The organism is Streptomyces sodiiphilus (assembly GCF_039529215.1).
Taxonomy (GTDB): domain Bacteria; phylum Actinomycetota; class Actinomycetes; order Streptomycetales; family Streptomycetaceae; genus Streptomyces; species Streptomyces sodiiphilus.
This window is the reverse complement of record NZ_BAAAMJ010000015.1, coordinates 1-57,671: the sequence shown is the minus strand read 5'-3', so window position 1 is coordinate 57,671 and position 57,671 is coordinate 1. Positions and strand designations below refer to the sequence as shown.

The 57,671-nt window shown below is 72.7% G+C and carries 45 protein-coding genes and 2 pseudogenes (1 of these 47 running past the window's edge); 25 read left to right on the top strand and 22 right to left on the bottom strand.

The genetic code is table 11. The annotated features are described in order from the left end of the window. Together ABD299_RS08765 and ABD299_RS08760 are read left to right on the top strand one after the other, a co-directional pair. Positions 1–958, top strand: the 3' portion of a protein-coding gene (locus ABD299_RS08765) for an ABC transporter ATP-binding protein (protein ID WP_344260115.1). The gene continues 950 nt to the left of window position 1, outside the view; the window shows 958 of its 1,908 coding nt (coding positions 951–1,908); the start codon falls outside the window, past its left edge; the stop codon is at positions 956–958. Between the two features lie 82 nt (positions 959–1,040). Next, on the top strand, positions 1,041–2,789 hold the full coding sequence (locus tag ABD299_RS08760) for a phytoene desaturase family protein (protein WP_344260113.1): 1,749 nt from the start codon (positions 1,041–1,043) through the stop codon (positions 2,787–2,789). 44 nt (positions 2,790–2,833) lie between these two features. On the opposite strand, the gene ABD299_RS08755 is transcribed toward ABD299_RS08760, so the two are convergent. Together ABD299_RS08755 and ABD299_RS08750 are read right to left on the bottom strand one after the other, a co-directional pair. Next, a complete protein-coding gene (locus ABD299_RS08755; protein WP_344260433.1) occupies positions 2,834–3,814 on the bottom strand; it encodes a helix-turn-helix transcriptional regulator in 981 nt (326 codons plus the stop codon). A 303-nt stretch (positions 3,815–4,117) separates the two neighbouring features. After that, positions 4,118–6,157 (bottom strand): N-acetylmuramoyl-L-alanine amidase, encoded by a 2,040-nt coding sequence (locus ABD299_RS08750; RefSeq protein WP_344260111.1) that lies wholly within the window; start codon positions 6,155–6,157, stop codon positions 4,118–4,120. Positions 6,158–6,608: 451 nt separating this feature from the next. Here ABD299_RS08750 and ABD299_RS08745 point away from each other — a divergent pair, with 451 nt between their 5' ends. From ABD299_RS08745 to ABD299_RS08735, 3 genes are all read left to right on the top strand, one after another. Further along, positions 6,609–7,433 carry a trypsin-like serine peptidase gene (locus ABD299_RS08745; protein WP_344260109.1) on the top strand — a complete coding sequence of 275 codons (825 nt, stop codon included), beginning with the start codon at positions 6,609–6,611 and terminating at the stop codon, positions 7,431–7,433. Positions 7,434–7,617: 184 nt separating this feature from the next. Next, positions 7,618–10,203: an ATP-dependent chaperone ClpB gene (clpB, locus tag ABD299_RS08740; protein WP_344260107.1), complete on the top strand. Its 2,586-nt coding sequence runs from the start codon at positions 7,618–7,620 to the stop codon at positions 10,201–10,203. 130 nt (positions 10,204–10,333) lie between these two features. Beyond that, positions 10,334–10,900, top strand: a complete 567-nt coding sequence (locus ABD299_RS08735) for a type III secretion system chaperone family protein (RefSeq protein ID WP_344260105.1) — start codon at positions 10,334–10,336, stop codon at positions 10,898–10,900. Positions 10,901–10,984: 84 nt separating this feature from the next. Here the strand turns inward: ABD299_RS08735 and ABD299_RS08730 are convergent, their stop codons facing one another. The 10 genes from ABD299_RS08730 to ABD299_RS08685 form a co-directional block, all read right to left on the bottom strand. Further along, complete coding sequence (locus ABD299_RS08730; protein WP_344260103.1) at positions 10,985–12,280, bottom strand: JmjC domain-containing protein; 1,296 nt, start codon at positions 12,278–12,280, stop codon at positions 10,985–10,987. Continuing rightward, positions 12,277–13,494 carry a hypothetical protein gene (locus ABD299_RS08725; protein ID WP_344260101.1) on the bottom strand — a complete coding sequence of 406 codons (1,218 nt, stop codon included), beginning with the start codon at positions 13,492–13,494 and terminating at the stop codon, positions 12,277–12,279. Before ABD299_RS08725 ends, ABD299_RS08730 begins: the two co-directional genes overlap by 4 nt. Beyond that, the gene (locus ABD299_RS08720; RefSeq protein WP_344260099.1) at positions 13,491–16,010 is read right to left on the bottom strand and encodes a DUF6624 domain-containing protein; all 2,520 of its coding nucleotides are present in this window, start codon (positions 16,008–16,010) and stop codon (positions 13,491–13,493) included. Before ABD299_RS08720 ends, ABD299_RS08725 begins: the two co-directional genes overlap by 4 nt. Further along, positions 16,007–17,953: a DUF4135 domain-containing protein gene (locus tag ABD299_RS08715; RefSeq protein WP_344260097.1), complete on the bottom strand. Its 1,947-nt coding sequence runs from the start codon at positions 17,951–17,953 to the stop codon at positions 16,007–16,009. Before ABD299_RS08715 ends, ABD299_RS08720 begins: the two co-directional genes overlap by 4 nt. Positions 17,954–18,028: 75 nt before the next feature. Next, a complete protein-coding gene (locus ABD299_RS08710; RefSeq protein ID WP_344260095.1) occupies positions 18,029–18,181 on the bottom strand; it encodes a hypothetical protein in 153 nt (50 codons plus the stop codon). A 346-nt stretch (positions 18,182–18,527) separates the two neighbouring features. Continuing rightward, positions 18,528–19,577, bottom strand: a complete 1,050-nt coding sequence (locus tag ABD299_RS08705) for an ABC transporter ATP-binding protein (protein ID WP_344260093.1) — start codon at positions 19,575–19,577, stop codon at positions 18,528–18,530. Beyond that, complete coding sequence (locus ABD299_RS08700; protein WP_344260091.1) at positions 19,574–20,734, bottom strand: ABC transporter ATP-binding protein; 1,161 nt, start codon at positions 20,732–20,734, stop codon at positions 19,574–19,576. Before ABD299_RS08700 ends, ABD299_RS08705 begins: the two co-directional genes overlap by 4 nt. After that, a complete protein-coding gene (locus ABD299_RS08695; protein WP_344260089.1) occupies positions 20,734–21,729 on the bottom strand; it encodes an ABC transporter permease in 996 nt (331 codons plus the stop codon). Before ABD299_RS08695 ends, ABD299_RS08700 begins: the two co-directional genes overlap by 1 nt. A gap of 13 nt (positions 21,730–21,742) precedes the next feature. After that, positions 21,743–23,260 carry an ABC transporter permease gene (locus ABD299_RS08690; RefSeq protein WP_344260087.1) on the bottom strand — a complete coding sequence of 506 codons (1,518 nt, stop codon included), beginning with the start codon at positions 23,258–23,260 and terminating at the stop codon, positions 21,743–21,745. 156 nt (positions 23,261–23,416) lie between these two features. Continuing rightward, positions 23,417–25,171, bottom strand: coding sequence for an ABC transporter family substrate-binding protein (locus ABD299_RS08685; protein WP_344260085.1), 1,755 nt, complete (start codon positions 25,169–25,171; stop codon positions 23,417–23,419). Positions 25,172–25,610: 439 nt separating this feature from the next. On the opposite strand from ABD299_RS08685, the gene ABD299_RS08680 reads away from it, so the two are divergent. The 10 genes and pseudogenes from ABD299_RS08680 to ABD299_RS08635 all read left to right on the top strand — a co-directional run bounded on the left by ABD299_RS08680 (position 25,611) and on the right by ABD299_RS08635 (position 34,162). After that, positions 25,611–26,234 (top strand): DUF2617 family protein, encoded by a 624-nt coding sequence (locus ABD299_RS08680; RefSeq protein WP_344260083.1) that lies wholly within the window; start codon positions 25,611–25,613, stop codon positions 26,232–26,234. A 36-nt stretch (positions 26,235–26,270) separates the two neighbouring features. Next, a pseudogene (locus ABD299_RS08675) lies at positions 26,271–27,032 on the top strand (spermidine synthase); the annotation flags it as partial. Positions 27,033–27,127: 95 nt separating this feature from the next. After that, positions 27,128–28,072 carry an SRPBCC domain-containing protein gene (locus ABD299_RS08670; RefSeq protein WP_344260081.1) on the top strand — a complete coding sequence of 315 codons (945 nt, stop codon included), beginning with the start codon at positions 27,128–27,130 and terminating at the stop codon, positions 28,070–28,072. 47 nt (positions 28,073–28,119) lie between these two features. Beyond that, positions 28,120–28,941 carry an aldose epimerase family protein gene (locus tag ABD299_RS08665; protein ID WP_344260079.1) on the top strand — a complete coding sequence of 274 codons (822 nt, stop codon included), beginning with the start codon at positions 28,120–28,122 and terminating at the stop codon, positions 28,939–28,941. A 10-nt stretch (positions 28,942–28,951) separates the two neighbouring features. Then, positions 28,952–29,488, top strand: a complete 537-nt coding sequence (pyrE, locus tag ABD299_RS08660) for an orotate phosphoribosyltransferase (protein ID WP_344260077.1) — start codon at positions 28,952–28,954, stop codon at positions 29,486–29,488. Between the two features lie 253 nt (positions 29,489–29,741). Further along, positions 29,742–30,764, top strand: coding sequence for a class II fructose-bisphosphate aldolase (gene fbaA, locus ABD299_RS08655; protein WP_344260075.1), 1,023 nt, complete (start codon positions 29,742–29,744; stop codon positions 30,762–30,764). Positions 30,765–30,790: 26 nt separating this feature from the next. Further along, positions 30,791–31,204, top strand: coding sequence for a DUF3151 domain-containing protein (locus ABD299_RS08650; RefSeq protein ID WP_344260073.1), 414 nt, complete (start codon positions 30,791–30,793; stop codon positions 31,202–31,204). A 129-nt stretch (positions 31,205–31,333) separates the two neighbouring features. Continuing rightward, a complete protein-coding gene (locus tag ABD299_RS08645; protein ID WP_344260071.1) occupies positions 31,334–32,161 on the top strand; it encodes a tryptophan 2,3-dioxygenase family protein in 828 nt (275 codons plus the stop codon). Then, entirely contained in the window at positions 32,154–33,395 is a 1,242-nt protein-coding gene (gene kynU / locus ABD299_RS08640) for a kynureninase (RefSeq protein ID WP_344260069.1), read from the top strand. Before ABD299_RS08645 ends, kynU begins: the two co-directional genes overlap by 8 nt. 35 nt (positions 33,396–33,430) lie before the next feature. After that, on the top strand, positions 33,431–34,162 hold the full coding sequence (locus ABD299_RS08635) for an alpha/beta fold hydrolase (RefSeq protein ID WP_425581293.1): 732 nt from the start codon (positions 33,431–33,433) through the stop codon (positions 34,160–34,162). On the opposite strand, the gene ABD299_RS08630 is transcribed toward ABD299_RS08635, so the two are convergent. The 4 genes from ABD299_RS08630 to ABD299_RS08615 form a co-directional block, all read right to left on the bottom strand. Next, positions 34,152–34,811: a class F sortase gene (locus tag ABD299_RS08630; protein ID WP_344260065.1), complete on the bottom strand. Its 660-nt coding sequence runs from the start codon at positions 34,809–34,811 to the stop codon at positions 34,152–34,154. The genes ABD299_RS08635 and ABD299_RS08630 overlap by 11 nt on opposite strands. A 169-nt stretch (positions 34,812–34,980) precedes the next feature. Further along, on the bottom strand, positions 34,981–35,520 hold the full coding sequence (locus tag ABD299_RS08625) for a hypothetical protein (protein ID WP_344260063.1): 540 nt from the start codon (positions 35,518–35,520) through the stop codon (positions 34,981–34,983). Positions 35,521–35,804: 284 nt separating this feature from the next. Beyond that, entirely contained in the window at positions 35,805–37,457 is a 1,653-nt protein-coding gene (locus ABD299_RS08620; RefSeq protein WP_344260061.1) for an ABC transporter permease, read from the bottom strand. Next, on the bottom strand, positions 37,454–38,422 hold the full coding sequence (locus ABD299_RS08615; protein WP_344260059.1) for an ABC transporter ATP-binding protein: 969 nt from the start codon (positions 38,420–38,422) through the stop codon (positions 37,454–37,456). The genes ABD299_RS08620 and ABD299_RS08615 overlap by 4 nt, the downstream gene beginning before the upstream one ends. A gap of 92 nt (positions 38,423–38,514) precedes the next feature. Here ABD299_RS08615 and ABD299_RS08610 point away from each other — a divergent pair, with 92 nt between their 5' ends. Next, entirely contained in the window at positions 38,515–39,135 is a 621-nt protein-coding gene (locus ABD299_RS08610) for a GbsR/MarR family transcriptional regulator (protein WP_344260057.1), read from the top strand. Positions 39,136–39,166: 31 nt separating this feature from the next. Here the strand turns inward: ABD299_RS08610 and ABD299_RS08605 are convergent, their stop codons facing one another. Continuing rightward, positions 39,167–39,922 (bottom strand): diacylglycerol kinase family protein, encoded by a 756-nt coding sequence (locus ABD299_RS08605; protein WP_344260055.1) that lies wholly within the window; start codon positions 39,920–39,922, stop codon positions 39,167–39,169. 130 nt (positions 39,923–40,052) lie between these two features. Here ABD299_RS08605 and ABD299_RS08600 point away from each other — a divergent pair, with 130 nt between their 5' ends. Continuing rightward, entirely contained in the window at positions 40,053–41,336 is a 1,284-nt protein-coding gene (locus tag ABD299_RS08600; protein WP_344260053.1) for an adenylosuccinate synthase, read from the top strand. Between the two features lie 74 nt (positions 41,337–41,410). Here the strand turns inward: ABD299_RS08600 and ABD299_RS08595 are convergent, their stop codons facing one another. Then, complete coding sequence (locus tag ABD299_RS08595; RefSeq protein ID WP_344260431.1) at positions 41,411–42,970, bottom strand: MDR family MFS transporter; 1,560 nt, start codon at positions 42,968–42,970, stop codon at positions 41,411–41,413. A gap of 173 nt (positions 42,971–43,143) precedes the next feature. On the opposite strand from ABD299_RS08595, the gene ABD299_RS08590 reads away from it, so the two are divergent. The 3 genes and pseudogenes from ABD299_RS08590 to ABD299_RS25120 form a co-directional block, all read left to right on the top strand. Continuing rightward, positions 43,144–43,734: an acyl-CoA-like ligand-binding transcription factor gene (locus tag ABD299_RS08590; RefSeq protein WP_344260051.1), complete on the top strand. Its 591-nt coding sequence runs from the start codon at positions 43,144–43,146 to the stop codon at positions 43,732–43,734. 230 nt (positions 43,735–43,964) lie between these two features. After that, positions 43,965–46,724 carry a GNAT family N-acetyltransferase gene (locus ABD299_RS08585; RefSeq protein WP_344260049.1) on the top strand — a complete coding sequence of 920 codons (2,760 nt, stop codon included), beginning with the start codon at positions 43,965–43,967 and terminating at the stop codon, positions 46,722–46,724. Further along, positions 46,721–46,903, top strand: a pseudogene (locus ABD299_RS25120) (type II toxin-antitoxin system Phd/YefM family antitoxin); the annotation flags it as partial. The gene ABD299_RS08585 and the pseudogene ABD299_RS25120, both read left to right, overlap by 4 nt. Before the next feature lie 279 nt (positions 46,904–47,182). Here ABD299_RS25120 and ABD299_RS08575 read toward each other — a convergent pair. Beyond that, positions 47,183–48,028 carry an alpha/beta fold hydrolase gene (locus tag ABD299_RS08575; protein WP_344260047.1) on the bottom strand — a complete coding sequence of 282 codons (846 nt, stop codon included), beginning with the start codon at positions 48,026–48,028 and terminating at the stop codon, positions 47,183–47,185. A gap of 233 nt (positions 48,029–48,261) precedes the next feature. Between ABD299_RS08575 and ABD299_RS08570 the strand changes: the two genes are divergently transcribed. Continuing rightward, positions 48,262–49,488: a lipase family protein gene (locus ABD299_RS08570; protein ID WP_344260045.1), complete on the top strand. Its 1,227-nt coding sequence runs from the start codon at positions 48,262–48,264 to the stop codon at positions 49,486–49,488. Between the two features lie 132 nt (positions 49,489–49,620). Here the strand turns inward: ABD299_RS08570 and ABD299_RS08565 are convergent, their stop codons facing one another. Continuing rightward, entirely contained in the window at positions 49,621–50,034 is a 414-nt protein-coding gene (locus ABD299_RS08565) for a YciI family protein (protein WP_344260043.1), read from the bottom strand. Positions 50,035–50,393: 359 nt separating this feature from the next. On the opposite strand from ABD299_RS08565, the gene ABD299_RS08560 reads away from it, so the two are divergent. The 3 genes from ABD299_RS08560 to ABD299_RS08550 all read left to right on the top strand — a co-directional run bounded on the left by ABD299_RS08560 (position 50,394) and on the right by ABD299_RS08550 (position 53,749). Further along, positions 50,394–51,689 carry an ice-binding family protein gene (locus tag ABD299_RS08560; RefSeq protein WP_344260041.1) on the top strand — a complete coding sequence of 432 codons (1,296 nt, stop codon included), beginning with the start codon at positions 50,394–50,396 and terminating at the stop codon, positions 51,687–51,689. A 286-nt stretch (positions 51,690–51,975) separates the two neighbouring features. Next, entirely contained in the window at positions 51,976–52,581 is a 606-nt protein-coding gene (locus ABD299_RS08555) for a DUF5819 family protein (protein ID WP_344260039.1), read from the top strand. After that, positions 52,571–53,749 carry an HTTM domain-containing protein gene (locus tag ABD299_RS08550; protein WP_344260037.1) on the top strand — a complete coding sequence of 393 codons (1,179 nt, stop codon included), beginning with the start codon at positions 52,571–52,573 and terminating at the stop codon, positions 53,747–53,749. The genes ABD299_RS08555 and ABD299_RS08550 overlap by 11 nt, the downstream gene beginning before the upstream one ends. Before the next feature lie 69 nt (positions 53,750–53,818). Here the strand turns inward: ABD299_RS08550 and ABD299_RS08545 are convergent, their stop codons facing one another. Both ABD299_RS08545 and ABD299_RS08540 read right to left on the bottom strand, forming a co-directional pair. After that, complete coding sequence (locus tag ABD299_RS08545) at positions 53,819–54,922, bottom strand: cytochrome P450 family protein (RefSeq protein WP_344260035.1); 1,104 nt, start codon at positions 54,920–54,922, stop codon at positions 53,819–53,821. Next, on the bottom strand, positions 54,907–56,304 hold the full coding sequence (locus ABD299_RS08540; RefSeq protein WP_344260033.1) for a cytochrome P450: 1,398 nt from the start codon (positions 56,302–56,304) through the stop codon (positions 54,907–54,909). Before ABD299_RS08540 ends, ABD299_RS08545 begins: the two co-directional genes overlap by 16 nt. A 629-nt stretch (positions 56,305–56,933) precedes the next feature. On the opposite strand from ABD299_RS08540, the gene ABD299_RS08535 reads away from it, so the two are divergent. Continuing rightward, on the top strand, positions 56,934–57,362 hold the full coding sequence (locus tag ABD299_RS08535; protein ID WP_344260031.1) for a VOC family protein: 429 nt from the start codon (positions 56,934–56,936) through the stop codon (positions 57,360–57,362). Positions 57,363–57,671: the final 309 nt, after the last annotated feature.

Sequence of the window (57,671 nt, the reverse complement as noted above, 5' to 3'; positions counted from 1 at the left end):
GTTCCAGCAGGGCCGGGCCGCCATCCAGCGGGTCGACGAACTCGCCGGACTGCCGCAGGAGGAGGACGAGCCGGCGGGACCGCCGGCCGCTCCGGCGGGCGGCACCCCGGCCGCCGCCGCGGCGGACACGGCCGGCCCGGCCGGTGAGGAGCCGCCGGCGGTGGAGTTCCGCGACGTGCGGTTCGCCTACGGGGCCGGCGACGACGAACGCGACAGGGAGATCCTGGCCGGGGTCTCCTTCCGGGTCCCCGCCCGCGGGCTGACCGCGATCGTCGGCCCTTCCGGCGCCGGGAAGACGACGCTCTTCCAGCTGGTCGAACGGTTCCACCGGCCCACCGGCGGCAGCATCCTGCTGTCCGGCGCGGACATCGCGACCCTCCCGCTGGACACCCTGCGCGGCACCGTCGGATACGTCCAGCAGGACAGCGCGGCGATGCGCGGCACCATCCGGGAGAACCTCGTCTACGCCAACCCCTCCGCCACCGAGGAGGAGATCCGCGAGGCGGTGGAGACGGCAGGGCTCGCCGACGTCGTCGACCGGCTCCCCCAGGGTCTGGAGACACCGCTGGGCGAGCAGGGCAGCGGGCTGTCCGGCGGGCAGCGGCAGCGCCTGTGCATCGCCCGCACCCTGCTCCAGAAGCCGGCGGTGATGCTGCTGGACGAGGCCACCTCGCACCTGGACTCCGACGCCGAACTGGCCTTCCGGCGGGCCCTGCGGCGGATCTCCGGGCGCTGCGCGGTGGTGGCGATCGCCCACCGCATCTCCACGGTGGTGGACGCCGACCGGATCGTGGTGCTGGAGGACGGTCAGGTCCGCGACATCGGGGCGCACGGTCCGCTGATGGAACGCAGCGAGCTGTACCGGCGGCTGGCCGGCTCCCAGCTGAACGCCGGAGTCCGCGCGGACGCCGGGCCGGACGGCGTCGGGACCGGGGCCGGGCAGCGGGCCCTGGTCTGAGCACGGGGCCACGACATCGCACGAGCAGCACCGCCGGCGCCGCCCCCGACCAGCGGTACCGGACGGGTGAGGAGGATCAGCAATGACCGACGTCGACGTGGCCATCGTCGGGACCGGCCCCAACGGCCTGGCCGCCGGGGTGACCCTGGCCCGCGCCGGGCTGCGCGTCGAACTCCACGAGGCCGCCGCGGCCATCGGCGGCGGGCTGCGCACCGCGCCCCTCTTCGACGACCGCATCGGCCACGACATCTGCGCCGCCGTGCACCCGATGGCCGCCGCCTCCCGCTTCTTCCGGGAGTTCGACCTGGCCGCCCGGGGCGTGGAGCTGCTGCACCCGGAGATCAGCTACGCCCACCCGCTGGACGGGGGGCGGGCCGCCCTGGCGTACCGCGACCTGGAGGCCACCTGCGCCGGGCTCGGAGCCGACGGGAAGCGCTGGCGGCGCCTGATGAAGCCGCTGGTCGAGCACAGCCGCGGAGTGGTGGACCTGATCCTGGCCGACCGCGCGGGCGCGCTGCGCGAACCGGTGGCCGCGGCACTGCTCGGGCGCGGCGTGCTGGCCCAGGGAACCCGCCTGGCCGAACGGTACTTCAGCGGTGAGGAGGCGCCGGCGCTGCTCACCGGCGTCGCCGCGCACGCCGTCGGCAAGCTGCCCAGCTTCGCCTCCGGCGCGGTCGCCCTGCTGCTGGGACACCTGGCGCACGGCACCGGCTGGCCGCTGCCGCGCGGCGGCAGCGGACGCATCGCCCGGGTGATGGCCCAGGACATCGCCGCGCACGGCGGCCGGATCCGCACCGGCAGCCGCGTCACCGGACTGGGACAGCTCGCCGGTGCCCGGGCGGTGCTGCTGGACACCAGCCCCAAGGGCTTTCTGGAGCTGGCCGGGGACCGGCTGCCCGCCCGGTACGCCCGCGCCCTGCGGCGCTACCGGTACGGACCGGGCGCGGCGAAGGTGGACTTCCTGGTGTCCGGGCCGATCCCCTGGGCCAACCCGGAGGTGGGCCGCGCCGGCACCGTGCATCTGGGCGGCACCCGGGCCGAGATGGTGCGCCAGGAGACGCTCACCGCGCGGGGCGTGGCGACCGATGAGCCGTTCGTGCTGCTCGTCGACCCCGCCGTCACCGATCCGGGCCGGGCCAGGCCGGGGCTGCGCCCGGTGTGGGCGTACGCGCACGTGCCCAACGGCGACACCAGGGATCCGGTGGAGCTGGTCAGGTCCCGGATCGAGCGCTACGCGCCGGGGTTCACCGACACCGTGCTGCACCAGCGGGGCGTGACCGCGGCCGGGTACGAGAGCTACAACCCCAACTACGTGGGCGGGGACATCGGCTGCGGGGCGATGACGCTGCGGCAGAGCCTGGCCCGGCCGGTGGCGCGGCTCGATCCCTACCGGACCCCGCTGCCGGAGGTGTTCCTGTGCTCGTCGGCGACTCCGCCGGGGCCCAGCGTGCACGGCATGTCGGGATACCTGGCCGCGCTGTCCGCCCTGCGCCACCGGTTCGGGGTGCGCGAGGCGCCGTCGCTGGCTCCCGATGCCGGGCCGGTGCCGCGCGAACCGGTCGTGATCTCCCGGGTGCCGGGGGCCGGTGCCCCCGGGGAGGTGGCGGTGGTCCGGACGCTGGCCATGCTGCCGCCGCACTGGCAGTGCGATCCGGTTGTGGACACCGACCGGATCGAGCTGTCGGTGGCGCTGCCGGGGACCGGCGGTCCGCGGAAGGTGCGGCGGACGGTCGGCGAGGTGCTGCGGGACGCGGCCCTGGAGGGCTGGCGGCTGGAGACGGGCGGTGCCGTGGGCGGGCGCGGCGCGGGGGCGGGAGCCGGGTGCTGGTGAGGGCGTGCGGAGGGACGCGGGCGCCGCGGCTGGAGAGCTCCTCCCTAGATCCAGCCCCGCTCGCGGGCCAGCAGCGCGGCCTGGGCCCGGTTGCTGGCGCCCAGGAGTCTGAGCAGGTCGGCGACGTGTCTTCGGTAGGTGCGCAGCGAGACGCCCAGCTCCCGGGCGCCGATCTCGTCCTTGTGGACCGTGCACATGGCGTGCAGGGCGCGCCGTTCGATGTCGGAGAGTTCCGGCTCCTGCGGCTCGGCTTCCTCGGTGTCGGTGAACGGCTCGGCGTCGTCCCAGAGCCGCTCGAAGAGCATGATGATGTTCGCGACCAGGCCGCTCTCCTGGGCCACCAGGGCGCCGCGCGAGGTGTCCTGGGGGTCGAGCGGAACCAGCGCGGTGTGCCGGTCGTAGACCAGGATGAGTTCGGTGAAGTCCGGGGCCACCCGGATCTCCGCGCCGTGGCCGACGAGTTCGCGGAGGTAGCCGAGGGTGCGGCGGTCGTCCAGGGCCTCCTTGCGGACGAGGTTGCGCACCCGCACGCCGCGCCGCAGGCAGCGCAGGTCCAGGGGCCGGGCGTGGTTGATGTTCTCCTGGGAGAGCGCGGCGTACGGCTCGGCGGACAGGATTTCGGAGTGCGCGAAGAACGAGAGGTCGTCGATCCGGTGGCGTATCCGGTCCAGCTGTTCCAGCCGCTCGATGCCTCCGGTGGGGCCGGAAGGGTCGGTGGGGGAGCGGCATTCGGCGTACAGGGACTCGATGATCGGCCGGGTCCGGGTGACGTTCTGAAGTTGAGTGTGCAAATACACCAGCCGGTCCTCGGAGAGCCTGGTCACGGCGACCTCGGGGTCCGCGGCCAGGAGCGTGTGCTCCCCGCCGCGCAGCAGCTGGAGTTCGTGGAGCCGGGCGACGGCCCGGTGGACCGCGTCCTCGTCCCGGTGCAGCAGAACGTGGAGATCGGCCGCGGAGGTGCCCGGATTGCGCAAGAAGTGGCGGTACACCGCCTCTTCCGTCTCATTCAGTCCGAGTACGGACATGGAGTGCGTCCCCAAGGTGTGCTCCCCCGTCGAGACCTTTGTGGTGGACACGTCCAGATTAGGACCGCGTTCCGTTTCTGGGTAGGGACACCACGTCACTGATCAATTCAACTCACCACCACTGGAGTAGACATGGACGCCGCGACACTGACCATCTTCATCATCGCGATCGCGATCGTTGCAGCCATCGCACTGAAGGCCTTCGGGAAGAAGAAGTGAACACGCGCTGAACACCTGCCCGGATTCCGGCGGGGGATTCCGCTTCCGGTGCGCCGGTCCGGTCCGGCGCACCGCGGCCGGATTTCAGTACCGGGCGCGGCGGACGTCCACGTCCGCGGCCCGGACGAATCCGATCCGGTGACCCACCTGGATCTGGTAGTAGGGCTCGCCCCGCACCACGCGGTGGCCCGAGGTGCCGGACTCGCGGGCGGAGTAGTACTCGCTGTCGGTGAGCCGCCCCACCGCGTAGCGCTGTCCCGCCGCGATCTCGTAGACCAGCGGCGAGACCTCCTGGTACGGCACGCCCTCGGGGTAGGCCGCTTCCTCCGGGTAGGCGCGGCCGTACACCGGAACGGTGCCGAGCCCCTTCCTGGGCGTGGCGATCAGCCCCTGCGAGGGCACGGCCGACGGCCGGTCCGGCGGGTTGTGGAACCACGCCCTCTGACCGTGGAACCAGATCGCCGTCCACTCGCCCTCCCGGCCGGCCACCGCGAACTGCTGGCCGGTCGAGGCGCGGGCCCCGAGATCGTTGACGCCGGTGGACGACCGGCCGTCCCCGCCCGGGTGGGTGCCCGGGTCGCGGATCAGCTCGGCGTCGTGGTCCGGACGCACGCGCAGCCGCACCGCGCCCGAGCCGCGCGCGTCGCACAGCCGGCCGGGGTCGTCCCGGTGACAGTGGGAGTAGGGCGGCCGGTGCGTGCCGTAGTCGGGCCGGATGATGACCAGCTCCGCGTCCTGCCCGCCCCGCGCCTCGAAGGGTGCGCCCAGCAGGCCGAAGTAGCGCGCCCAGTCCCAGTAGGGGCCCGGGTCGGTGTGCATCCCGGAGACGGCGGCGTTCACCGGGCCGGGCACGTTGTCGTGGCCGATGATGTGGTGCCGGTCCAGCGGGATGCCGTGGCGCTGCGCCAGATACCGCACCAGCCGGGCCGAACTGCGGTACATCGCCTCGGTGTACCAGGCGTCGGGCCGGGTGAGGAACCCCTCGTGCTCCAGCCCGATCGACTTGGTGTTGAGGTACCAGTTGCCGGAGTGCCAGGCGACGTCCCGGCTGTGCACGTGCTGGGCGATGTGCCCGTCGGAGGACCGCAGGCTGTAGTGCCAGGACACGGACGCCGGGTCCTGGACCGTTTTCAGCACGGTGTCCCAGTAGCCCTCGGTGTCGTGGATGACGATGTAGTCGATGCTCTGCGAGCGCGGCCGGTCGGCCCTGTCGTGGTTGCCGTGGCCGGTGACCTCGCCGTCCTCGTCCGTGAGCTGCTGATGGGGCGCCGGGAGCCACTCGCAGGACACGTCCGGCGGGCACTCCGTCTCCTCGGTCCGCCCGGCCGGCGGAAGGTCCAGCCCGGCCGCGGTGCCGGTGCGCGGGCGTACCGGCAGCGGATCGAGGGCGACCCGCTGGCCCTCCCCGGTGGTGTGCCGCGCGCCGGAGTTGATGACCTCGAAGACGTCGTCGGCGAACACCTCCGCCGCCTCCCGGGTGCCGGCCCCCGCGTACGCCGCGACGGCGCCGTACCAGTCGGCCGGATCGTCGCTCAGCGGTTCGCCGAGTTCCTCCTGGGCCCGGGCCAGCAGCGCGGCGCCGCCCCGCACGTTCGCCGCGGCGGCGGTGCGCAGCTCCTCCGGGTCCAGTCCGGTGAGCTCGGCGGCCCTGTCCACCGTCTGGAACCCGGCCGGCATGTCCTGGGTGCCGGGCACCTCCCGGTGCCCGGGGTGATCAGCCTCGCCGGGATGCCGGGCGGGCTCCGGGACGAGCGTCAGCGGGTGCCAGTCGTCCCCGCGCGGGTCCTCCGGGCCGTGCCCGTGGTGCTCGCCGCCGCCCGCCCGGGCCAGGGCGGTGTGCGCGTCGGTGAGATGCATCGGTCCGTAGCCGCCGGAGACGCTGGCCGTCCCGCCGTGCCCGTCCCAGCGGGACTGCAGGTAGGCCACGCCCAGCAGCACGCTCTCCGGGACGCCGTGCTCGGCGGCGGCGTCGGCGAACTCCCTTTGCAGCACGGTGTCGTCGAAGCCGGCTACGGCCTCCGTGCCGGCCGGCAGCACGGACAGCAGGGGCAGCGCCACGGCGGCCGCCGTGCCGGCCACCACCGCACGGACCGTCTTTCTCCTGGGGACGGGGGACTGGTGCACCGGGGCCTCCTGGGGCGGGCATGCGGGGCGCGCCACGGACGGGACGGACGGGACGGACGGAACCGACGCGGACGGCGGAAGGGGGGGACGGGCCGCCTCCGGCGGGTGGGCGGCCGTGCCGCGGCAGGACCGGCAGGGCACCCCTGGTGACGTCGGATGCACCCGCCGTCACCGTATGCGGGGCGCGGTGGCCGCGCACTCCGGAGGCCGCCCGACGGGTTTCCGCAGGGCAGGGCCGGGGCCCGCGGCGCGGCAGTGGTCCGGACCCGGGTGGGCCGGAGTCCTGCCGGGAGTCTGCCCCGGGCGCCCCGGCGGGCCGCTCCGGCGCGCCGCGCTGCCCCGTGAACCGCCGCCGTGGCCGCGTCCACCGGGGTGAGCGGGGCGCGCCGGGACCGCCCGAACGGCGGAGGGTGGCTGGACGTGCGCGTCGCGTGATCGCACGGTGGACGGTATGAGTTCCCCGCGAGGTGTCATAGCCGCCGTCGCCGCCGCCGCGTTCACGGCGGCAGCCCTCGGCTCCACCGCCCCGCCCGCCGCCGCCGCGGCGTTCGGCATCCCGGACTCCGCCGGTGACCGGTGGGCCGCCCGGACGGTGAGCACGATCGGCAAGATCATCTGGGAGGAGGGCGGCGAGGTGGCCGGGCTGTGCTCCGGGGCCGTCGTGGACGCCCCCGGGGGCAGCGTGGTGGCCACCGCCGCGCACTGCGTCTCCAGTCCGCACGTGGCCGTCCCGCCCGGGGACGCGTGGTTCGTGCCCGCCTACGACAACGGCATGGGCAGCTACCGGAAGGACGGCTGGAAGGTCGCCTCCTACCACCTGCCGGACGGCTGGGACGTGAACCGTCACCTGCACACGATCCTGCCCCACGACTACGCCTTCCTGACCCTGGAGACCAAGGGGGGACGCACCGTCCAGCAGGTGCACGGGGCGAACCGGCTCGCCTTCGAGCCGGTGGACGGCGGCAAGCGGGTCGCCGCGTTCGGCTACCCGGCCGCTCCCCCCTACGACGGCGAGACCCTGCACTACTGCGCCGGCCGGGCCAGGCTGCTCACCTCCCCCGAGGTGGCGGAGGCCAACGCCGGCGGACTGCTGCTGGAGCGCTGCGCCATGACCGCCGGGTCCAGCGGAGGCCCGTGGATCCAGGACTACGACCCGGTCACCCAGTCGGGGACGGTGGTCGGTGTCACCTCGGTCGGCAGCGGCGACGGCCAGGTGCTCGGCCGGCCGTATCCCCGCGGCGCCGCGGATCTGCTGCGCCGCGCGGCCGCCGGCTGACCCCGGGGGGCCGGTCGCGCGGCGGGAGTGTGCTACCCGTTTGCGCCTTGAGTGTCGTAGACTCAAGTTATCGCACGCCGGTCCTGGCAAGCGCGGGTGTCATGCCCCTCGCGCCGGTGCCGCGGGCGGCAGAAAGAGGAGCGAGCTCGATGGGGCTTGACCGAGCGAGGAGGGGTATCCGCACGTGAACGCCGAGCTGACCAACAAGAGCCGGGACGCGATCAGCGCGGCCAACGACCGCGCGCTGGCCGACGGCCACGCCGACATCACCCCGGCACACCTGCTGCTGGCCCTGCTGGAGGGCCAGGACAACGAGAACCTCCAGGACCTGCTGGCGGCCGTCGACGCCGACCAGGCGACCCTGCGGTCCGGCACCGAGCGGCTGCTCGGCGCGCTGCCCAGCGTCCGGGGTGCCTCCGTCGCCCGCCCGCAGCCCAACCGTGAACTGCTGGCCGTCATCGCCGACGCCGGGCAGCGCGCCAAGGAACTGGGCGACACCTACATCTCCACCGAACACCTGCTGATCGGCACCGCCGCCAAGGGCGGGCGCACCGGCGAGCTGCTGCGCGAGCAGGGCGCCGAGGCCAAGAAGCTGCTCGATGCCTTCCAGGCCGCCCGCGGCGGACAGCGCGTCACCACCGCCGACCCCGAGGGCACCTACCAGGCCCTGGAGAAGTACGGCACCGACTTCACCGCCGCCGCCCGCGAGGGCAAGCTCGACCCCGTCATCGGCCGGGACCACGAGATCCGGCGCGTCGTCCAGGTGCTCTCCCGCCGCACCAAGAACAACCCCGTGCTGATCGGTGAGCCCGGCGTCGGCAAGACCGCCGTCGTCGAAGGGCTCGCCCAGCGCATCGTCAAGGGCGACGTCCCCGAATCCCTCAAGGGCAAGCGGCTGGTCGCCCTCGATCTGGGCGCCATGGTGGCCGGAGCCAAGTACCGCGGCGAGTTCGAGGAGCGGCTGAAGGCCGTCCTGGGCGAGATCAAGGCCAGCGACGGGCAGATCATCACCTTCATCGACGAGCTGCACACCGTGGTCGGCGCCGGAGCGGGCGGGGACTCCGCGATGGACGCCGGCAACATGCTCAAGCCCATGCTGGCCCGCGGCGAGCTGCGCATGGTCGGCGCCACCACCCTCGACGAGTACCGCGAGCGCATCGAGAAGGACCCCGCCCTGGAGCGCCGCTTCCAGCAGGTGCTGGTCGCCGAGCCCACCGTCGAGGACTCCATCGCCATCCTGCGCGGCCTCAAGGGCCGCTACGAGGCCCACCACAAGGTGCAGATCGCCGACGGCGCGCTGGTCGCCGCCGCCGCCCTCTCCGACCGCTACATCACCTCCCGCTTCCTGCCCGACAAGGCCATCGACCTGGTCGACGAGGCCGCCTCGCGGCTGCGCATGGAGATCGACTCCTCCCCGGTGGAGATCGACGAACTGCAGCGCGCGGTGGACCGGCTGAAGATGGAGGAGCTCGCCCTGGCCAACGAGACCGACGAGAACTCCCTGCGCCGGCTGGAGAAGCTGCGCCGCGAACTGGCCGACAAGGAGGAGGAGCTGCGCGGCCTGACCGCCCGCTGGGAGAAGGAGAAGAAGGGCCTCAACCGGGTCGGTGAACTGAAGGAGCGCCTCGACGAGCTGCGCGGACGTGCCGAACGCGCCCAGCGCGACGGCGACTTCGAGGCCGCCTCACAGCTGCTGTACGGGGAGATCCCGGCGCTGGAACGGGAGCTGGCCGAGGCGTCCGAGGCGGAGCAGGAGGCGGCCAAGGACACCATGGTCAAGGAGGAGGTCGGCCCCGACGACATCGCCGACGTGGTCGCCGCCTGGACGGGCATCCCGGCCGGCCGGCTGCTGGAGGGCGAGACCCAGAAGCTGCTGCGCATGGAGGCCGAGCTCGGCAAGCGGCTGGTCGGCCAGGAGACCGCGGTCCGCGCCGTCTCCGACGCGGTGCGCCGCTCCCGGGCCGGCGTCGCCGACCCGGACCGCCCCACCGGCTCGTTCCTCTTCCTGGGCCCGACCGGCGTCGGCAAGACCGAGCTGGCCAAGGCGCTCGCCGACTTCCTCTTCGACGACGAGCGGGCCATGGTCCGCATCGACATGAGCGAGTACGGCGAGAAGCACTCGGTGGCCCGCCTGGTCGGCGCCCCGCCCGGATACGTCGGCTACGAGGAGGGCGGCCAGCTCACCGAGGCCGTCCGCCGGCGCCCCTACACGGTGGTGCTGCTGGACGAGGTGGAGAAGGCCCACCACGAGGTCTTCGACATCCTGCTCCAGGTGCTCGACGACGGGCGGCTGACCGACGGTCAGGGCCGCACGGTGGACTTCCGCAACACCATCCTCATCCTGACCTCCAACCTGGGCAGCCAGCACCTCATCGACCCGCTGGCCGACCCCGCCGAGCAGAAGGAGAACGTCCTGGCCGCCGTCCGGTCGGCGTTCCGGCCCGAGTTCCTCAACCGGCTGGACGACCTGGTCGTCTTCGACGCGCTCGGCCTGGAGCAGCTCGGCTCGATCGCCCGGCTGCAGATCGACGCGCTGGAGCGGCGGCTGCGAGACCGGCGGCTCACCCTCGACATCGGCGAGGACGCGCTGCGCTGGCTGGCCACCGAGGGCCTGGACCCCGCCTACGGGGCCCGGCCGCTGCGCCGCCTGGTCCAGACGGCCATCGGCGACCAGCTCGCCCGCGAGATCCTGGCCGGCGACATCCGCGACGGGGACACCGTCCGGGTGACTGTCGAAGAGGAAGGGCTGGCCGTCGCCCCGGCCCGCTGAGCAGTGCTGCCGGGCCCCTGCCGGGGCCCGGCACCGCCGGTGCGCGGCCTGGCCTGCTTGCCAGACGGGGGCGGTCGTGGGGGAGGATGGCGGGGCGTGCCCGAAGCCACCGCTCCGAAGGGACCCATCCGTGTCTGTCGACCCGTCCTCGATTCCCAACTTCGGGGGCCAGCCCAAGAAGCAGGCCCCGGCTCAGCAGGGCCAGCCCGGCCAGCCGGGCAAACCGGCCGGTCCGGTGATCCCGGACCAGAACCTGGTGAAGCAGCTGCTGGAGCAGATGAAGCTGAAGTTCGTCGTGGACAAGGAGGGCGACCTCGCCGCTCCGTGGGAGAAGTTCCGCACCTACTTCATGTTCCGCGGTGAGAAGGAACAGCAGATCTTCTCCGTGCGGACCTTCTACGACCGGCCGCACGGCATCGAGGACAAGGCCCGCCTCCTCGAGGTCATCGACGACTGGAACCGCCGCACCCTGTGGCCGAAGGTCTACACCCACACCAACGACGACGGCACGGTCCGCATGATCGGCGAGGCCCAGATGCTGATCGGCACGGGCGTGGCGCTGGAGCACTTCGTGTCCAGCACGGTCAGCTGGGTGCGCGCCTCCATCGAGTTCGACAAGTGGCTGGTCGAGACGCTCGGCCTGACCAAGGACGCCGAGGAGGGCGCCGGGGACGGCAAGCCGTCCGAGGACGGCTGAACGGGCCGCCGCCCCCACCACACGCCGCGCGGGCCCAGGGAGATCTCCCGGGGCCCGCGCGGCGTGTGGTGGGGGCGCGGGTCTTCAGGTGAGCCTTTCCAGAGCGCGGAAGCTCTCCAGCTCCTCCAGGAGCCGCCGGGCGGCAGCGCCGTCTTCGTGTGCCGCGTCGTCCGGGCCGTCCGGCGCCTGTGCGCCGGCCGGGACCAGATCGCCGACGCCGGCGGGAGTGCCCTCGGCAAGCCGGGTCACCAGGCGCCCCAGGGCCTCCGCGGGCAGCGGAGTGCGCGTCACATGGCCCAGCGCGCCGCACAGCCGCACCGGCGGGCAGTCGGTCCAGCGCACCGGGGCCAGGGCCCGTACCCGGTCGGTGTCCGCCAGGGCGCGCACCGGGGCGGGCGGCGGAACCGGCTGGACGCCGTCCGCCGTCCATTTCCGAAGCGACAGCACCGCCGTCCGCTCCCTCACGCGCTGCTCGTCCCCGGCCCGCCGGTAGGTCTCCAGCGCCTCCTCCAGGCCCGGCGGCAGCCGGTCGCCGAGCCGCGCGCCGGCCAGCGCCGGGTCCATCAGCAGCGCACCGGCGACCGGGGGCAGCGCTCCGGGGTCGGCCTCCCCGGTCACCAGCGAGTACGGCGTGGGGTCGTAGAGGAACTCGGGGATGTCGTAGTCGGCGCGGTGACCGGTCCGCGGCACCCCGATGTTCACGCTCGTCGCCGGTTCGCTGCTGAGATCGCTCTCCCCGACGTGGTAGTAGTCCGCCGGCCAGTACAGCAGGTCGCCCGGCTCGGCCTCGGCGGTGAAGGACGTCTCGAGCAGGTGCTGGTAGTCCAGCATCGAGGAGACCGGCTCCGACCAGGGGCAGGTGGGCCAGAAGCGCATCCGCTTGCGGCCGCGCAGCGCGAACATGAAGGTGGCGAAGCGGTCCTTGTGGACGCCGACCGGGCTGTGCTCGTAGTTGCCGTGGAACAGCGTGGTGATGGCACCGGACACCGGCAGCCCGACCCGCCGCCACAGGCCCGAGCAGAACCGCCGCTCCCGGTCCCACTGCGGCGCGTGGAAGGCGTGGAAGGCGTGCACCACCAGCGCGTGCCGGCGCCCGTCGAGCTCCTCCGTCATCCGCTTCGCGTAGCCGTCCAGCGAGCCGTCCGCCTCCCGGGGCAGGAACGTCCCCGGCTCGGTCTGCTGGTCCCGGCCGATGGTGAACTGGGTGGTGGGTGCCATGACCCGCGGGGCCGGGGGCCTGGTGGCGAGCACGGCCGCGCGGAACACCTCGTCCTCCCGGAACGGCGGCTGCGCCACCGCCTTGAACAGCACCGGGCGGCGGTCCCAGTGCTGCTCGGCGAAGGTGTCCCAGTCCAGCGTGTCGGTGATCACCAGTGTCATCGGGTGTCCTTCCCGGTCCGCTCGATGGCCCTCAGCCGGTGCAGGGCGCGCAGCAGCGCCAGCACGCTGTCGTTGCGCTCTCCGGCTCCGATCGCCCGGCTCAGCTCGTCCACCGACGTCTCGGCGCCGGCCGGCAGGAGGCGGAGGATCCGTTCCCCGGCGGAGCCCGAGACCGGCAGCAGGTGGCCGTTGACCGCCCAGACCGCGCGGCCGGGCCCGTCCGGCATCACCACGATCTCGTGCACCGCCCGGATGCGGTCGCGCGGGCCCAGCGAGGACTCGGGCAGCGGCGGCGGGGCCGGCTCCAGGGCCGCCGCCGAGCGCCGGGCCGCCCACTGGTGGCGCAGCGTGCGGGCCAGTTCGGGGCTGCGGCTGAGCTGCCGCACCACGGTGCCAGCCTGCTGGACGGGGTCGGCCAGTGCCACCCTCCCGTCCGGTTCCGCCGGCGGCGGACAGGGCAGGAAGGGAACGGCGTCGTCGGCGTAGCGCGGGTCGTGCTGTGCCGCGTCCACCAGCAGGTTCTTCACCGTGGACATCGCCGCCCGGTGATCTGCCCGCACCGCGAGCCGCAGCACCAGGCAGCGGCCGGTGAAGACCTCGGCCGGACGGTGGTCGGCCGGCCAGTGGAGCAGGTCCCCGGCTCTGCCGCGCAGTTCGAGGTCCGGTGGGTCGCAGGGGGCGGGGGCGCGGCCGGTCTCCCGCCACAGCCGCACCGTCACGTCCCCCTCCAGGACCCACATCAGGACGGCCGCGCCGGAGGCAAGACCGAGGCCGTCGGTGCGGGCGTACCCGTGGTCGCCGATGACCAGTTCGGCGGTGACCGGCAGCGCGGGCCAGCCGACCTGCTCCCACAGCCCGGTCACCAGTTCGCGGGTGCGGGCCCACAGGGGGAAGTCCAGCAGCAGCGGGTGCTCCACGCTCAGCAGACGCCCCCGCTCGCCCAGCTCGCCGTCCAGCCGGGCGAGATAACCGGCCGGGTCCGCGTCGTCCTCGCCGGGCAGCAGACCGGCCGGGGCACGCAGCCGTCCGGCGTCGGTGAAGAACGCGACATCGGGGACGGCCCGCGCCCGGGTGCCGGCCCGGAAGGGCGCAGCCGCCCGGGTCATCACCGCGAAGGCCCGTTCGGGGTCGGGGGTTTCACCGGCAGGCAGCCGCACGGGCTCCTTCCCCCAGTGGTGTGTGCCGAAGTGCTCCCAGTCCACCGTGGCCGTCATTCCTTCCCCGTTCCGCTCGGTTCCGTGCTGTCCGTGGTGCCGCCCGGGGTGGTGCCCGCCGTGGTGCCGGGCGGCGGATCCACCGCCGGGGCGAAGCGGGTGCGCAGCACCTCGGCGTATTGGTCCAGGGGCTCCATGCCCAGCGCCGCCCTGCGCTCGTCCACCCGCTCCGGGTCCTCCAGTGCGAGCGGCCGGAAGACGCCGTCCACCCGCTCGAACTTCGTTCCGTACAGCTGTGGCCGGCCCTGTGCCAGCCGCAGCGCGTCCGTCAGATAGGCGATGTCGCGCCGGGGCATCTCGCCCTCGCGCGCCGCCTGCCGGACCAGTTCCAGGCAGTGCGCCCGGAAGCCCGTGTCGCCCTCGGCGTGCTGCACCAGCCGGCAGGCGATGTCGGCGGCCCGCTCGCCGACCAGCGAGCGGCCGGGCCAGCCGTGCTCGGCCACGACGGTGCGCAGCCACGCCAGGCCCGAGCCGGTCAGCCGCCGCAGCTTCTCCTCCAGCGCGGTGTCGGTGAACCCGCTCGCCGTCCACGGGCCGCGCAGTGCGGTGTCCACCCGGTCCAGGCGCAGCAGCCGCCGCCGGATCTCCCCGGCGGCCGATGGCGGCAACGGGGAGGGCGGCGCCGCCAGGTCCTCGACCAGCAGGCGGGTGCGCCGCGCGTCCCAGCGGTAGACGATGCGCCGCCCGGCGTCCGGCCAGTCGAAGGAGACCTGGCCCTCCAGCGGAGCGGGAAGCTCCCACCGCACGCCGTACTCCGTGTCTTCCGCGTGGTGTCCGGGGATCTGCTCGAAGACGTAGCCGATGGCGTCGCGCAGCGCGATGCCGAGTCCGGCCAGCGTGAACTGCTCGCCCGTGACCCGGCCGGGGTCGGGCGGCCAGGCGGGCCCCATGTCCTGGCGCAGGCGCGCGGGGACGAACCGCGCCGCGGCGGGAGGCGGGTCCATCGACAGGAGCGGGCCGCCCGAGGCGGTGCGGAAGAAGTAGGGGACGTCCTCCCGGGCGAGCTGCTCCAGTTCCTGGGGGGCGAACCCGGCCGCCTCGGTGCCGGTGTCCGGGCCGAGGCCGCGCCGCATCAGCAGTTCCTCGTAGTAGTCCGAGGTCGGCCGGGGGATGATCCGCAGATAGTGGTCCGGGGCGTGCTCCGCGAGGAACGCCGCGGCCCGCTCCCGGTGCCGGCACAGCAGCGTCCAGGCGTCGAACATGCCGCGCAGCATCGCCGGCAGGTGCGGACCGTAGCCGGTGGATCCGTCGGTGCCGGCGACGACCGCGCGCGTCTCGGTCCGCCCTCGCGGTTCCCGGCGCCTGGCCAGCAGAAGATTGCCGTCGTCGTCGCGCCGCCACCCGGCCGGCGTTCCGTCCACGTCGCACCAGCGTGCCTCGTTCTCCAGGCCCGGGTGGTGGTGGCCCCCGGCGGCCGGGTCGTGGATCAGTCCGGTGTCGGCCAGGCGGGCCACGCCCACCAGGCAGGACTCCAGGTCCACGGGAAAGGCCAGTGGCCCGTCGCCGCCCGGGAGTTCGCCGGCGAGGACGTTGCTGCCGCTCAGATCGACCACCCCCCAGCCGAAGCAGGCCGCGGCCAGCGCGCCGGCGCGGTGCCAGTAGCGCCGTGCCTCGCCGGGCTCCAGAACCGTCCCGGTCAGCTCCCACGGCCCCTCGCGGCGCAGCACCCGGTAGGGGCCGGGCGGCTCCACCCACTCCTGCCAGCTGTAGGCGTGCCGGTCCTCGCCCCGTCCGCGCCAGCAGGCGAGCAGCGGGAGCCGTACCGGACCGGACGCCGGCGGCAGCTCGTTGAGCAGGGCGAACAGCGAGTCGGTCTCGGCCAGCAGCAGGACCTCGCCGGAGGCGGGGCGGGGCTTGTAGGCGACCGCGCCGCCGCCCGCCAGACGCACCCGCAGCACCCGCTGGCCGCCGTTGTGGGTCTCCTCGCCATGGGCCTCCAGGCCCGTGGCCGGTCCGCGCAGCGCCTCGGCGGCGGGCCAGCCGTCCGCCAGGTCGCGGCGCAGCCGGTCCAGGAAGAGCGCCAGGAACGCGCGGTACTGCGCGCCGCGGAGGGCGGCGAAGCGCCCGGCCCGCTCCTCGTTCCCGGTCGCGCAGACCGTGAACACCTCGCACACCAGCGGGCCGAACAGGCCCGGATCCAGGGGGGAGAGCACCCCGGGCGCCAGGACGCCGGAGGCGGTGGGAGCGGTGCGCGCGCACCAGCTCTCCAGCTCCTCCAGCAGGTCCAGGAGCGGGCGGCAGGCGGGCCGGGAGAGGGCCGCGGCCAGCCGCCGGGCGTCGGCCGCACCGGCGAGGTGCCCGGCCGGCATCGCGGTGTGGCCGGGGCCCGGTGCCGTGAGCGGGGGAAGCAGCCCGCCGGCCGTGCCCTTCCGGACCGCCTCCACCAGGCGCGAGGCGGCCGGCGGCAGCGCCGGCACCGGAGCCGCCGGACCGGGGTCGGCCAGGGGCAGGGGAAGCGAAGCGGTGCGGGCTTCCCGCCGGGCCGGGGGCGTCGGCTCGAAGGCCGTACCGGTCACGGGGCGGTCACCGGGGCGCGCAGTTCCTCGATGCTCAGGCGCACCTTCGTGGTGTTCCAGCGGTAGGTGATCCGCCGGCCGACCTCCGGCCAGGCGAAGCCGACCTGCCGGTCCTCCGGTCCTCGCAGCCGGATCAGCACGCGGTGGTCCGCGTCGTCGGTCAGCCGGCCGGTCTCCTGCCCGGCGACGTACTCCACGGCGTCCCGCAGCGCGATGCCGAGCCCGGCCAGGGTCAGGTTCGCCCCCTCCCGCACGGCCGGTACCGGGGGCAGCACGAGGTCGTGCCGCGACCGGGTCTCGGCGGGGGCGGTCCGGAACGGCCCCGGCGGCGGCATCATCCGCAGCAGCGGCCCGCCGTCGGCGGAACGGAAGAAGTAGGGCACGTCGCCGAGTTCGAGCTGCCGCAGTTCGTCGGGCCGGAAGCCGCCCGGATCACCGTTGTCCGTCCCGGTGCCGTCCGGGCCGTGCGTCGGACCGCGCCCGGGACCGTGGGCCGGCCGGTGGCCCGGGGCGCCGCCGTCCTCCGGCCACAGCCGCTCGCCCAGCGCCCGGCTGTAGGCGGCCGTGCGCTGCGGGATCACCCGCACCCACTCCCGCGCCGCCCGGCCGGCGACGAAGGTGCGGACCGCCGCACGGTGCCGCCCCAGCAGCGTCCAGGCGTCGAACATGCCGCGCAGCATGGCCGGCAGATAGGGCCCGTAGCCGGTGCGCCCCTCGGTGTCGCCCACCACGGACCGGGTCTCGGTGCGCAGCACCGGCCCCGTTCTGCGGTGCAGGGCGAGCCCGCCGTCCGGCAGCGGGCGCCAGTACAGCACCGGGCCGCCCGGGCCGCACCAGCGGGCCTCGCTCTCCAGCCCCACGTGGTGGTAGCCGTCGCCGTCCGGGTCGAAGACCAGCCCGGAGTGGTTGAGGCGGTACAGCCGCGCGAAGTACGCCTCCATGTCGACCGGGTAGAGGAACGGCCCGTCGTCGCCCGGGCGGCTGCCCGCCAGCAGGTTGTCCCCGGTCAGGTCGGCGATGCCCAGGCCGAAGCAGACGGCCGTCAGGGCTCCGGCGCGGTGCCAGAAGTCCTGGGCGCGTTCGGGGCTCAGCACGGTGCCGGTCATCCGCCAGCGGCCGTCCGACCGGAGGGTGCCGCGTTCGGCGGGCGGGGCGACCCACTCCTGCCAGCTGTAGCCGGGGTCCTCCGCCGGTCCGGTCCGGCAGCCGAGGACCGGCAGCCGGATGGGACCGGAGGCCGCCGGGAGGGAGTTGAGCAGCGCGAAGAGGGAGCCGGTTTCGGCCAGGAACAGCGCCTCCCCGGTGGCCGGACGCGGCTTGTAGGCGACCTCCGTGCCGTCCCGGCCGGTCAGCCGCAGGACCCGCTGGCCGCCGTTGTGGGTCTCCTCGCCGTCCGCGCGCAGCGCCGTGACCGGCCCGGGCAGCACCGGCCCGCCCGGCGCCCCGGCATCCATGTCCCGGCGCAGCCGGGTCAGGAAGAGAGCGAGGAACTCCTGGCACTGGGCGGTGCGTTCGGCGGCGAAGCGGTGCGCCGTCGCGGGCCGGCCGGCCGCGCAGACGGTGAACAGCTCGGCCACCAGCGGGCCGAAGAGTCCGGGATTGGCCACTGTCAGGACGCCGGAGGCGAGCTCGGAGCGGTACCGGGGCGCGGTCCGGGCGCACCAGTCCTCCAGCCGCCCGAGCGCGTCGCGCAGCGGCCGGAAGTCATCGGTGGCCAGCAGGGCGGCCAGCCGGTCGGCGTCGGCGCTCCCGCGCAGCTCCCGGTCCGGGGCGAGGACACCGTCCGGCCCGGGAACCAGGACCGGCGGGAACATGCGGCCCGCCGACCCCTCGCGCACCAGGGCGACCAGCCGGGCCGTGGCGCCGGGCAGCCCGGGCGGCGGGGTTCCGGCGGCGGGAGGCAGCGTCAGCAGGGCGGCCGGCGGACGAGGGGTGGGCGGCATGCTGCGACTCCCGGGTGGCTGCCGAAACGGACGGCGGTGCCGGCCGGTCCCCCGGCCGGCACCGCGCCTGTCCTGTCAGACGCAGTAGACGCCGGCGCAGGTACGCCAGGCCCACTGGCCGGCCTCGGCCGCCGGGACATCGGTCTCCAGCTCGCCGATGGCCAGGTCGAAGGCCTCGCCGTCGGTGGTGTCGCGGATGCTGAGCTCTTCGGTGAGGTTCGTCGCCATGTCTGCTCCTGTGCTCGTCGGTCAGGCGAGGGGTTGGTACCGCCGGCCGGATCCGGGGTCCGGCCGCACCACGAGTGCCCTGTCGGGCCCCGGTGCGGTGGGCTGAGCGAAGGAGATGAACGTGCCACGGCATGCCGGAGAGGCATGCCCGGGCGCCCCCGTTCGGCCGCAGGCTGTGCAGTGGATCACGCGATCGGAAAAAGAGTTGCAGTGTTGCCAGGACACCGTCAAGAGGATCAAAGGACTGGACCGTTGTCTGGCGCAAAACGAGCGAAGGAGCCCCCGGCACATGCCAGGGGCGCATGCCGGGGGCTCCTCGGGGCCGGCGTCGCTCGCCGGGCCCGCCTCAGACGACCTTGGTGTCCTCCTCGGCGAAGTGGCACGCCGCGGGGTGGCCGGTGCCCCGGTCCTTCAGCGCCGGCTCCTCGGTGGCACAGATGTCCTGCGCCTTCCAGCAACGGGTCCGGAAACGGCAGCCGCTGGGCGGGTCGATCGGACTGGGCACGTCGCCGGTCAGCACCACGCGGCGGCGGCGCCGCTCCTTGCGCGGATCGGCCAGCGGCGCGGCCGACAGCAGCGCCTGGGTGTACGGGTGCGAAGGGCGTTCGTACACCTGCTCGCGGGTGCCGGTCTCGACCACCTTGCCCAGGTACATCACCGCGACCCGGTCGGAGATGTGCCGGACCACCGACAGGTCGTGCGCGATGAACACGTACGCCAGGCCGAGCTGGTCCTGCAGGTCCTCCAGCAGGTTCACCACGCCCGCCTGCACCGAGACGTCCAGCGCGGAGACCGGTTCGTCCAGCACCAGCAGCCGCGGTTGCAGGGCCAGCGCCCGGGCGATGCCGATGCGCTGGCGCTGGCCTCCGGAGAACTCGTGCGGGTAGCGGTTGCCGTGCTCGGGGCTCAGGCCCACCAGCCTCAGCAGCTCCGCCACCCGGTCCTTGCCGCCGTCCCGCCAGCGCCCCTGCACCTTCAGCGGCTCGGCGATGATGTCGTTCACCGGCAGCTTCGGATTGAGCGAGGCGTAGGGGTCCTGGAAGACCATGCCGGCGTTGCGCCGCACCGGCTGCAGCTGCCCGGCGCTCAGACCGGTGATCTCCTGGCCCATGAAGCGCACCGAGCCCGAGGTGGGCTTGACCAGCTGCAGGACGGCCCGCCCGGTGGTCGACTTGCCGCAGCCGGACTCGCCGACCACGCCCAGCGTCTCGCCCGCCCGCACGGAGAACGACACCCCACTGACGGCCTGCACCTGGCCGACCGTCCGGCGGATCAGACCCCCGCCGCGCACCGGGAAGTTGACCACCAGGTCCTCCACCCGGAGCAGCTCGCCGTCGCTCTCGGTGCCTGTTCCGGTGATCTGCGCGCCGTCGGCCGCCTGAGTATCCGTGGTCATCGTCCCTCCTCGCTTTCCGTCAGGGGGGTGTCGCGGAAGAACGCCGTCGGGTCCTCGGCCTCCGCCAGCCTGTCGCTGTGGTGGCAGGCCGCCTTGTGGCCGTTCTCCGCCATGGTCAGCGCGGGCTCGGACTCCCGGCAGATGTCGGTGGCCAGCGGGCAGCGCGGGGAGAACGGGCAGCCCGGCGGCAGGTGGATCAGCGAAGGCGGGGTACCGGTGATCGGCCGCAGCCGGTCCGTCCGCTCGCCCTCCAGGTCCGGCACCGAACCCAGCAGGCCCGCGGTGTAGGGCATCCTCGGCTCGTAGAAGACCTGGTCCGTCTCGCCGACCTCCACCGGCTTGCCGGCGTACATCACCAGCGTCTTGTGAGCCATCCCGGCGATCACCCCGAGGTCGTGGGTGATCATGACGATCGCCGCGTTGACGGCGTCCTTCACCTCGAGGAGCTTCTCCAGGATCTGCGCCTGGACCGTCACGTCCAGGGCCGTGGTCGGCTCGTCGGCGATGATGATGTCCGGGTCGTTGATGATCGCCATGGCGATCATCACGCGCTGCCGCATGCCGCCGGAGAACTCGTGCGGGTAGGCCCGCAGCCGCTTCTCCGCCTGCGGGATGCCCACCAGATCGAGCATCTCCCTGGCCTTGGCCATCGCGGCCCGCGGCGCGACCAGATGGTGCGCGAGCACGGCCTCGGCGAGCTGGTCGCCGATGGTGTGCACCGGGTTCAGCGAGGTCATCGGGTCCTGGAAGATCATCGCGATCTTCTCCCCGCGCAGCGCCCGCTGGTCCTTCTGCCGCATCTTCAGCAGGTCGGTGCCCCGGTAGAGGATGCTGCCGTTGATCCGCGCGCTGCGCGGCAGCAGCCCCATCACGGCCATCGAGGACACCGACTTGCCGGAGCCGGACTCACCGACGATGCCCAGGACCTCCCGGGCGTGCAGGGTGTAGTCGACGCCGCGGACGGCCCGGACCGTGCCGTCGTCGGTGGGGAACTCGACGGTCAGGTTCTCGACCTTGAGGACCTCTTCGTCGGTGGGCGGCAGCGAGTCGGCGAGGGTCTTCGCCGCGTGCACGTCCGCCGCGGTCTCGGTCACCGAGGCGTCGCCGAAGTCCTTCGGGGCGAAGCCGCCGGTGTTCAGCGGTGGGTTGATCGACATCAGTTACGCACCCGGTTCTGTCGGGGGTCGAAGGCGTCGCGCAGCCCGTCACCGATGAAGTTGACGGACAGGGCGATGGCGATGATGAACAGGCCCGGCCAGTAGAACAGCCACGGACGCGTGGTCAGCGCCGTGCGGTAGTCCGTGATCAGCCGGCCCAGTGAGGTGTCCGGGGGCTGAACGCCCAGGCCCAGGAAGGACAGCGCGGACTCCAGCAGCACCGCGGCCGCGATGGCCAGCGTCACCGACACGATGATGATGCCCACGGTGTTCGGCAGGATGTGCTTGAAAATGATCCGCTTGGCGGAGGTGCCCACCGAACGGGCGGCCTCCACGAACTCCTTCTCCCGCAGCGAGAGCACCTCGCCGCGGACCAGCCGCGCCGTCTGGGTCCAGGTGATCAGGCCGAGGAAGATGCCGAAGAGCACGATGCCCCGGCCGCCGACCAGGGCGCCGATGAGCGCGGCCAGGACCAGCGCCGGGATGGCGATGATCACGTCGGTGATCCGCATCAGGAACGCCTCGGCCCACCCGCGGAAGTAGCCCGCGGCGGCACCGATGACTGTTCCCACGAAGGTCGCCACCAGCCCGACCAGGCAGGCGATGACCAGCGACACCTGGGTGCCGCGCATGGTCAGCGCGAAGTAGTCGCGGCCGGTGTTGTCCTGGCCGAACGGGTGCTCGCCCAGGTGCACCCCGCCGCCGCCGAGGAAGGTCGGCCAGACGCTGAGGGTGGGCCGGCCGCCGTCCAGGATGGCGCCGGTGGAGGTGGCGTTCTTGTCCCACCAGCCGGGGAGGGGGCCCGCCCCGATGGAGGTGACGGAGAGCACCACCACGAAACCGAACACGATCATGCCGATCAGGGCGCCCTTGTGCCGGAAGAACCGGCGGGTGACCAGCTGGGCCTGGGTGCGGGCTTCGACGGACATCCCCTGCGCGTCTCCGGCCGCGCCCGGGCCCTGCTCCGCTTCCGCTGTCTGCGCTTTGCGCAACATTGGTCAATCTCCTTCAGGACAGCCGGATACGGGGGTCGAGGAAGGCGTAAGCGATGTCCGCGACCATGTTGAACACCACGATCGCGCCACCGCTGACGAGGAAGAACGCCATGATGGGCATGGGGTCGCCCTCGCGGATGCCGGTGATGAGCATGACGCCCATGGCCCGCCAGCCGAAGACCTCCTCGGTCACCACGGCTCCGCCGAGCAGCGTGCCGATGTCGTATGCGGTCAGGGTGGTGATGGGGATCATCCCGTTGCGCAGCGCGTGCCGGGTGATCACGGCCCGTTCGGTGAGACCCTTGGCCCGTGCGGTCCGCACGTAGTCCTGGTTCATCACCTCCAGCATGCTCGCCCGCGTGTAACGCGTGTAGACAGCGAGTGACACCAGGACCAGGGCCAGCGTGGGCAGTGCCAGGTGGCCGAACGAGTCCAGGCCGCTCTGCCAGAAGGTGCCCTCGTAGTTGGGGGTGCTCGCCCCGATGGTGGAGATCGGCCGGTTGTTGACCGAGTCGCTGTAGGAGGCGAAGGACTGCAGCATCCGGTCGGTGAAGATCACCGCGCCGGTGAAGAGGCCGGTGAGCACCGCCGCGGGTATGGCGGCCCGCCGGTACAGCTCGCCGCCGACGAACCAGCCGACGGCGTAGCAGATGCCGACCGTGATCAGCGCGAGCAGCATGATGGTGGCGAAGTTCGGGTCGCGCAGCACCGCGTCGAGCGCGAAGTGCGCCACCACGCCCAGGCCCGCCGCGACGAGCGCGGCACGCATCGGCGGACTGTTCCACTCCAGCCCGCTCACCAGCGTGGTGAACGCCAGGGCGCCGGCGAGCGCGGTGAGCGCGATGACGATGACGCCCAGGCCCGGGTCGGCGAACCAGTTGGTGGCCGAGAGCACCGTGAGCAGGACCGCCATGGCGACGGTGGTGCTCACGAAGACCGTGAGCCGGGACCGCCGGTCGCCCACCACCAGCGACCCGCAGGCCAGGCCGGTGATCAAGGCGATCAGCCCGATCCAGAAGGGCGAGATGGCCGGGTCCCGCAGCCAGTTGTTCAGGTCGATGGCCAGGAACTGCTTGAGCAGGGTGCCGACCCAGAACAGCGGGAGGGAGAAGCAGACGAAGGCGACGAAGGTGACGGTGTGGTCCAGGCCGCTGTACTGCCGCAGAGCGGAGATGACGCCGATGCTGATGCCCACCACGATGGCGATCACCGTGGCGGCGGTCACCAGCTGGAGGGTCGCGCCGATGGCGTTCTCCAGCATGGCGTTGACGCTGTGGCCCTGACGATTGACGCCGAGATCCCCGGTAAGGGCGGCGCCCATCCACAGGAAGTAGCGGATGACGAGGGGTTTGTCGAGGTTCATCCGCTCGGTGATGTCGGCGATCGCACGCGCCTGGGCATCACCGTCCGGTAGCTGTCTCGCGTCGGCGAGGGGATCTCCCACGTTCGCGGCGAGGCTGAACATCACGACGGAGGCGGCCAGGAAGACCCACACCGAGACGAAGAGCCGCCGCGCGATGAAGACGAGCATGGCGCTGACTCCTGAGATTCAAGGAAGAGGAACAGGCGAGGAACGGGGCAGTACGCAGAGCGCGGGGCCGGGGGGTGAGGCCCCCCGGCCCCGCAAGGGTGTTGCGTTGTGCTGCTGCGGGACTCGGCTCACCGGCCGGTGAGCCGGGTCAGTGCGTCAGCTCTTGCTCCATTCCGGCATGTTCCAGACGACGCCGGTCTGCGTGGGGTTGGGAACGATGTTCTCGACGTTCTCGGCCCAGGCGGTGATGTTCGGGTGCTGGAAGATCGGGATGGTGGCCAGGTCCTGCCACAGGATCTTCTCGATCTCGGCGACCATCTGCAGGGCGGTCTCCTGGTCGGCCTCGACCAGCACCTCCTGCAGCAGCTTGTCGACCTCCGGGTTGGAGTAGCAGCCGTTGTTGTTGCCCTTGCCGTCGGCGGTGCACTCCTCGACGGTCTTGAAGGTGGAGTTCCAGCCGGAGATCAGCGAGGAGCCGATCCAGCCGAACATCGCCACGTCGAAGGTGCCCTGGGACAGGCCGCCGTCGGTCGCGAAGAAGTCCGGGGTGGCCGAGAAGTCGACGTCGAAGCCGGCCTCGTCACAGGCGTCCTTGATCAGGGCGCCGGTGTCGTTGCGGCGCTGGTTGTCCAGCGTCTGCACCTTGATGGTGGTGCCGACCGCGTCCTCCTCCTCGAGGATCTCGCGGGCCCGCTCGATGTCCTGCTCGCCGTACTGCTCGAGCTCCTCGGCGATGTGGGCGTTGGCCTCGTCGAAGCCCGGGTCCCACGGCGCGATGTTGCGGATCTGCTTGACCGGGGCGTCCGGGGTGACCGGCTTGATCAGGTTGTCCACGATCAGCTGGCGCGGCACGCACAGGGCGAACGCCTCACGCAGCGCCAGGTTGTCCGAGAACGGGCCCTCGTTGAAGTTGAAGTCCAGGTGCTCGTAGGTGTAGCCGTTGCCCACCTGCGAGTTGATGCCGGACAGCGCGTTGATCTGCTCGACCATGTCGACGGTCGGCTGCGGGGCGATGATGTCGACCTCGCCGTTCTCCAGCGCCTGCGCCATCTCCGGCTCGGCGATCTGGCGGATGACGATGGTCTCCGTCGCCGGCGCCTCACCCCAGTAGTTCTCGTTGTACTTCAGGGTGACGTGCTGGCCCTCCTCGTAGGAGTCCAGCAGGTAGGGGCCGGAGGAGGGGATGAGCTCGGCGTCCGGCAGGCCGCCGTCGATCAGCCAGCCGTTGTTGAAGAACTCGGCGGCGTCCTCGAGGGCGTCCCAGTCCTCGGACTTGATGGCCTCGATCAGCTCGTCGGTGGAGATGCCGCCCTGGTCGGCGACCACGTGCGCCGGCATCATGGTGGTGTTGCCGTGGCTGGGGCCGTTGGCCGCCCAGTCGGCGTACGGGGTGCCGTACTCCAGCACGAAGTGCTTGTCGCCGGCCTCGCACTCGGGCACCGCGGTGTCCTCGATGCCGGCGGAGCCGATCACGGAGAACGGGGACTTGCCGCTCTGCTGGGCCCACCACAGCAGGAAGTCATCGCAGTCGATCGACTCGCCGTCCGACCAGACCGCGTCGTCGTTGATCGTGTACTCGACGACCAGCGGGTCCTCGGAGGTCTGCTCGTAGGTGCCGAACTCCTCGTTCGGGGTGAGCAGACCGTCCTCGCCGGCGAACTGCCAGAAACCGGTGGTCACCCAGTTCAGCACGATGACATTGGCGAAGGAGTTCGCCCCGGCCGTAGTGTTGTTGTAGCTGTCGAACGGCTGGCCCCAGGCCAGAGTGACGGTGCCGCTGGGGCCGTCGCCACTGCCGTTGTCCTTGGAGTCGCCATCGTCGTTGCCGTTGTCGCTGCTGCACGCTGTGAGGGCCAGGGCCCCCACGAGCGAGGCCGCGACCAGCTTCGACGTTTTGCCGAATCGGGTCATCTTCGGGCCTTCCGCGGTGTGATGACTTCGGGTGTGAAGTTGCGGAGAGCTTCCTCACTCCACCGCGCCCGAACAAGTGCGCCCGAGTGACCGTTGTGCAGCCGAGATGTGAAGCAAGCTGAGTTGTGACCCACATTCCACACAAACCGGGACCGGGTGGAGCGATTCGCAGGGGGGTGCGCGCGGTCAGCGTGCACGACTGTTCGTATTGCGGGCGGCCGTCCGGTGGACACCTGACCTAGTGCATCCCCCGTCCGGGGGAAACCATGGCAAGTTGGTCAAAACCCCTGTGAGTGCGGTGCGTCAGGTGGAACGGTGGTCCTCCCTCCGGGATCCGCGGCCCGGGCTCAGCAGGCCCGGGCGCCCCCGGCCGCGGCCGCTTCCGTCCCGCCGGGGGCGGCCGGCACATCCTTCGCCGCGTGCGTGCAGGAGCCGACCCATGCTCACCACTCTTCAGACCGCCTATACCGACACCAGGGCCGCCGACCTGGCCTGGGCGCTCGACCTGGAGCCGCTGCCGGCCCTGGCGGCGCTCGATCTGCAACTGGGGGAGAATCATGTACAGTTGCGGGTCATCGGTGCTTCGCACCAGGTGTTCCTCGATGCGGCGGAAGGCAGCTTCTCCGAAACAGTGGCCTGCATGGCCGGCAGCAGCACGCCACTGCCGCTCGGCGTCTCCCGGCGGCTCGACCGCTTCGAGTACGAGTTCGCGGCCCGAATAGAGCATCTCGGCGGCGGCTCCTTCGCGGGCCGGGCCCAGGAGTTGCTGGCGCTGGTCGCCGACCATCCCAGCGGTCTCGTCGGCACCTTCCCCGGCGATCCGCACGCCTTCACCGCCCTGCTCGCCCAGCGATGCGGGGAGCAGATCCACTGGCGCACCTGGCACGCCTACCCCCAGGAGCGCCAACTCGTCGCCACCCGGACCCGGATCGGCCTGCCCGGACGCCCTCCCGCGGGCGCCCGTGCCGGCGGCAGGTGCGACGCCGCCGCAACTCCACGGGTGCGCAAGGCGGTTGGCTCCCAGGAGGCGGCGCGTCGCCCAGTGTACCACTCCGGCGGGTGACGCTTCATGCGCACTGAGTGACGTAGCGTTCCGCACATGCTCGACTCCACCGAGGCCGCTCCCCCGGTGTCCGCGCCCGCGGGGGAGGAACCTTCCGTCCGGCTGCCCGTGCCGGCCGGCATCGGCCGCGCCCTGGTGCTGGCCGCCGTGTTCGTCTGCGCGGCCTGCGGGCTGGTGTACGAACTCCAGCTCATCGCCCTGGCCGACTACCTGGTGGGCGACACCGTCACCCAGACCTCCATCGTCCTGTCCCTGATGGTCTTCGCCATGGGGATCGGCTCGCTGGCCGCCAAGCGGCTGCGCCGGAGCCCCTCGTTCAGCTTCGGGATGATCGAGACACTGCTGGCGCTGGCGGGCGGCAGCTCGGCGATGGTGCTGTACGCCGGGTACCTCTGGTTCGGCGAGGCACGCCCGGTGCTGATCGGCTACTCCCTTCTGCTGGGCGTGCTCATCGGCGCGGAGATGCCGCTGCTGATGACGCTCATCCAGCGCATCCGCCGGCAGGACGCCGGGGGGGCGATGGCAGATCTGTCCGCCGCCGACTACGTCGGCGCGCTGACCGGCGGCCTGGCCTTCCCCTTTCTCCTGTTGCCGCTCCTGGGGCGGCTGAACGCCGCCCTGCTGACCGGCGTGGTCAACACCCTGGCCGGCGCGGCCGTGGTGCTCTGGCTCTTCCGGCGGGACCTGACCCGGCGCGCCCGCTGGGTGCTGCTGGCCGCGGGCGTCACGGTCGTCGCGGTGCTGCTGGCCGCCACCTTCTGGGTGAGTCCGCTGGAGAGTGCCACCGGGCAGGCCGTGGAGGCGGACGGCCCGGCGGCGGACCGCTGACACCGTGCAGAGACGTTTGCGCCGCACCTGGCGCCGCCGGGCCGTCGAGTGGGTAGGCTCCGGGCATGGAGCACGAGATCTATGTCCCGTTTTCCGCCGCTGTCGTGAGGTCCGCGCTCACCGATCCGGAGCGCGTCGCCCGCTGCGTTCCCGGTCTTCAGCCGGCACCGGACGGGGACCCGGCCGCTCCGGGCGGACGGCTGCGTCTGCGGATCGGCGGCTCCACCATCACCTACCGCGGCGGACTGGGGATCAGCGGCCACGGCGAGGGCTTCACCGTCGAGGGAGAGGGGAGCGAGGCCCGCGGCGAAGGCACCGTGCGGCTCACCCTCACCGTGGTGCCCCGTCCCACGGCGGACGGCTCCGGCACCACTCTCTCCTTCACCGGGACCGTCGAAGCCACCGGCAGGCTGGCGCGGTTCGAACCGGAGCAGCGGCAGGCCACCGGCCGGCGGCTGCTGGAGCGGTTCACCGAGGCTCTCGTCGGGGACCTGGGCCGCGACGCACCGCCCGGCGAGGCATCCGCCGACGAGCCCTCCCCGCCGGCCGGCATCGGTGAACCGGAGGACAACGAGCGCGCCATCCCCGGCATCCCGGCCCCGGACAACCCTCCCGACACCGCACCGGCCGACGGCGGGGCCGGCCCGGGCGCGCCCGGGGGACCCGAGAAGGAGTCCGGCACTCCCGGCAGCCCTCCCCGCGAGGAGGGCCCGGCACCCGAGGGCCCCGAAAGCCCCGAGTCCGCACCGCGGGCCGAGGAGGACCTCGTCGGCGCCCCGCCGGCCGCCGGCCCGCCCGGCACCCCGGAGGCCGGTGTCGCCCGCCGCACCATGATCGGACGCAGCGCCGAGGAGGTGGACCACGCCCCGCCGCGCGGGCGGTACGCGCCGGAGCCCGGCCCGGGCGGTTCACCCTCGGGCACCGACGTGCTGCGCTGGGCCGCCCCGGCGGCGGCTCTCGCCCTGGTCTGTGCGGTCGCGGTCGGCCGGGCGCTCCGCCGGCGCTCCTGAGGGCGGAAGCGCCGGTGCGCCCCGGCCGGTCTCGTTATCGTCGAGGGGTGACCATTCATGACACAGACCGCGGTGTGCTGCTCCGCGCCGCCGACGTCGAGCTGACCGTCCGTCCGGACCAGGGCGCCCGGCTCGCCTCCCTCCGCATCGGCGGCACCGAGCTGCTCCGGCAGGGCGAGAGGTTCGGCTCCTTCGTGATGGCCCCCTGGTGCGGCCGTACGGGCTACGGGAGGTTCCGGAACGGCGTGCGGGAGCACCGGCTGCCCCAGGACGCCGGTGACCACGCCATCCACGGCACCGTCCGGCGCCGGGAGTGGCGCACGGCGCGCGCCGACGCCACCTCCGCCGTCTTCACCTGCGACCTGGCCGACCCCTGGCCGTACGAGGGGCGGGTGACCCAGCTCGTGGAGCTGGCCGAGGACGGCAGCGGGCTGGATCTCACCCTGGGTGTGGAGACCACGGGCGACTCCTTCCCCGCCCAGGCCGGCTGGCACCCCTGGTTCCTGCGCACTCTCCGTCCCGGTGGCCCGGAGGCCGTCATCGGCTTCTCCGCCGCCTGGCAGGCCGAGCGCGGACCGGACAAGCTGCCCACCGGCCGGCGCGTCGAGCCCCGCCCGGGACCGTGGGACGACTGTTTCCACATGCCCGAGGGCGTCTCGGCCACCCTCACCTGGCCCGGGGAGCTGGAGCTGACGGTCAGCAGCCGCTCGGAGTGGGTCGTCATCTACGACGAGCAGCCCGAGGCGGTCTGCGTGGAGCCGCAGTCCGGCCCGCCGAACGGTCTGAACACCCACCCCCGGCTGGTGACGCCCATCGACCCGCTGGAGATCAGCAGCCGCTGGACCTGGCGCCGGCCGGACGTGTCGTAGTGTCGCAGCCATGAGCGTGCGCGACGAGCTGCTGCGGCAGATCAAGGACAAGGCCGTGGTTCACGGCAGGGTGACACTCTCCTCCGGGCTGGAGGCCGACTACTACATCGACCTGCGCCGGGTCACCCTGGACGGCCTGGCCGCTCCTCTGGTCGGCCAGGTGATGCTGGACGCCACCGCGGACCTGGACTACGACGCGGTCGGCGGGCTCACGCTCGGTGCCGACCCGGTGGCCACCGCCATGCTGCACGCGGCCGCGGCCCGCGGCCGGGCGCTGGACGCCTTCGTGGTGCGCAAGGAGCAGAAGAAGCACGGCATGCAGCGGAGGATCGAGGGGCCGGACATCGCCGGGCGCCGGGTGCTGGTGGTGGAGGACACCTCCACCACCGGCGGATCCCCGCTCACCGCGGTCGAGGCGGCCCGTGAGGCCGGCGCCGAGGTGGTTGCCGTGGCCGTTCTCGTCGAGCGCGGCGGTGCCCCGGCGGTGGAGAAGGCCGGGCTGCGCTACCTCCAGGCCTACGGCCTCGGCGAACTGGGCCTGGGCTGAGTCACCCGTCCGGTCGCGCGCCCGGCCGTTCCGGCGGCCGGGCCGGCCTGCGGTGATCACCCAGCGTCGCCGTTTCACGTGAAACCCGCGACCGGCGGGACGCCCGACGTGTCCGGGTGCGCCCCGGATGTTCCGCGGCGCGGGGGCGCTGCCTGCCGGAGCATCCGGGCCGGTCTGGGAGGATGGGGCCGACGATGACGTCGTTCCGTTGAGCCGATCCGGACACCACGCACACCCCAAGAGGAGCGGACAGATGCCCATCGCAACCCCCGAGGTCTACCAGCAGATGCTCGACCGGGCGAAGGCCGGTAAGTTCGCCTACCCCGCGATCAACGTCACCTCGACCCAGACTCTCCACGCGGCGCTGCGCGGCTTCGCCGAGGCGGAGAGCGACGGCATCGTGCAGATCTCCACGGGCGGCGCCGAGTTCCTGGGCGGCCAGTACAGCAAGGACATGGTCACCGGCGCGGTGGCACTGGCCGAGTTCGCGCACATCGTCGCCGGCAAGTACCCGGTGAACATCGCGCTGCACACCGACCACTGCCCCAAGGAGAAGCTGGACGGCTACGTCCGGCCGCTGCTGGCCCTCTCCAGGGAGCGGGTCTCCCGCGGCGAGAACCCGCTGTTCCAGTCCCACATGTGGGACGGCTCCGCGGAGACGCTGAAGGACAACCTGGACATCGCCCGGGAGCTGCTGGCCGAGGCCGCCGCCGCCCGGATCGTCCTCGAGGTCGAGATCACCCCGACCGGCGGCGAGGAGGACGGCGTCAGCCACGAGATCAACGACGAGCTCTACACCACGGTCGACGACGCCCTGCGCACCGCCGAGGCCCTCGGCCTGGGCGAGCAGGGCCGCTACCTGCTGGCCGCCTCCTTCGGCAACGTGCACGGCGTCTACAAGCCGGGCAACGTGGTGCTCCGCCCCGAACTCCTCAAGGACCTCCAGGAGGGCGTCGGCGCCAAGTACGGCAAGCAGAGCCCGTTCGACTTCGTCTTCCACGGCGGCTCCGGCTCCACCCGGGAGGAGATCGCCACCGCGCTGGACAACGGCGTGGTGAAGATGAACCTCGACACCGACACCCAGTACGCCTTCACCCGCCCCGTCGCGGACCACATGTTCCGCAACTACGACGGCGTGCTGAAGATCGACGGCGAGGTCGGCAACAAGAAGACCTACGACCCGCGCAGCTGGGGCAAGGCCGCCGAGGCGTCGATGGCCGAGCGGGTCACCAAGGCCTGCGCCGACCTGCGCTCCACCGGCACCCGGCTCGCCTGACCCGGCCGCCTGTCAGACTGGGAACCATGGCCATTCACGAGAACCTGCTCGGGGGTCCGCCCCCGACCCATCTGCCCGACGACCCCGAGCCGCGGGAGCTGCTCGCCGCGGGCAAGGACCCCGCCGAGGTGGCCGCCAGGTACCCGGCCTCGTCCCTGGTCTGGGCGCAGCTGGCCGACGACGCCTTCGCGGACGGCCGGGTGGTCGAGTCCTACGCCTACGCCCGCACCGGCTACCACCGCGGTCTCGACGCGCTGCGCCGCAGCGGCTGGAAGGGGCACGGCCCGGTGCCGTTCGAGCACGAGCCGAACCGCGGCTTCCTGCGCGCCCTGCACGCCCTCGCCCGGGCCGCCCAGGCCATCGGCGAGGAGGCGGAGTACGAGCGCTGCACGACGTTCCTGCGGGACAGCTCGCCCACCGCGGCGGACACCCTCGGCTGACCGGGGCCCGGCAGCAGCCGCTGCCCGCACGGACGGCGCTCCGCGACCTGCGGGGCGCCGTCCGCGCCCGGGGACAGTACTCTGCGCTTGAGCCCGGCGATCCCGGGCGGACCACGCAAGGAGCCAGCCATGCCGAACCCCGTCGAGCCGGAGCCCGAAGCGCCCCACCTGGACTTCCAGGGCACCACGCCGTACGAGGACTACATCCAGGCGGACGTCCTCACCCACCTCCAGCATCCGCTGTCCGACGACCCGGGGGAGATGGCCTTCCTGGTCACCACCCAGGTCATGGAGCTGTGGTTCACCGTCATCGTCCACGAGTGGCACACCGCCTCCGAAGCCCTGCGCAGGGACGACCTGCCCACCGCGCTGGCGGCGCTGCGGCGCTCCTGCTACGAGCTGAGCGCGCTGAACGCCTCCTGGGAGCCGCTGGCCCACCTCACCCCCCGCGAGTTCAACTCCTACCGGGCCGCGCTCGGCGAGGGCTCCGGCTTCCAGTCGGCCATGTACCGGCGGATGGAGTTCCTGCTCGGCGAGAAGTCCGCCTCCATGCTGGTGCCGCACCGGGGCGCCCCGCGGGTGCACGACGAGCTGGAGAAGGCCCTGCACGAGCCCAGCCTCTACGACGAGGTGCTGGCCTACCTGGCCCGCTGCGGCGAGGACATTCCCCGTGAGGTCCTCGACCGGGACCGGGCCCTGCGCTACGAGCCGGACCCTTCGGTGGAGGCCGTCTGGCAGCGCGTCTACTCCGAGGGCGACCCGCTCACCGAGCTCGGGGAGGCGCTGACCGAGGTCGCCGAACTGGTGTGGCGCTGGCGCAACGACCACCTGGCCGCCACCCGGCGGGCGATGGGGGCCAAGACCGGCACCGGTGGCTCGGCCGGCGTGTCCTGGCTGGAGAAGCGGGCCCGCAAGCAGGTCTTCCCCGAGCTGTGGACGGCCCGCAGCCATGTCTGACACCTCCGCACGCACTCACGCCGCTGACGGCCCGGAGGCCGGCGGAGAGCTTCACGAGCGCGCCGCCCGGCTGGACGCGGCCGACCCGCTGCGTGGCAGCCGTGCGCACTTCGTCCTGGACGACACCGTCTACCTCGACGGCAACTCGCTCGGCGCGCTGCCGCGGACGGTGCCCGGCCGGGTCGCGGAGGTGGTCCGCCGCGAGTGGGGCGAACTGCGCATCCGCTCGTGGACCGAATCCGGCTGGTGGACCATGCCCGAGCGCGTCGGGGACCGCATCGCGCCGCTGATCGGCGCCGCCCCCGGGCAGGTGGTCGCGGGCGACTCCACCAGCGTCAATGTGCTCAAGGCCGTGGTCGGCGCCGTCCGGCTCGCGGACAGGGAGCGCGACGAGATCCTGGTCGACGCCACCACCTTCCCGACCGACGGCTACATCGCCGCCTCGGCGGCGCGGATGACGGGCCGCACGCTGCGCCCGGTGGAGGCCGCGGCGGTGGCCAGGGAGGCGGGACCGCGCACGGCGGCCGTGCTGGTCAACCACGTGGACTACCGCACCGGCGAGCTGCACGACCTGCCGGGGATCACGGCTGCGGTGCACGCCGCGGGTGCCCGGGTGGTCTGGGACTTGTGCCACAGCGCGGGAGCGCTGCCCGTCGGCCTGGACGCGCACGGCGTGGACTTCGCGGTGGGCTGCACCTACAAGTACCTCAACGGCGGGCCGGGCGCCCCGGCGTACCTCTATGTCGCCGCCGCGCACCAGGGCGCCTTCGACTCGCCGCTGCCGGGCTGGAACTCGCACGCCGAGCCGTTCGCGATGGAGGCCGGCTACACCCCGGCCGACGGCGCCGTGCGGGGCCGGGTCGGTACCCCGGACATCCTGTCGATGGCCGCGCTGGAGGCGGCGCTGGAGGTCTGGGACGGCGTCCGGGTGGAGGAGGTGCGCGCCAAGAGTCTGGCGCTGACCGACTTCTTCCTGGAGTGTGTCGAGGCGTGCGTGCCGTCCGGCTCGGTGGTGTGTGCCACGCCGCTCCCGCACGGACGACGCGGCAGCCAGATCGCGCTGCGCTGTGCGGACGCCGCGGCGGTGATGGCCGAGCTGATCCGGCGGGGGGTGGTGGGCGACTTCCGGGAGCCGGACGTGCTGCGTTTCGGCTTCACCCCGCTCTACACCTCCTTCACCGACGCCTGGCGGGCGGCCCGCGAGCTGGGCGCGGTGCTGCGGGCACCGGCGTGAGCGCCGACGGGAAAGCGCCGCCGGCCGCCGGGCCGGTGCGGGAGACCGGGCGGGACGCCGCCGAGCTGGAGGCCCTGCTCGCCCTGCCCCCGGCCCGGCCGGATCGCACGCTGAGATACGGCGCACACCCCTCGCAGGTGACCGACCTGTACGGCGAGGGCCCGCCGCGCCTGGCGCTGCTGCACGGTGGATTCTGGCGGGAGGCCTATGACCGGGCCCATCTGGCGCCGCTGGCCGCCGCGCTGGCGCGCCGGGGGACGCCGGTCGCACTGGTGGAGTACCGCAGGGTGGGCGGCGGCGGGGGGTGGCCGGAGACCTTCGAGGATGTGGCCGCCGCGCTCGGGTCGCTCCCGGGGGAGGACGCGGTGGTGCTGGCCGGGCACTCGGCCGGCGGTCAGCTCGCGCTGTGGGCGGCGGCGTGCGCTCCGCAGCGGGTGGCCCGGACCGTGGCGGTCGCGCCGGTGGCCGATCTGGGCCGGGCGGCCGAGCTGGGGACCGGCGGGCACGCGGTGGCACAGTTCCTCGGCAGCAGCCGCCTGGAGCGGCTGCTGCCGGGGCCCGACCCGGTGCGGCTGCCCGTCCCCGCCGCGCCGGTGACGCTGGTGCACGGCGAGGACGACACCCAGGTACCGCCCGAGCTGTCCGCCGCGTACGTGGAACACTCCGGGGCCCGCCTGGAGAGCTGGCCCGGGGTGGGTCACTATGCACCGGTCACGGCCGGGTCGCCGGCCGCGGAGCGGCTGTCCGCGCTGCTGGTCAGCCGGTGAGCCGGGCGTAGGCGACGATGTTGGAGTCGTAGCCGCCGTCCTTGGTCCACCGGCCGCCGCAGGTGATCAGCCGCAGCTGCGGCGTGTCGACGGATCCGTAGACCCGCTTGTCGGGAAAATCGGTGATCGGGTACTGCTCGACGGAGTCCACCGTGAAGGTGGCCGTGGTGCCGTCCGCGCGGTCGATCTCGATCGTCCGTCCCGGTTCGAGGGAACCGAGGCCGGCGAACGCGGCCGGCCCGTCGTAGGTGTCGAGGTGCCCGACGAGGAGCGCCGTCCCGCGTTCGCCGGGGGAGACGCCGCCGGAGTACCAGGCGGCCCGCATGGCGTTCTCCTCGGACGGCGAGGGCGGGCCGCCGTCGGGCTCCAGATCGGCGCCGAAGACCCTGACGTCGGTGCCCAGTTGCGGGATCCGCACGCGCACCGGCTCGGAGCGGGTCATCGGGGGGACGATCTTCGCCATCGGCCGGAGGGATATGGAGCTCTCCTCCGCGGCACCGGCGGTGGAGCCGGAGTCGGGCGCTGCCGCCGGGGCGTCCACGGCGTGCGGCCGGGAGACCCCCTCGGCGATGCTGCTGGAGGACCGGGCCTCGCGGACGCCGTCCCCCGGCCCGGGTACGACCTGCAGGGCGACCAGACCGGCCAGCATCGCCNNGCAGCCGCCGCCTCCAGACGGCGGCTGCGGGCCGCGAGCCGGTGCTGACGGCCGGTCGGGGCGGGCCTGAGAGCGCCGCGGGTGCGGCCCGGGATGGCGGTGGCGCCGGAGGGGGTCCGCCGACGTGCTGGTCGGCGCGGGTTCTCAGGCACGCCCGGACTCCTCAGCCGTGGTTGCCGGCGTTGCGGCGACGGGTGAAGAACATGTACCCGGCCGCACCGGCCGCTGCCACGCCGCTCCCGACGGCCAGGGCGGTCATCGAGGAGTTGCTCTCCGAGGTGCCGCCGAATCCGGCCGCCGCGTGCCCGGTGGGCGGCGCGGCGGTGAAGGTGAACGCGCTGCTGATCGAGACGCCGTCGGCGCACTTGACGGTGACCGGGTAGCTTCTGCCGACCTGCAGGCCGCGCTCCTTGATCCGGCCGGTGCCGACCCACTGGCCGCGGGCCGCCTGCTTGAGGGCGATGGGCTGCTGGAAGGCCTGCGACTGGGCCCGGCTGGCAGGCTGGCAGCTCGCCTTGACGGTGACGTGGGTGCCCGCGCCGCCGGCACCGGGGGTGACGGTGAGCGGGGAGGTGCGGTTGGCCGGCTTGCTGTCGTCGGCGGCCACCGAGACGGGGGCGCCGAGACCGAGGCCGAGAACGGCGACGGCGGCACCGGCGGCCAGCCGGCCGCCGAGAGGCTTCAGGGACTTCAGGGACTTCATGGTTACGGATGACCTCCTGGTCGAGTGCGGCACGCGAGGGGCGTGACGGGCTGTCAACCACATGCGACCAGTGAGTCACCGGTCCCGCACCTCCAGCGGGTCCCAGCGGGTGCTTCCTTGCTCCGTACGGGCCGGGGCGCGGCGGCCTTGAGGGCCGCCGGACCACACCGGCACGGAGGGCGGAAAACGGCAGGGCCCCCGCCCCTCGGGAGAGGGACGGGGGGCCGGTGCGGGCCGCCCGCCGACGGTCAACGCCGGGGCGGGTCAGTCCGGTTGGCGCCGTGTCACTTCGTCTCCAGGTCCCGTCGCCGGAACCCCGCCAGGCCGAACGCGATCAGGGCCGCGGCCAGAGCGGTGAGGATCAGCACCGGGAGCCAGTTCATGCTCTCGGCGGGCACCTGCGGCAGATGGCCGAACGGTGACAGGTTGTTCATCCAGTCGGGGAACCGCAGCAGCTGGCCCAGATAGCCGACCACGAAGCCGTACACCGGGACGAGCCACACCACCGGGGCGGCCCGCGGCAGCCACCCCAGCAGGGCCACGGCGAGCCCCGCGGTGAACCACAGCGCCGGGACGTACACCAGCGCGGCGCCCGTCAGCCGGAGGATCAGCCCGTTGTCGCCGGTGGACGCGGCTCCGGCCAGCCCGAAGGCCAGCCCGGCAACCAGCAGCATCCCGACGCTGCCGCCCAGGACGACCACCAGATGGCTGCTCACCCAGCGGGTGCGGGACAGGGCGGTCGACAGCAGCGGCTCGGCCCGCCCCGAGGTCTCCTCCGACCGTGGCCGCTGCGCGGCCAGCGCCGCGTACACGGCGGCGATCACCGAGATGGGCAGCATCACCATGGCGGCGAACGCGTCCACGAGGGAGGCGCCGCCCAGCTCGGCGAGGGCCTCCTGGATGGCCTCGATGCTGCCGACCATGTCCTCGACCTCGGCGAGCACACCGCCGTAGGCCGCGCCCAGCACCAGCATGCCGGTGCCGAAGCCGATGAGCAGTCCGCGGTGCAGCCGCAGCGCGAAACCCTCGGGGCGCACCAGCAGCCCGGACGCGGCCGGCCGGGACTGGCGCGGCGGACGCAGCCCGGCGCCGACGTCCCGGCGGACGCTGAGCGCGTACCCGGCGGCGGCCGCGGCGGCCGCGGCGGCGAGTGCGATCAGCAGGGGCCACCAGCGGTCGTCCACGTAGACGTAGGTGCGCTGGGCCCAGCCGATCGGGGACATCCACGACAGTGCGTCGGCGTCGATGTCGCCGACGGCCCGCAGCACGTAGGCGATGCCGAGGACCGCGCCGGCCATGCCGGAGGCCCCTCGCGCGTGCGCGCTGATCTGCGCCGTCACCGCGGCCACGGCGGCGAAGAAGATGCCCACCGCGGCGTGGGCGGCGCCGTAGAGCACCGCGCCGCCCCAGGTGTAGCCGTCGGCCCGCAGCGGACCGAGGCTCAGTGCGAACAGCGCGGCGACCAGCAGGTTGGCGAGGACGGTGACCAGCAGCGCGGACGTCAGATACGCGTGGCGGCCCACCACTGCGGCGCGCACCAGCTCCGCGCGGCCGGTCTCCTCCTCGTTGCGGGTGTGCCGCACCACCATCAGCAGGCTCATCAGCGCCACCAGCACGGCGGTGAAGCCGAGCATCTGGTGGCCCATCATCGAGCCGTAGTTGTAGTCGGTCACGTAGTGGATGGGGCCGGACAGGGCGAGCCCGGCCGGGGAGCTGTTGGCCTCCGCGGAGGCGCGCATGTCGGCCTCGGTGGGCAGCAGGCCTTCCAGGCTGGCCGCAGTGGCCACGGTGCCGAGTGTCAGCGCCACGGCCCAGACCGGGATGCGGATGCGGTCCTGGCGCAGGGCGAACCGCAGCAGGATGCCGGTGCCGGCCAGCGGGGCTCTGGTCTCGGCCAGTTCGGGCGCCGGGGACCGGGCGTCGGTCACGGCGCTCATCGCGGGGCCCCGGTGGAGCCGTCGGCGGTGGCCCCGGGGCCGCCGTTGCCGTTGCCGTTGGCCGCGAGTTCGTCGCCGTAGTGGCGGAGCATCAGCTCCTCCAGGGTGGGCGGGTGGCTGGTGAGGCTGCGGATGCCGGCCTCGGTGAGGGTGCTGATCGCCGAGTGCAGGTGCCGGCCGTCCACGGTGAAGTGGAGGCGGCCGTCCTCCCCGGTGCGCACGTCGTGCACGCCGGTCAGCTCCTCCAGGCCGGTGGCCGGGCGTTCGGTCTCCGCCTCCACGGTGGTGCGGGTCAGGTGCCGCAGCTCGCTCAGGGTGCCGGACTGCACGATCTTGCCCAGCCGGATGATGCTGACCTTGTCGCACAGCTTCTCGACCTGGGCGAGGATGTGGCTGGACAGCAGGACCGTCTTGCCCTGCGCCTTGGCCTGGAAGATGACGTCCTGGAAGACGACCTCCATGAGCGGGTCGAGGCCCGCCGTGGGCTCGTCCAGCAGCAGCAGCTCGGCGTCGGAGGCGAGCGCGGCCACGATGGCGACCTTCTGCCGGTTCCCCTTGGAGTAGGTGCGGCCCTTCTTGGTGGGGTCCAGGTCGAAGCGCTCCACGAGCTCGGCACGGCGGCGCGGGTTGATCCCGCCGCGCAGCCGTGCCAGCAGGTCGATGGCCTCGCCGCCGGTGAGGTTGGGCCACAGCTCGACATCACCGGGGACATACGCCAGCCGTCTGTGCAGCTCGACGGCGTCCCGCCAGGGATCACCGCCCAGCACCCGCGAGGTGCCCGAATCCGCGCGCAGGAGTCCGAGCAGTACGCGGAGGGTGGTGGACTTCCCGGCGCCGTTGGGGCCGAGGAAGCCGTGCACCTCTCCGGTCTCCACCTGGAGGTCGAGTCCGTCCAGTGCGCGAGTGCGGCCGAAGGTCTTGACGAGGCCGGACACTGCGATGGCGGCGTTGGTTGCCTGGGTCATGGTGTCAAGATACTGTTAATTCACAAATTTGTGAAGATGGATCGGGTGGGATCGGGATGAGACCATGCAGCGGCTGATGGGAGGATGATCAGGTGAGCAAGGACCGGCCGACGGAAGCCCGGCCCGGGCCGCGGCCCGCTCCGGAGCGCGGGCCCGGCGCCGCGGGCGAGCGCCCGTCGCGGCCGGCCGAGGGGCGTGACGAGGCTCTCTCGACGTTCGTCGAGCGCTTCGCCGCCGACCTGGTGGACGCCGGGATGCAGCGGATGGGATCCCGGGTCTTCGCCTGCCTGCTCACCGCGCCCGAGGGCGCGCTCAGCTCGGCCGAACTCTCCGAGCGGCTCCAGGTCAGTCCGGCCGCCGTCTCCGGCGCCGTGCGCTACCTCTCCCAGGTGCACCTGGTGACCCGCGAGCGGCAGCCCGGCTCCCGCCGTGAGCGCTACCGGCTGCACCACGACACCTGGTACCAGGCGATGGTCAACCGCGACGCGTTGATCAACCGCTGGCTCGGTTCCCTGCGTACCGGGATCGACGCGGTCGGCCCCGCCACCCCGGCCGGGCAGCGGCTTGCGGAGACCGTCGACTTCCTGACCTTCTTCCAGGCCGAGCTCCACGCCTCCCTGGAACGCTGGCACGACCTCCGGCGGCGGAACCCGCCGGTCGCGGAGCCCGCGGCCGGCGGAACGGACGAGACCGCACCGGAACGCGGCGCGTAGGGCGGTCCCCGGGAGGGCCGCCGTCGGCGGCTCAGCCCGCCGGCACCCGCAGCCGCAGCGCGGCCGGCAGCACCTGCCAGGTCCGTGACTGCGCGGGACCGCAGTCCACGCTGTCCGCGCGGTAGCTGAACCCGGGCCCCGACACGGTGACCGAGCGCGCCGTCACGGTCACCGCCGCATCCGCCTGCCGCCGCACCACGATGTGGGCCATCCCGTCCGAGGCCGACACCGACACGTCGGCCACCGGCTCGTCCAGATCCGCCAGGACCTCGCCGTCCGCCTCGATCCGCAGCCGCTGCGCCGGTACGCGTTCTTCCGGGTCCGCCCGGCGGGCGGACCGCCACCACGGGCGCCGGCCGGCCTCCGGCTCCGGCGCGGGGATGCCCAGCATGCTCAGCACCACGCCGCCGGCGTCGTCGGTCAGCACGTCCACGGTCCGCTCGGCGCCGCTCAGCGCCGCCCGGGACGCGGCCACCGCGTCCGCCGGCACACCCAGGGCCCGGGCCAGCGCCACCGCCGGCCCCGGCCCCACCGGCACCACCGCCAGCGGGTGCCGCGTCAGCCCGCCGGTGCTCAGCAGCACGCCCACCGCCCGCAGCAGGGCCCGGTCGTCCCCGATGATCACCACCCGCCGGCCGCCTCGCCGGGCCAGGGCGTGCATCATCGCCTGCGGCCTGTCCAGCAGGCACACCTTGGCGTCACGGACGCCCGCACACAGCACATCGCGGGCGATTCTGACCGATTCACCATCCGTGCGCCGGGCCCTCGGGTCGATGAGGATGAGCACCTGTTCGCCTCCCGGCTGCCTGTCCCGTAAGCTCTCTGTGCAAGAGCCCCTGTCGCGATTGCGCCAGGGGTTTTCGTCGATCCGGGGCAGCTTGACTGTCAGATGCCCCGCCCGGAAGGGGTGTACGCCTGTGCCCGCACTTGTGCTGCTCGGTGCTCAGTGGGGTGATGAAGGCAAAGGCAAGGCCACTGATCTGCTCGGCGGGTCGGTGGACTACGTGGTGCGTTTCCAGGGCGGCAACAACGCCGGCCACACGGTCGTCGTCGGCGACCAGAAGTACGCGCTGCACCTGCTGCCCTCCGGCATTCTCTCCCCCGGGTGCACCCCGGTCATCGGCAACGGCGTCGTCATCGACCCCAAAGTCCTGCTCTCCGAGCTGAGCGGACTCAACGAGCGGGGCATCGACACCTCCAAGCTGCTGATCAGTGCCAACGCCCATCTGATCACGCCCTACCACCAGACCCTCGACAAGGTCGCCGAGCGGTTCCTGGGCAAGCGCAAGATCGGCACCACCGGGCGCGGCATCGGCCCCGCCTACGCCGACAAGATCAACCGGATGGGCATCCGGGTCCAGGACCTCTTCGACGAGTCGATCCTGCGGCAGAAGGTGGAGGCCGCCCTGGACCACAAGAACCAGGTGCTGGCCAAGCTGTACAACAGGCGTGCCATCACGGTGAACCAGGTGGTCGACGAACTGCTGGACTACGCCCCGCAGCTGGAGGGCTTCGTCTGCGACACCACGCTGGTGCTCAACGATGCCATCGATGCCGGCAAGGTGGTGCTCTTCGAGGGCGGACAGGGAACGCTGCTCGACGTCGATCACGGCACTTACCCGTTCGTGACGTCTTCCAACCCCACCGCGGGCGGTGCCTGCACGGGTGCGGGCGTGGGGCCGACGAGGATCAACCGGGTCATCGGCATCCTCAAGGCGTACACCACCCGGGTCGGCGCCGGGCCGTTCCCGACCGAACTCCTCGACGAGGACGGCGAGGCGCTGCGCCGCATCGGCGGCGAGTTCGGCGTCACCACGGGGCGCGACCGGCGCTGCGGCTGGTTCGACGCGGTGATCGCCCGCTACGCGACCCGGGTCAACGGCCTGACGGACTTCTTCCTCACCAAGCTCGACGTCCTCACCGGCTGGGAGCGCGTCCCGGTCTGTGTCGCCTACGAGATCGACGGCAAGCGCGTCGAGGAGATGCCTGCCAGCCAGAGCGACTTCCACCACGCCAAGCCGGTCTACGAGTACCTGCCGGGCTGGAGCGAGGACATCACCGGCGCGAAGACCTTCGAGGACCTGCCGAAGAACGCGCGCGACTACGTGAAGGCGCTGGAGGAGATGTCCGGGGCACCCGTCTCGGCGATCGGCGTCGGCCCGGGCCGCGACGAGACCATCCAGATCAGCTCCTTCCTCTGACCGCCGGGGACCTTCCGGCAGCCGGGGGTCTTCCGAAGCCGGGGAGACGGCCGCCGGGCCGGCCGGCGCCGGGGCTACCGCGCCCCGGGCGCGACGGCGCCGGCGGTCCGTTCCGCCGGCCGCCCCGGCTTCTCCCCGGCGGGCAGGTCGATGGTGTCCCGCAGGGTGATGGGGCGCAGGAGGAGTGTCGCGAGGACGCCGACCACGGCGACGGCCGCGGCAACCAGGAAGATGGTCCCGGTCACATCCGCGTAGGCGGTGCGGACCACGGCCAGCGCCGTTCCGGGGAGCGCCTCCAGGTTCAGATTGCTGCTCTGCTCACCGGTGGGCGCCACGCCCGCCGCCGCGTAGCCCCGCGCTATCTCGGCGTTGACGTGTGCCGCCAGCACCGCGCCCAGCACCGAGACACCGATGGTGCCGCCCAGGGAGCGGAAGAACGTGATGGCCCCGCTGGCGGCTCCCAGTTCGCGCAGCGGCACGGAGTTCTGCACGACGAGCACCAGGTTCTGCAGGGACAGCCCGATGCCCATGCCCGTCAGCACCATCGCGGCGGAGATCTCCAGGAGCGAGGTCGCGTGGTCGATGGTGGACAGCCACAGGAAGCCGCCGGTGAGGATCACCGAGCCCGTCACGACGAGTGCCTTGACCTTGCCGGTCCGGGACGCCAGGTGCCCGGCGAGGGTGGAGAAGACCATGACGCCCAGCATCATCGGGGTGGTCAGCAGCCCGGCCTCGGTGGGGCTGTGGCCGCGTCCCACCTGGAAATACTGCCCCAGGAAGACGACGCCGCCGAACATGCCCACGCCGACCGCGAGGCTGGCCAGGATCGCCAGCGCCGAGTTGCGCCGGGTGACGATGTGCAGCGGGATGACCGGCTCCCTGACGCGGGACTCCACCCACACCGCCGCCACCAGGGTCAGTACGCCGCCACCGGTCATCGCCGCGGTCTGCCAGGACAGCCAGGGGAAGGTGTTCCCGACGAAGGTCACCCACAGCAGCAGGGTGCTGACGCCCGCGGCGATCAGGGTGGCCCCCGCGTAGTCCACCCGGGCGTCCTCGCGCCGCTCGGACACCAGGTGCAGCGTCCGGCTCAGCAGCACCAGGGCGACCACGGTGAACGGCACCGCGCTGAAGAAGCACCACCGCCACCCCAGCCATGACACGTCGGTGAGCAGGCCGCCCAGCAGCGGGCCGCTGACGGTCGCCACGGCCATCATGACGCCGATGTATCCGTGGTAGCGGCCGCGCTCGCGCGGGGTGGTCATCACCCCGATGACCACCTGGACCAGCACCTGCAGCGCCCCCATGCCCAGCCCCTGGGCGGCGCGGAAGGCGATCAGCTGTTCGGTGGTCTGGGCGAAGCCGCAGGCCAGCGAGCTGACTGTGAAGATCACCAGTGCGATCTGGATCAGCAGCTTCTTGTCGAAGAGGTCCGCGAGCTTTCCCCAGACCGGCGTGGAGGCCGTGGAGGTCAGCAGCAGGGCCGTGACCACCCAGGTGTACTGGGCCTGGGTTCCGTTGAGCGAGCCGATGATCTGCGGGAGCGCGACCGCCACGATCGTTGTGCTGATCATGGCGACGAACAGCACCATGAGCAGGCCGCTGAGCGCCCGGACGACCTGCCGGCGGTCCATGGGTGCGGTGCCGCCCGTCGGCACTGCCGTGTCTGCGCTCACACGCACCTCCGTTTCGGATGGGGCCGGCTGAGGCCGGTGAGCGGCCCCGGGACCGGTACAGCATACCTGCCGCATGGGCAACTTTGCGCAATGGGCAAGAATTCCCGGGCGCGGGATACCATGGCCCGATCATGGAGAACACGGGACTGCGCGAACGCAAGAAGGCCGAGACGCGCCAGGCTGTGCACGAGGCCGCACTGCGGCTGGCCGTGGAGCACGGCTTCGACCACGTCACCGTCGAGGCGATCGCGGATGCCGCCAACATCTCCCGGCGGACCTTCTCCAACTACTTCGCCAGCAAGGAGGACGCCCTCCTGCACGGCGACCTCACCAACATCCGGACCCTGGCCCGGCTGGTGCGGGAGCGCCCGGCCGGCGAGCCGCCCTGGCAGGCGATGCACGCCGCCGTGCACGACCTCAACCGCGCGATCGGCGAGCCCGAGCGGGAGTGGGCGATCCGTGCCCGCCTCGCCAAGCGTCACCCCTCCGTGCTGGCCCGGCAGCTCGCCAACTTCGCCAGCCTGGAGAGCGAACTGGCCCAGTTCATCGCCGAACGCGGCACCGGGGAGGACGCCGCCGGCGACCGCCCCCGGGTGATGGCCGCCGCCTTCATGACCGCCCTGCGCCTGGCCGGCCACCTGTGGACCGCCGACGACGAGACCCGCTCGCTGGCCGCCGTCACCGACGACGTCCTCGACCAGATGTCCCGCCCCTTCACCTGACCCCGTTGCCCGGTCACCTCGGCATCGTGGCCGCGGCGCCGGCGTGGTCCGACAGGGACGCCCGGACGGCTGCCCGCTGTCACCGCCCCGTCGGCGGACTGCGCCCCCGGCGGGGCGGTTGAGGCGCGCGGGCGCCCGCGGGGCCGCCGGTGGGCGCGGGCCGGCGATTGCCTTCCGCGCCACTCGGGGATTAGGTTAGGCAAGGCTAACCTAATAGGGGAGTGGTCGGTGTGGAGCACGCGGTGTACCGGGACGACTGGGGGATCCCGCATCTGCGCGCGGACGGCATCCGGCAACTCGCCTTCGCCCAGGGCCGCAACGCCGCCACGGACCGGGCCTGGCAGATCGAGGTGGAGCGCCACCGTGCGCAGGGCACCACGGCAGCCTTCCTCGGCCCGGACGCCGTGGCGTGGGACGTCTTCGCCCGGCGGTCCCTGCTGACGGACACCGCCCGGCGCTGCTTCGCCGGGCTCGACCCGGACACCCGGGCGTGGGTCTGCGCCTACGTCGACGGCGTGAACACGGGGCTGGTCCACGAGGCCTCCCGCGCACCGGAGTTCGCCGTCGCCGGCCTCGCCCCGGGGCGGTGGCGGCCGTGGACCCCGCTGGCGGTGTGGCTGTCCGCCCACATCCTCTTCGCCGGGTTCCCCGCCAAGCTGTGGCGAGAGAAGGTCACCCACCTGCTCGGGCCCGAGGCCGTCGGACTGTTCGCCGCGGACGGGCCGCACACCTCCGGCAGCAACGGCTGGCTGATCACCGCGGACCGCACCGCGAGCGGGGCGCCGATCCTGGCCGGGGACCCGCACAGGTTCATCGAGGCGCCCGGCGTCTACCAGCAGATCCACCTGGCCTGCCCGGAGTTCGACGTGGTGGGGCTGGCAGTGCCCGGAGTCCCCGGCATCGCCCACTTCGGGCACGCCGGCCCGGTGGCCTGGGCGATCACCAACGCCATGGCCGACTATCAGGACCTCTGCCGCGAACACCTGCGGCGCCGCGGCCCGGCGGTGGAGGCGCTGGGCCCGCACGGCTGGGAACCGGCCACCGCCCGGACGGAGACCGTCGAGGTGGCGGGCGCGGAGCCGGTCACGGTGGAGATCACCGAGACCGGGCGCGGCCCCGTGGTCATCGGCGGGCCGGACGACGCGGTGGCGGTCAGCCTGCGCTGCCCGCCGCGGGTGACCGGCGACCTGGGCTTCTCCGCGCTTCCCGCGCTGCTGAGGGCGACCTGCGTCGGCGACGTGGACCGGGCTCTCGACCGGTGGGCCGAGCCCGTCAACGTGGTCATGGCGGCCGACACCGCGGGGGGCCTGCTGCACCGGGTGGCCGGCCGGGTGCCGGCGCGCCCCCCGAAGGCCCGCTCGCGGGTGGTCGCCGCCTGGGAACCGGAGTACCACTGGCAGGGCACGGACGCGCCGATGCCCCGCGCCCCGGCCGGTGCCGCCGCCCCGGACGGCCTCGCGGTCATGGCGAACCAGCGCGGACTGGCCGCGCCGCTGGGCGTGGAGTTCGCGCCCCCGTACCGGGCGGAGCGGATACGGGAGCTGCTGGAGACTTCGCGCACCTGGACCGCCAAGGGCATGGCGGAGATCCACATGGACAGCCATCTGGCATCGGCCCGGCACCTGCTGGACGCCCTGGCCCGGGCCGGTGGCCTCAGCCCCGCCGCCGGAACGCTGCGGGACCGGTTGCTGCGCTGGGACCGGCGGATGGAGGCCGGCAGCACCGACGCCGGCGCGTACGCCGCGCTGCGGTCGGCCGTCGTGCGGCGGCTGGCCGCCGAGCCGGCCCTGGCCTGCCTGGCCGACCCCGGCCGTCTCCGCCTCGGGGGTCCCGAAGCCGATACCGAGTGCCCGGAGGTGTTCCGGCCGTGGCTGGCCCCGGCGCCGCGCATCGCGTTCGCGCTGGACCGCCTGCTGACCTCCGGCGCCGTCCCCCGCCTGCTGCCGGGCCTCGACCGGGCGGCGGCCGTCAGGGCGGCCGCCGAGGAGGTGGCCGCCCGGGAGACCCCGCCGCCCGCCTGGGGAGAGACCCACCGGCTCGCGCCCTGGCAGGCGCTGCCGTCCGGGACGCCCGAGGCGTGGCCGGGGCTCTCCGGCGACCACGACTGCGTGCTGTCCACCATGAGCGTCCCCGGCGTCACCGACCTGAGCCCGCGCGGACCGGCCGCCCGCTGCGTCTGGGACCTCGCCCACCGGGACGACAGCCGCTGGGTGGTGCCGCTCGGTGCCTCCGGTGTACCCGGGGACCCCCACGGCCGCGACCAACTGCCGCTGTGGACACGGGGTGAACTCGTCCCCGTCGTCACCGACTGGGAGCGTCTGACCGGGGAGCGGCACCACCGTGAGGACCCGGACCGCCCGCACGGCCGAGGGGACACCATGAGCACGGCGGACGCCACGAACCGGGAACCGCTGCACAAGCGGCGTGTCGAGGGGTTCGGCGAGGTCGCGGTCGTCCCCGTGGACCCGGCGCGCGACATCGCCCTGATCCACCACTGGGTGGGCCAGGAGCGGGCCCGCTTCTGGGGAATGCGCGAGCTCACCCGGGAACAGGTCCTGGAGATCTACGAGTTCCTCGACTCCCTGACCACCCACCACGCCTGCCTGATCCTCCGGGACGGCCGGCCGGTCGCGCTCTTCCAGAGCTACGATCCGGCGGCCGATCCGGTCGGGGAGGCGTACGAGGTGCGGGCCGGCGACATCGGCATCCACCTGTTCGTGGGCCCCGCCGACGGCCCCCCGGAGCACGGCTTCACGGACACCCTGCTGGCCGTCTTCCTCGAATTCGTCCTGCGGGACCCCGCACGGCGGCGGGTCGTGGCCGAGCCCGACGCCCGCAACGCCAGGGCGATCTCCCGCCTGACCGGCCTGGGCTTCGTCCCCGGCCCGCTGGTCGATCTCCCGGAGAAGCGGGCCCGGCTCGTTTTCCTCGACCGCGACGCCGCACCCCCTGTCCACGCCCGGCGGCACGGGGGCGCCCCGCGCTCCTGAGCCGAGCGGGGAGAAACGCGGAGACACTCAAAGCGGTTGCCGGAGATCGTGAGGAAGTGGTCATCACCCCTGCCGGCCACGATCCGGTCGTCGTGGTCGCTCTGGACGACTACGAGTCCCTCAAGGAAGCCGCCTGCCTGCTCAGGGGTCCCGAGAACGCACGTCGGCTCCCGGCCTCTTCCGCAGCTCCCGCTGGGACGGCCGCTCTCTCCACCCACGCCGGAAGGGCCGGCAGACCGCGGGGCCGGGGATTTCGCCGATACGGCCGCAGCCGTCGCTGCGTAGGGTGGCGACAAGCCCGGCAGGGCGTGATCACCACGAGACCACGCCACGGTCCGGTGCGGTACGGCTCGCCGGCCGGGTGCGCGGGGGACGCCCCGGCCGCCGGCTTCCGCCCCTGACCGCCGGCCGGCCGGAGCGGATGCCCCGGGGCGGGGACGGCCCGTAGCCCCGGGGCATCATCGGGCGGGCGCGGACGGACCGCCGGCGCCGGCGAGGAAGTCGAGCAGCAGTTCGTTGACGCGGTCCGGCGCCTCCAGCTGCATCCAGTGGCCGGGCCCCTCCAGCCGCTCGTACCGCCACTGTCCGTTGACGTGCCGGCCCAGGGCGGTCATGGAGTGCTCGGTCAGGAACGGGTCACCGCTGCTCCAGATACCCATGACCGGTGACGGCAGGGACGGACCGTCCGCGGCCTGCGGGGCGGTCAGCTGCTCGGGGCGGGCACCGGTGCGGTAGATCGCCAGAGTGGAGGACAGCTCCTCGGGGTCGCGCAGCCGCTCGATGACCTCCTCGCGGTCCGGGTGACCGGCCAGGAGCTGCCGGGCGTGACGGAAGTCGTCCTGCGCCAGCCACCGTTCGGCCACCCCCTCGAACTGGAAGAGCAGCATGTACCAGGACTTCTGCCACTGCTCCAGGCCCGCGGCCATCGCGGATCCCGGTCGCCCGACCGACATGCAGGTCACACTGGCCACCCGGTGCGGAGCGGTGGCCGCGACGAGCTGCACCAGCACCGATCCCCAGTCGTGGCCCACCAGATGGACGCGCTCGACGCCCATGTGGTCCAGGACGCCGAGCAGATCGGCCGCGTGCCGGGACAGCTCGTACTCCCCGGTCCCGGACGGCTTGTCCGAGGCGCCGAAGCCGCGCAGGTCCGGGGCGATGGTCCGGTACCCGGCGGCGTTCAGCGCCGCCACCTGGTACCGCCAGCAGGCATGCGTGTCCGGGTAGCCGTGGACCAGCAGGACGTCGGCCCCCGAGCCGCTGACCTGGACTTCGAGACGGACACCGTGGACATCGACGCGCATGCGGAAGGCTCCGATCACACAGAGGGGACGGCCTGCCGGGGCCCGCCGGGCAGGCCCGGAAACCCCCAACGTACAAGCCGGGCCCGCCCGCCGTCCCGGGACGTCCCGCCTGTTCACCCCGGTGCCCGGCCGACGCGGCCGGGGATTTCGCCGATACGGATGCCCGCCACTTCTCCCTAGAGTGGCGGCGCCCGGCAGGGCCGTCCCCGTCACGAGAGGTCCGGTGTTCTCTTATGCGCACGAACCGAGTCCGCCTCCGGCACCGGCGCGCCGGTGTCCTCGTCGCCTCGCTGGCGCTGCTGGCCACGGGATTCGGCGGCACCGCCGTGGCCGCCGGTGACACCGGGGAAGCCCGGGCCGACGCCGCCCGGCAGCCGCACAGGGGCGGCACGGCGGGAGACGTCGTCAAGGCGCGGGCCACCACCTTCCTCCCGGCCCCGGGGCAGGCGGCGGACGTCACGGCCTGGAAGGTCCACTACCGCTCGACGACGGCCACCGGACGGCCCACCGTCGTCTCCGGCACGGTACTGATCCCGGACGACGGCGCCGGCCCGGCAGGCAGCCCGCGCCCGCTGGTGAGCTACGCCGTCGGCACCGTGGGCATGGGCGACCAGTGCGCCCCGTCCGCCACCTTCCCGACGGGGCAGACCGCCGAGGGCGCGCTGATCGCCATGCTGCTGGAGCGCGGCTGGGCGGTGGCGGTCACCGACTACGAGGGGCTGGGCACGCCCGGTACGCACACCTACACCGTCGGCCGGTCCGCCGGGCACGCGGTGCTGGACATCGCCCGGGCCGCCCAGCGGCTCCCCGGCGCGGCGGAGCGCGGCGTCACCGCCGGCTCGCCGGTCGGCCTGATGGGCTACAGCCAGGGCGGCCAGGCCGTCGGCTGGGCCGCCCAACTGCACGCCGCGTACGCGCCGGACCTCGACGTGCGCGGCACCGCGGCCGGAGGCGTCCCGGCCCGGCTGGCCACCGGGCACAGCCCCGGCGGGCTCGGCGCCACCTTCCACATGATGACGCTGATCGGCCACGGCGCCGCGTACCCGGAACTGAATCTCGCGTCCTACCTGAACCGGGACGGCCGGGCCCTGGCCGCCCGGCTGTCCCGGGGATGCCTGGCGGAGAACATCGAGGCGGGCTCCCGCTACGACTTCTCCGAACTGGTCGTCCGCGACCCGGGGAAGTCGAGCGCCTGGCAGCGGCGGCTCGGCGAGTCGGCGGTGGGCGGCATCGCCCCGGGCAGTCCGGTCTTCCTCTACCACGGCCTGGCCGACGACCTCGTGGTGCCGGCGCTCGGCGAAGGGCTGCGCGACGACTGGTGCCGCCTGGGAGCCGACGTGCACTGGCTCGGGCTGCCCGGCGCCGACCACCTGATGGCCGTCCCGGCCGCCCACCGTCCGGCCGCCGACTGGCTCGCCGGCCGCTTCGCCGGCACCCCGGCCGCCGGCACCTGCGCCTGACAGGCCGGCCCCGGGGCGGCCGGCCTCGGCCGCCCCGGGCGGACGGGTGCCCGGCGGTTCTCCGGCCGGACGCCGGGCCGGAGAGCCGTGGTCCGGGCGGAGGCAGGCCGTCCGCACCGGCCCCGGCCGGGTTCACTCGTCGGGCCTGCCCGTGTCGATGGGCCGGATCACCACCGGGTACTCCGGCGACCCCTCGGGGACGGGACACCGCAGGACGCGCTCGGCGATCTCGGTGACCCGCTCCGGGCTCTCGCAGTCCAGCACCCAGTACCCGGCCATGACGACCTCCGTCGGTCCGTACGGGTCCTCCGCGATCCGTGCACGGCCGTCCGGGCCCAGGTCCACCAGACGGGTCCGCGCGGGCTCGACCAGCGCCCGGGTGTCCACGAGCTCCCCCGAGTCGGTGAGTTCGTCGTTCAACTCCTCCATGAAGGCGAACATCGCCCGCAGTTCCTTCTCGTTCCAGGCCGGGCTGTGCCCGGACGCCCGGCCTCCCATCGCGTCGTAGTCCGCCTGTGCGGCTTGCACCATCATCAGGTATTTCACGGCTGTGCTCCCTGCCCGGTGTCGCCGGCCTTCCATGGACGGCCCTCCCAGGGAACGCCGGAACCGGAGGTTTTTCCGCGGTGCCTCGCGGTGAACCGCCCGGTACCACACTCTTGCGGTACCGAGGCGCGTCCGGATGCCTTTTCGGCGGCGGCCGTGTCCAGGCCGGAGCCACCCAAGGCCGAGGTGGATATGTAGAAAATAGTATCCATGAAGCCGAAGGGGCGATTCCGGGGAAAACGGCTGAGTGGCTCACCGTCCGGAGAGGCCTGTCCATCTAATATGCCAACTCCGGAAGCGGCGATTCTGTTCGGGCGGAATTGCCGAAGGTGCCCCACCGTTCAGGAGTTGACTTCCCCATGGCATGCGAAACGCGAGAAATTTCTCAACGTCCCAGAACCCCGGCGTGGATTGCGGCGGCTCTCAGCCTGCTGATCGCCGTTGTCGTCGTGTTGACACCGACATCGGCGAACGCCGTCGCCACTCCGGTTCCGCTGGGAACCGCCGAAAGCTTCGCGGTACTGGCCGGCGAATCGGTCACCAACACCGGGCCGTCGGTGATCACCGGAGATGTCGGTGTCCACCCGGGGTCATCCGTCATCGGCTTCCCGCCCGGCATCGTCAACGGAACCATTCATGCGGCGGACGCGGTGGCCGAGCAGGCCAAGAGCGACCTGGTCACGGCGTACAACGACGCCGCCGGGCAGGCGACGGATGCCGCGCTGCCTCCCGATGCCGGTGGCCTGACGCTGGTTCCCGGTGTCTACACGGCTTCGGGCTCGCTCGGGCTCACGGGCACCCTGACCCTGGACGCGCAGGGTGACCCCGACGCGGTCTGGGTGTTCCAGGTGGGCTCGACGCTGACGACGGCAAGCGGCAGCCAGGTGGAGCTCATCAACGGCGCTCAATCCTGCAATGTCTTCTGGCAGATCGGCAGTTCGGCCACCCTTGGGACCGCCAGCGACTTCGTCGGCACCATCATGGCGCTGACCTCGATCACCGTCACGACGGGAGCCACCATCGACGGCCGGGCCCTCGCCCGGAACGGCTCGGTGACGCTGGACACCAACGTCATCACCCGTCCGGTCTGTAACGGGACCACCAATGGTGGCGTGACGAACGGCGGCGTGACGAACGGCGGTGTGACGAACGGTGGCGTGACGAACGGCGGTGTGACGAACGGTGGCGTGACGAACGGCGGTGTGACGAACGGCGGCGTGACGAACGGCGGTGTGACGAACGGCGGCGTCACTACCGGTGGGACCCTGGGCGGTATCACCGGCCCCACCACTGGAGGCGTCCTGCCCGGATTCATGACCGGATTCATGGGGGGAATCACTACGGGCGGTTATATGGGCGGCTTCATGGGAGGAACCGGGGACGCCCATGACCGCGACAAGAAGCCGTGCAAGGACGGAAAGCACAAGAAGCAGCCCTGCAAAGATCATGGCCACTACAAGCAGTGCGACCACGGCAAGCACCACAAGTCCTGCAAACAGCACGGTGGCAAGCATGACGGGCACGGCAAGGACGACGGGCATGGCAAGCATGACGGGCATGGCAAGGACGACGGGCACGGCAAGCATGACGGGCACGGCAAGCATGACGGGAAGCACGGCAAGGACTGTGATCACGCGAAGTGCGGCTCTAAGTGAGCCGTGGCGGGTGCCTCGTCCTCGCAGTGGGATGACCGGCTGACCGGATTCCACGGAAGCAGCGCGGCCGGCGCGCGGCGAACCCTCACCGGTGCGCCGCGCGTCTGCCCCGCCCCGAACAGGAGAAGCAGGTGGGGGAACGCCGTTGGTCGAAAGGCTGGTTGCATCCATGCCGGGCAGTACTGAGTCAGCACAGCCGCGAGAGCGGGAGAAGGCAGGACGGGCAACCGGCCCTCCGGGACAGGACAGTCCCTCGCCACGGCGCCGGCCTTCCGGCGGGCCCCCCGTGCCGCTGCGGTTCGGCACGGGGGCGGCCATCGTCCTGTGCCTGGCCACTGCGCTCATCCATCTGCTGCTGGTCTTCCTGCATGTGGCACCGCCGAACGTCCTCTCCCAGAGGTACAGCCAGCAGGTCAACGCATGGGTCCTGCCGCTCTTCGAACAGAACTGGCGGCTCTTCGCCCCCAATCCTGAGTCGGTCAACCACCAGATCTCCGTACGGACCAGGAGTACTGCCGCGGACGGCGCCACGCAGGTCAGTGCGTGGTTCGACCTGACCGCTGTGGACACCTCCGCCGTGGAGCACAACGTCTTCCCCAGCCACACGACGCAGAACATGCTCCGCCGGGCCTGGACCTCCTACCAGGAGACACATGGTTCCGACGACCAAGCGCACTCCGAGCGGGCGGAAATGATCCAGGAGTACCTCCGCAACATCGCGGTCCAGCGGCTCGCGGTCCAGCGGCCCGGTGACTTCGAAGCCGTCCAGCTACGTGTACGGACGCTTCCCATCGCTCCGCCCGCCGCGCGGGGACGGCCGGCGACGACCGCGCCGGACGCTGTGGAGACACGGCACCTGCCGTGGTGGGAGGTGGCACCTCATGGCAACTGAGAAGCGGACACAGGGCGAGCCCGTTCCGGCACCGCGACGTTCCTCCGGGGAAGCGCCCCCCGCCCCAGTGGCGCGGCGTGCTCAGGACCGGCTCGACGCTGCCTTCGCTCTGCTGACCGAGCGACCCCTCTCCCTCTACGCGGCGGCGGTGCTGCGCATCGGGTACGGATTGCTCTATCTCGTCTTCCTGCTGCGCGAATTCCCGCACCGGGACCAGATCTGGGGCCCGGGGGCCCCATGGACACCCGATCTTGCACGGCAACTGTCCGACCAGACCGGCTGGATGACGTTCCTCACCCTGTCCGACAGCCGCGTCTTCTTCGAACTCTGTTACCTGTCTGCCGTCGTGACCTCCGCGCTGTTCCTGCTGGGGTGGCGGACCCGGGCAGTGTCGGTGCTGTTCGCGGTCGTGGTGGCCTCGTTCCACTCCAGGGCCATCTACATGACGGACGGAGGGGACAACCTCATCCTCCTCATGGCCGTCTACCTGGTCTTCACCGCGTGCGGGCGCCGCTGGTCCCTGGACGCGCGCAGAGCCGTGCGGCGGCAGAAGGACGCCGGGGAGCAGGCCGGCCGGATCGGCCGGGTGCGAGTGGCGAGGCTCTTGTCCGCGGGTGAACCGCGGGAGCACCTCGCCGATGCCCGACGCCTGGTGATCACGGTGCTGCACAACTGCGCACTGCTCGTCATCGCCGTCCAGGTCTGCTTCCTCTACGGAGCCGCGGGGCTGTACAAGGTGCAGGGCGGGATGTGGGGGAACGGCACCGCTCTCCACTATGTTCTCAACCTGCAGCTGTTCCGGCCGTGGCCCGCGTTGTCAGAGCTGGTGGACAGCCGGCAGATGCTCGTCGCCGTCGTGTGCTACCTGACGGTGCTGCTGCAGGTCGCCTTCCCGTTCGTCCTCCTCGGCAGACTCAAGTACCCGGTGCTGGTGCTGATGCTGGGCATGCACCTGAGCATCGCGGTGCTGATGGCGCTGCCGCTCTTCTCCGCCGCGATGATCGTCGCCGACGCCGTCTTTCTGCCCGACCGCTTCTACCGGACGCTGGGCACCATCTGTCGGCGCACCCTCGGGCGGGGCAGCGGAGAGGAGGGCGCGAGGCAGTGCGGCACCCCGCCCGGGAGCGAGCCCGGACTGGTCCCGCTCCAGTCCCAGCCCGGAGGCTGACGCCGCCCCTTGATGCCTCACGGGGCGGCGTCGGCGTGCCGCGTCAATCGCACGGACTGCCGGCTGTTGTCACAGATGGACCGGCAGGGCCTGGTGGCCGTTGGTGATGAAGCTCTCCACCGGTACGAGCCGGTCGGGGCTCTCGGCAAGGCGCATGTGCGGGTAGCGGTCGAACAGGGCGGGCAGCGCGATGCCCGCCTCCAGGCGGGCGAGTTCGGCACCCATGCAGAAGTGGGTTCCGTGACCGAAGGACAGGTGGTGCTTGTCCTCGCGGTGGATGTCGAACCGTTCGGCCTCCTTGTGCCGGACGGGATCGCGCCCTGGCGCCGCGAAGTTGATGACGATGGCCTCGCCGGGCCGGAAGGTGACCCCGCCCGCCTCGACCGGTTCCACCGGGTACCGCATGACGATGTTCGCGACGGGCGGCTGGTGCCGCAGGGTCTCCTCGATGGCGTCCCGCCACTCCGCGCGGCCGGACCGGATGTCCTGCAACTGGTCGGGGTTGCTGCACAGGTTGACGATCGCGTGGTCGAGCAGGTTCACCGTCGTCTCGTGGCCGGCGCCGATGAACAGCAGCAGGGTGTCGATGAGCTCCTGCTCCGGCAGCGGATTGTCGGCGTCGTCCCGGGCCGCGATCAGGTCGGTGGTGAGGTCGTCACCGGGCTTGGCGCGCTTGTGCTCGACGAGTTCGGCCAGCAGCCGGTAGACCTCCATGGTGTTCGCCATCGCCTGCTCGGGCGGCATGTTGGTGGCGAACATGCCCGCCACGGCCCGGCGGAACCCGTCGTGCGTGTCCTCCGGCAGACCGAACAGGTCACTGATGACAAGCAGCGGCAGCAGGTAGGCGAAGTGCGCCCGCACGTCCACCGGTTCGCCCGGCTTCGCGGTGGTGGGCAGCCCGTCCAGCAGGCTGCGGCTGATCGCCTCGATGCGGGGCTTCATCGCCCGCACCCGGCGGGCGGAGAAAGCGCCGGCAATCAGCCCGCGCAGCCGACGGTGCTCGGCCCCGTAGGCGGTCAGCGCGTTGCGGACCTCCACCCACGGGCGCAGCGGCCATTCCTCGGACAGCGTGCCGTCACGCAGCGCGGGCCAGTGCTGGTGGGCGTCCTTGCTGATCCGCGGGTCGGTCAGCAGCTGTTTGATGAGATCGGTGTCGGTTACTGCCCACGCCACCACCTCGCCAGGGAGTTCAACCAGTGTGGCCGTCCCCTGGGAGCGGAGGTGGGCGGTTTCGGCGTGGATATCGCTGCCGGTGGGGTCGAGCCGGAAGGGGCAGGCTGCGGGTCGGGTTGTGGTGTCCATGCTGCTTCCTCACTGTGGGGGACGGTGACGGGCGGAAACGTGACCGGGAGGGACGTCCAGCCGGAGTGGAAGGTTCCGGGGCGGCGGGTGAGCTCTTCGGGGCGGCAGTCCAGGGTGAGTTCGGGAAGCCGGTCCAGGACCCGCTCGATTGCGGTCTGGGCGATGTGCACGGCCAGGCTCTTGGCCGGACAGGCGTGGGCACCGGCCGAGAACGCCAGGTGGGCGTGGTTGCCGGCCCGCTGCTCCGGTGCCGGCGTCCGGAAGACGGGGTCGGTGTTGGCCGCGGCGAAACTGACCAGGATCGGGATGCCCGGCTCCAGCTGGACGCCGCGGTACTGCATGGGCCGCAGCGCGTAGAGCGGGCTGTAGTTGGCCATCGGCGGGTCGTCCCAGAGCACCGCGTGCAGCGCCTCGGAGATGGTGCGGACACCTCCGGCGACGGTTCCGGCGTACCGGTCGTCGGCGATCAGGAGCTTCAGTGCGTTGCCGATCAGGTTGGTGAGCGGCTCGGTGCCCGCGCCGATGACCAGGATGATCTGCTGGACCATCTCCTCGTTGGAGAGCTCGGCCCGGTGCCGGATCATCCGGGAGATGACGTCGTTTCCCGGGTCGGCACGCTTGCGGAGCACCAGCTCCAGGCATGCGCGCTCCAGTTCGGCGTTGGCGGCGTACGCGTCCTGGGCCGTGTCGAACAGCTTGATGAGCGCGCCCACGATCCGGCCGCCGATGTCGGCCGGGCACCCGCAGAGCCCGAACATGGTCTGCATGGGGAGCAGGGCGGTGAAGTCGGCGACCAGGTCGCAGGTGCCGCGGTCGGCGAAGGCGTCGATCAGGCCGTCCGCGATCTGGGTGACGGTCCGGGTCAAGGCGAGGGTGTCCACCTTCTGCAGGCTGTCGGCGATCGCCGACCGGTACCGCTCGTGCACCGCGCCGTCGGTCCACAGCGCGTTGGGCCGGTCCTGGATCATCATCAGGACGGGGCTGTCGGGCGGGATGCTGCCCTCGCGCAGGGCGTCCCATCGCTTGGGGTCCCGTACGAACAGGCGAGGAGTGTTCGTCAGCAGGTGCTGGGCCGCCTCGTAGGTGGTGGTGAGCTGCGCGTACACACCGGGGGCCAGTTCTACCGGGGCTATGGGGCCGGTGGCGCGGAGCTTCTCGTAGGTGGCCTGGGGGTCGGCGTCGAAGCGTGGTCCGTGCAGCGGCAGCGGGTGCTGCCCCTCCGGCTGCCGGAACGTTCCGCCCGCCGCGCTCACCGGACGACCCGGCTGTGGTGGTAAGGGAGGGAGAGGGCACAGGCGGACGGAAGTAACGCGCGGGGCGAGGTGTGGGGCATGGGGGTGACTCCGGATGAGGTGCAGAAGATGGTTCGTCGGACGTGCCGGCCGCGCCTGGCATGCCGGTTCCGCCCGAGGCGTCACAGGGGGCCGGTGGTTCTCCGGTGCGGTGCCCGGACAGCTCGGCCTGGGCTCCTGCCGGTGCCGGTGCTCACGCGGTGACTCCTCCTCGGGCGTTGTCCGGGGGAATCGTTACGGGTAATCGCTTGTGTGGTCACCGTGCTGCACTGGGCGCAGCGCGAAAGCGACGGAACCTGGCCGAATACATACGGTATCCCCGCGCCTGCGGTAAGTAGCCCGCGTGAGTCGGCGGGCGAACCGGTCTCGCGCCCCGACTTCCCTTCCGGAGGGTGTTGCGGCCCTCACGGTGCGTGCCTAAGCTGGCGGGGTGACTGCCGGGTCGGCCATGGGCCATCGACAAGAGAGGCGCCCGGCCCCCGCATGACCGCGAGGCGGGCACGCGCCCCGCCTCCTCTCCGTGTCATCCCCCGGAGCCTCCACCACGGGCGCTCCCCGCCGACGGAACTCACGACTTGGAGAGATTCCCCATGCCAGAAGAGAAGCAGTACACGCACGAGGCCGGGCGGCAGGCCACGTCCGTGGAACTGAACCACACCATCGTCCACGCCAGGGACCGTCGGTTGTCGGCCGAGTTCCTCGCCCAGGTGCTCGGGCTGGAGGTCGGTCCTCCGCTCGGACCGTTCCTGCCCGTCGACCTCGGTAACGACGTGACGCTCGACTACTACGAGATGACCGATGAGCCGATCCAGTCCCAGCACTACGCGTTTCTCGTGCCGGACGCCGGCTTCGACGACATGATCGGCCGTCTGGAAGCCATGGGGGTCACCTACTACGCCGACCCCTACCACACCGAACCGGGCAGGACCAACAGCCTCTTCGGAGGCCGCGGCGCCTACTTCGACGACCCGGACGGCCACAACATGGAAATCCTCACCCGCCCCTACGCCCGCCCGTAGCGGACGCGCCGACCCCCGGTGCGCCCGGCAGCCGCCGGCCACCGGGGAGCCGTGTCAACGGAGTGTCTGCTCTCCTGCGCGCTGATCGGGCCCCGGCGGTATGGAGGAGACCGGAACTGTGACCGGCGCCGCGGGTCACACCTTCCTGACCACGATGGAGCGAGGGACCAGCTTCTCCACGTCGTCCACGTCGGAGGTGAACACGGTGACCTGACCCTGCTGCTGTCGGGCGATGACGGCCAGCACGGCGTCGATCGCGTACTTGTGGCCGTGCAGGCCTGCGGCGGCAAGGAGCCGACGAGCCTGCCT

Bases quoted from the DNA above. Each gene is read 5' to 3' on its own strand.
- ABD299_RS08760 (WP_344260113.1), top strand. From the start codon at position 1,041: ATGACCGACGTCGACGTGGCCATCGTCGGGACCGGCCCCAACGGCCTG.
- ABD299_RS08755 (WP_344260433.1), bottom strand. From the start codon at position 3,814: ATGTCCGTACTCGGACTGAATGAGACGGAAGAGGCGGTGTACCGCCAC.
- ABD299_RS08745 (WP_344260109.1), top strand. From the start codon at position 6,609: ATGAGTTCCCCGCGAGGTGTCATAGCCGCCGTCGCCGCCGCCGCGTTC.
- ABD299_RS08730 (WP_344260103.1), bottom strand. From the start codon at position 12,280: ATGACACTGGTGATCACCGACACGCTGGACTGGGACACCTTCGCCGAG.
- ABD299_RS08725 (WP_344260101.1), bottom strand. From the start codon at position 13,494: ATGACGGCCACGGTGGACTGGGAGCACTTCGGCACACACCACTGGGGG.
- ABD299_RS08715 (WP_344260097.1), bottom strand. From the start codon at position 17,953: ATGCCGCCCACCCCTCGTCCGCCGGCCGCCCTGCTGACGCTGCCTCCC.
- ABD299_RS08710 (WP_344260095.1), bottom strand. From the start codon at position 18,181: ATGGCGACGAACCTCACCGAAGAGCTCAGCATCCGCGACACCACCGAC.
- ABD299_RS08705 (WP_344260093.1), bottom strand. From the start codon at position 19,577: ATGACCACGGATACTCAGGCGGCCGACGGCGCGCAGATCACCGGAACA.
- ABD299_RS08700 (WP_344260091.1), bottom strand. From the start codon at position 20,734: ATGTCGATCAACCCACCGCTGAACACCGGCGGCTTCGCCCCGAAGGAC.
- ABD299_RS08695 (WP_344260089.1), bottom strand. From the start codon at position 21,729: ATGTTGCGCAAAGCGCAGACAGCGGAAGCGGAGCAGGGCCCGGGCGCG.
- ABD299_RS08690 (WP_344260087.1), bottom strand. From the start codon at position 23,260: ATGCTCGTCTTCATCGCGCGGCGGCTCTTCGTCTCGGTGTGGGTCTTC.
- ABD299_RS08685 (WP_344260085.1), bottom strand. From the start codon at position 25,171: ATGACCCGATTCGGCAAAACGTCGAAGCTGGTCGCGGCCTCGCTCGTG.
- ABD299_RS08680 (WP_344260083.1), top strand. From the start codon at position 25,611: ATGCTCACCACTCTTCAGACCGCCTATACCGACACCAGGGCCGCCGAC.
- ABD299_RS08670 (WP_344260081.1), top strand. From the start codon at position 27,128: ATGGAGCACGAGATCTATGTCCCGTTTTCCGCCGCTGTCGTGAGGTCC.
- pyrE (WP_344260077.1), top strand. From the start codon at position 28,952: ATGAGCGTGCGCGACGAGCTGCTGCGGCAGATCAAGGACAAGGCCGTG.
- fbaA (WP_344260075.1), top strand. From the start codon at position 29,742: ATGCCCATCGCAACCCCCGAGGTCTACCAGCAGATGCTCGACCGGGCG.
- ABD299_RS08650 (WP_344260073.1), top strand. From the start codon at position 30,791: ATGGCCATTCACGAGAACCTGCTCGGGGGTCCGCCCCCGACCCATCTG.
- ABD299_RS08645 (WP_344260071.1), top strand. From the start codon at position 31,334: ATGCCGAACCCCGTCGAGCCGGAGCCCGAAGCGCCCCACCTGGACTTC.
- kynU (WP_344260069.1), top strand. From the start codon at position 32,154: ATGTCTGACACCTCCGCACGCACTCACGCCGCTGACGGCCCGGAGGCC.
- ABD299_RS08630 (WP_344260065.1), bottom strand. From the start codon at position 34,811: ATGCTGGCCGGTCTGGTCGCCCTGCAGGTCGTACCCGGGCCGGGGGAC.
- ABD299_RS08625 (WP_344260063.1), bottom strand. From the start codon at position 35,520: ATGAAGTCCCTGAAGTCCCTGAAGCCTCTCGGCGGCCGGCTGGCCGCC.
- ABD299_RS08620 (WP_344260061.1), bottom strand. From the start codon at position 37,457: ATGAGCGCCGTGACCGACGCCCGGTCCCCGGCGCCCGAACTGGCCGAG.
- ABD299_RS08615 (WP_344260059.1), bottom strand. From the start codon at position 38,422: ATGACCCAGGCAACCAACGCCGCCATCGCAGTGTCCGGCCTCGTCAAG.
- ABD299_RS08595 (WP_344260431.1), bottom strand. From the start codon at position 42,970: ATGGACCGCCGGCAGGTCGTCCGGGCGCTCAGCGGCCTGCTCATGGTG.
- ABD299_RS08590 (WP_344260051.1), top strand. From the start codon at position 43,144: ATGGAGAACACGGGACTGCGCGAACGCAAGAAGGCCGAGACGCGCCAG.
- ABD299_RS08575 (WP_344260047.1), bottom strand. From the start codon at position 48,028: ATGCGCGTCGATGTCCACGGTGTCCGTCTCGAAGTCCAGGTCAGCGGC.
- ABD299_RS08570 (WP_344260045.1), top strand. From the start codon at position 48,262: ATGCGCACGAACCGAGTCCGCCTCCGGCACCGGCGCGCCGGTGTCCTC.
- ABD299_RS08560 (WP_344260041.1), top strand. From the start codon at position 50,394: ATGGCATGCGAAACGCGAGAAATTTCTCAACGTCCCAGAACCCCGGCG.
- ABD299_RS08550 (WP_344260037.1), top strand. From the start codon at position 52,571: ATGGCAACTGAGAAGCGGACACAGGGCGAGCCCGTTCCGGCACCGCGA.
- ABD299_RS08535 (WP_344260031.1), top strand. From the start codon at position 56,934: ATGCCAGAAGAGAAGCAGTACACGCACGAGGCCGGGCGGCAGGCCACG.